General features: G+C 73.9%; 50 protein-coding genes (2 of these 50 cut by a window edge). 32 read left to right on the top strand and 18 right to left on the bottom strand.

Translation table 11 applies throughout. From position 1 onward, the window contains the following. The 4 genes from ACWCHM_RS09980 to ACWCHM_RS09965 form a co-directional block, all read left to right on the top strand. On the top strand, nt 1-373 hold the 3' portion of the coding sequence (locus tag ACWCHM_RS09980) for an STAS domain-containing protein (RefSeq protein ID WP_204960513.1). Its footprint begins 26 nt before the window's first position; only the last 373 of its 399 coding nucleotides appear in the window; its start codon lies off the left edge, out of view; the stop codon is at nt 371-373. Further along, a complete protein-coding gene (locus ACWCHM_RS09975) occupies nt 370-639 on the top strand; it encodes a GlsB/YeaQ/YmgE family stress response membrane protein (protein ID WP_204960512.1) in 270 nt (89 codons plus the stop codon). The genes ACWCHM_RS09980 and ACWCHM_RS09975 overlap by 4 nt, the downstream gene beginning before the upstream one ends. Before the next feature lie 106 nt (nt 640-745). Further along, nucleotides 746-1,354 carry an STAS domain-containing protein gene (locus ACWCHM_RS09970; RefSeq protein WP_204960511.1) on the top strand — a complete coding sequence of 203 codons (609 nt, stop codon included), beginning with the start codon at nt 746-748 and terminating at the stop codon, nt 1,352-1,354. Beyond that, nucleotides 1,354-1,635, top strand: coding sequence for a BON domain-containing protein (locus ACWCHM_RS09965; RefSeq protein WP_239486018.1), 282 nt, complete (start codon nt 1,354-1,356; stop codon nt 1,633-1,635). The genes ACWCHM_RS09970 and ACWCHM_RS09965 overlap by 1 nt, the downstream gene beginning before the upstream one ends. A gap of 34 nt (nt 1,636-1,669) precedes the next feature. Here the strand turns inward: ACWCHM_RS09965 and ACWCHM_RS09960 are convergent, their stop codons facing one another. Both ACWCHM_RS09960 and ACWCHM_RS09955 read right to left on the bottom strand, forming a co-directional pair. After that, on the bottom strand, nt 1,670-3,430 hold the full coding sequence (locus tag ACWCHM_RS09960) for a sulfatase-like hydrolase/transferase (protein WP_372446007.1): 1,761 nt from the start codon (nt 3,428-3,430) through the stop codon (nt 1,670-1,672). 56 nt (nt 3,431-3,486) lie between these two features. Further along, nucleotides 3,487-4,329, bottom strand: a complete 843-nt coding sequence (locus ACWCHM_RS09955) for a CDP-alcohol phosphatidyltransferase family protein (protein WP_454222177.1) — start codon at nt 4,327-4,329, stop codon at nt 3,487-3,489. 95 nt (nt 4,330-4,424) lie between these two features. On the opposite strand from ACWCHM_RS09955, the gene ACWCHM_RS09950 reads away from it, so the two are divergent. The 10 genes from ACWCHM_RS09950 (at nt 4,425) to ACWCHM_RS09905 (ending at nt 12,876) form a co-directional block, all read left to right on the top strand. Beyond that, nucleotides 4,425-5,420: a zinc-dependent alcohol dehydrogenase gene (locus tag ACWCHM_RS09950; protein ID WP_454222175.1), complete on the top strand. Its 996-nt coding sequence runs from the start codon at nt 4,425-4,427 to the stop codon at nt 5,418-5,420. Next, on the top strand, nt 5,408-5,806 hold the full coding sequence (locus tag ACWCHM_RS09945) for a 6-pyruvoyl trahydropterin synthase family protein (protein WP_204960507.1): 399 nt from the start codon (nt 5,408-5,410) through the stop codon (nt 5,804-5,806). The genes ACWCHM_RS09950 and ACWCHM_RS09945 overlap by 13 nt, the downstream gene beginning before the upstream one ends. A 3-nt stretch (nt 5,807-5,809) precedes the next feature. Next, nucleotides 5,810-6,844, top strand: a complete 1,035-nt coding sequence (locus ACWCHM_RS09940; RefSeq protein ID WP_204960506.1) for a glycosyltransferase family 4 protein — start codon at nt 5,810-5,812, stop codon at nt 6,842-6,844. Then, nucleotides 6,841-7,767, top strand: a complete 927-nt coding sequence (locus tag ACWCHM_RS09935) for a class I SAM-dependent methyltransferase (protein WP_454222173.1) — start codon at nt 6,841-6,843, stop codon at nt 7,765-7,767. Before ACWCHM_RS09940 ends, ACWCHM_RS09935 begins: the two co-directional genes overlap by 4 nt. Before the next feature lie 55 nt (nt 7,768-7,822). Then, on the top strand, nt 7,823-8,851 hold the full coding sequence (locus ACWCHM_RS09930) for a lysylphosphatidylglycerol synthase domain-containing protein (protein ID WP_204960505.1): 1,029 nt from the start codon (nt 7,823-7,825) through the stop codon (nt 8,849-8,851). Nucleotides 8,852-8,863: 12 nt separating this feature from the next. Next, nucleotides 8,864-9,520 carry a GTP cyclohydrolase II gene (locus ACWCHM_RS09925; protein WP_204960504.1) on the top strand — a complete coding sequence of 219 codons (657 nt, stop codon included), beginning with the start codon at nt 8,864-8,866 and terminating at the stop codon, nt 9,518-9,520. Nucleotide 9,521: 1 nt separating this feature from the next. Beyond that, the gene (locus ACWCHM_RS09920) at nt 9,522-10,316 is read left to right on the top strand and encodes a RibD family protein (protein ID WP_454222171.1); all 795 of its coding nucleotides are present in this window, start codon (nt 9,522-9,524) and stop codon (nt 10,314-10,316) included. Between the two features lie 14 nt (nt 10,317-10,330). Beyond that, nucleotides 10,331-11,068: a zf-HC2 domain-containing protein gene (locus ACWCHM_RS09915; RefSeq protein ID WP_281903014.1), complete on the top strand. Its 738-nt coding sequence runs from the start codon at nt 10,331-10,333 to the stop codon at nt 11,066-11,068. A gap of 91 nt (nt 11,069-11,159) precedes the next feature. Continuing rightward, nucleotides 11,160-11,855, top strand: coding sequence for a response regulator transcription factor (locus ACWCHM_RS09910; RefSeq protein ID WP_454222170.1), 696 nt, complete (start codon nt 11,160-11,162; stop codon nt 11,853-11,855). Further along, nucleotides 11,848-12,876, top strand: a complete 1,029-nt coding sequence (locus ACWCHM_RS09905; RefSeq protein WP_454222168.1) for a sensor histidine kinase — start codon at nt 11,848-11,850, stop codon at nt 12,874-12,876. Before ACWCHM_RS09910 ends, ACWCHM_RS09905 begins: the two co-directional genes overlap by 8 nt. Nucleotides 12,877-12,919: 43 nt before the next feature. On the opposite strand, the gene rfbA is transcribed toward ACWCHM_RS09905, so the two are convergent. Beyond that, nucleotides 12,920-13,795 (bottom strand): glucose-1-phosphate thymidylyltransferase RfbA, encoded by an 876-nt coding sequence (gene rfbA / locus ACWCHM_RS09900; protein ID WP_204960500.1) that lies wholly within the window; start codon nt 13,793-13,795, stop codon nt 12,920-12,922. Between the two features lie 50 nt (nt 13,796-13,845). Beyond that, nucleotides 13,846-14,028: a hypothetical protein gene (locus tag ACWCHM_RS09895; protein WP_454222167.1), complete on the bottom strand. Its 183-nt coding sequence runs from the start codon at nt 14,026-14,028 to the stop codon at nt 13,846-13,848. 445 nt (nt 14,029-14,473) lie between these two features. Here ACWCHM_RS09895 and ACWCHM_RS09890 point away from each other — a divergent pair, with 445 nt between their 5' ends. After that, complete coding sequence (locus ACWCHM_RS09890) at nt 14,474-15,232, top strand: helix-turn-helix domain-containing protein (protein ID WP_204960498.1); 759 nt, start codon at nt 14,474-14,476, stop codon at nt 15,230-15,232. Between the two features lie 109 nt (nt 15,233-15,341). Here ACWCHM_RS09890 and ACWCHM_RS09885 read toward each other — a convergent pair whose 3' ends face one another. Beyond that, nucleotides 15,342-16,379 (bottom strand): enediyne biosynthesis protein, encoded by a 1,038-nt coding sequence (locus tag ACWCHM_RS09885; protein WP_454222166.1) that lies wholly within the window; start codon nt 16,377-16,379, stop codon nt 15,342-15,344. After that, nucleotides 16,376-18,283, bottom strand: a complete 1,908-nt coding sequence (locus ACWCHM_RS09880; RefSeq protein WP_204960496.1) for a CRTAC1 family protein — start codon at nt 18,281-18,283, stop codon at nt 16,376-16,378. Before ACWCHM_RS09880 ends, ACWCHM_RS09885 begins: the two co-directional genes overlap by 4 nt. A gap of 838 nt (nt 18,284-19,121) precedes the next feature. Between ACWCHM_RS09880 and ACWCHM_RS09875 the strand changes: the two genes are divergently transcribed. Beyond that, nucleotides 19,122-19,907, top strand: coding sequence for a helix-turn-helix domain-containing protein (locus ACWCHM_RS09875; RefSeq protein WP_204960495.1), 786 nt, complete (start codon nt 19,122-19,124; stop codon nt 19,905-19,907). Between the two features lie 330 nt (nt 19,908-20,237). On the opposite strand, the gene ACWCHM_RS09870 is transcribed toward ACWCHM_RS09875, so the two are convergent. The 9 genes from ACWCHM_RS09870 to ACWCHM_RS09830 form a co-directional block, all read right to left on the bottom strand. Further along, entirely contained in the window at nt 20,238-20,828 is a 591-nt protein-coding gene (locus tag ACWCHM_RS09870; protein WP_454222164.1) for a copper resistance CopC family protein, read from the bottom strand. Continuing rightward, entirely contained in the window at nt 20,825-21,406 is a 582-nt protein-coding gene (locus tag ACWCHM_RS09865) for a hypothetical protein (protein WP_204960493.1), read from the bottom strand. The genes ACWCHM_RS09870 and ACWCHM_RS09865 overlap by 4 nt, the downstream gene beginning before the upstream one ends. A gap of 139 nt (nt 21,407-21,545) precedes the next feature. After that, nucleotides 21,546-22,184, bottom strand: coding sequence for a MerR family transcriptional regulator (locus ACWCHM_RS09860; RefSeq protein ID WP_204960492.1), 639 nt, complete (start codon nt 22,182-22,184; stop codon nt 21,546-21,548). Between the two features lie 378 nt (nt 22,185-22,562). Beyond that, nucleotides 22,563-23,921 (bottom strand): cytochrome P450, encoded by a 1,359-nt coding sequence (locus ACWCHM_RS09855; protein WP_204960491.1) that lies wholly within the window; start codon nt 23,919-23,921, stop codon nt 22,563-22,565. Further along, nucleotides 23,918-24,454 (bottom strand): flavin reductase family protein, encoded by a 537-nt coding sequence (locus ACWCHM_RS09850; RefSeq protein WP_204960490.1) that lies wholly within the window; start codon nt 24,452-24,454, stop codon nt 23,918-23,920. The genes ACWCHM_RS09855 and ACWCHM_RS09850 overlap by 4 nt, the downstream gene beginning before the upstream one ends. Before the next feature lie 16 nt (nt 24,455-24,470). Continuing rightward, a complete protein-coding gene (locus ACWCHM_RS09845; protein WP_091242950.1) occupies nt 24,471-24,914 on the bottom strand; it encodes an acyl-CoA thioesterase in 444 nt (147 codons plus the stop codon). 2 nt (nt 24,915-24,916) lie between these two features. Further along, nucleotides 24,917-30,676 carry an SDR family NAD(P)-dependent oxidoreductase gene (locus tag ACWCHM_RS09840; RefSeq protein ID WP_454222163.1) on the bottom strand — a complete coding sequence of 1,920 codons (5,760 nt, stop codon included), beginning with the start codon at nt 30,674-30,676 and terminating at the stop codon, nt 24,917-24,919. A gap of 141 nt (nt 30,677-30,817) precedes the next feature. Continuing rightward, on the bottom strand, nt 30,818-31,789 hold the full coding sequence (locus ACWCHM_RS09835; RefSeq protein WP_372446006.1) for a DUF1702 family protein: 972 nt from the start codon (nt 31,787-31,789) through the stop codon (nt 30,818-30,820). Between the two features lie 136 nt (nt 31,790-31,925). Continuing rightward, nucleotides 31,926-32,981, bottom strand: coding sequence for a carboxymuconolactone decarboxylase family protein (locus tag ACWCHM_RS09830; protein WP_204960488.1), 1,056 nt, complete (start codon nt 32,979-32,981; stop codon nt 31,926-31,928). 396 nt (nt 32,982-33,377) lie between these two features. Here ACWCHM_RS09830 and ACWCHM_RS09825 point away from each other — a divergent pair, with 396 nt between their 5' ends. Next, nucleotides 33,378-34,124, top strand: a complete 747-nt coding sequence (locus ACWCHM_RS09825) for a TIGR03084 family metal-binding protein (RefSeq protein ID WP_454223048.1) — start codon at nt 33,378-33,380, stop codon at nt 34,122-34,124. A gap of 58 nt (nt 34,125-34,182) precedes the next feature. Here ACWCHM_RS09825 and ACWCHM_RS09820 read toward each other — a convergent pair whose 3' ends face one another. Further along, entirely contained in the window at nt 34,183-35,178 is a 996-nt protein-coding gene (locus ACWCHM_RS09820; protein ID WP_454222162.1) for a DUF1702 family protein, read from the bottom strand. A gap of 413 nt (nt 35,179-35,591) precedes the next feature. Here ACWCHM_RS09820 and ACWCHM_RS09815 point away from each other — a divergent pair, with 413 nt between their 5' ends. The 3 genes from ACWCHM_RS09815 to ACWCHM_RS09805 all read left to right on the top strand — a co-directional run bounded on the left by ACWCHM_RS09815 (nt 35,592) and on the right by ACWCHM_RS09805 (nt 38,927). Further along, nucleotides 35,592-36,161 (top strand): DUF5987 family protein, encoded by a 570-nt coding sequence (locus tag ACWCHM_RS09815; RefSeq protein WP_204960485.1) that lies wholly within the window; start codon nt 35,592-35,594, stop codon nt 36,159-36,161. Further along, nucleotides 36,158-37,795 carry an FAD-dependent oxidoreductase gene (locus tag ACWCHM_RS09810; protein WP_454222160.1) on the top strand — a complete coding sequence of 546 codons (1,638 nt, stop codon included), beginning with the start codon at nt 36,158-36,160 and terminating at the stop codon, nt 37,793-37,795. Before ACWCHM_RS09815 ends, ACWCHM_RS09810 begins: the two co-directional genes overlap by 4 nt. A 61-nt stretch (nt 37,796-37,856) precedes the next feature. Then, nucleotides 37,857-38,927, top strand: coding sequence for a carboxymuconolactone decarboxylase family protein (locus ACWCHM_RS09805; RefSeq protein ID WP_454222159.1), 1,071 nt, complete (start codon nt 37,857-37,859; stop codon nt 38,925-38,927). Between the two features lie 652 nt (nt 38,928-39,579). Here ACWCHM_RS09805 and ACWCHM_RS09800 read toward each other — a convergent pair. Further along, nucleotides 39,580-41,142 carry an FAD-dependent oxidoreductase gene (locus tag ACWCHM_RS09800; protein ID WP_204960482.1) on the bottom strand — a complete coding sequence of 521 codons (1,563 nt, stop codon included), beginning with the start codon at nt 41,140-41,142 and terminating at the stop codon, nt 39,580-39,582. Nucleotides 41,143-41,517: 375 nt separating this feature from the next. Between ACWCHM_RS09800 and ACWCHM_RS09795 the strand changes: the two genes are divergently transcribed. The 12 genes from ACWCHM_RS09795 (at nt 41,518) to ACWCHM_RS09740 (ending at nt 56,683) form a co-directional block, all read left to right on the top strand. Next, nucleotides 41,518-41,697 (top strand): hypothetical protein, encoded by a 180-nt coding sequence (locus ACWCHM_RS09795; RefSeq protein ID WP_204960481.1) that lies wholly within the window; start codon nt 41,518-41,520, stop codon nt 41,695-41,697. Between the two features lie 101 nt (nt 41,698-41,798). Then, the gene (locus ACWCHM_RS09790) at nt 41,799-43,799 is read left to right on the top strand and encodes an acyltransferase family protein (RefSeq protein ID WP_204960480.1); all 2,001 of its coding nucleotides are present in this window, start codon (nt 41,799-41,801) and stop codon (nt 43,797-43,799) included. Between the two features lie 111 nt (nt 43,800-43,910). After that, the gene (locus ACWCHM_RS09785) at nt 43,911-44,837 is read left to right on the top strand and encodes an alpha/beta fold hydrolase (protein WP_204960479.1); all 927 of its coding nucleotides are present in this window, start codon (nt 43,911-43,913) and stop codon (nt 44,835-44,837) included. 215 nt (nt 44,838-45,052) lie between these two features. After that, nucleotides 45,053-45,994 (top strand): ABC transporter permease, encoded by a 942-nt coding sequence (locus tag ACWCHM_RS09780; protein ID WP_204960478.1) that lies wholly within the window; start codon nt 45,053-45,055, stop codon nt 45,992-45,994. Beyond that, a complete protein-coding gene (locus ACWCHM_RS09775) occupies nt 45,991-47,919 on the top strand; it encodes a dipeptide/oligopeptide/nickel ABC transporter permease/ATP-binding protein (protein WP_281896913.1) in 1,929 nt (642 codons plus the stop codon). The genes ACWCHM_RS09780 and ACWCHM_RS09775 overlap by 4 nt, the downstream gene beginning before the upstream one ends. Then, entirely contained in the window at nt 47,916-48,947 is a 1,032-nt protein-coding gene (locus tag ACWCHM_RS09770) for an oligopeptide/dipeptide ABC transporter ATP-binding protein (RefSeq protein ID WP_281896911.1), read from the top strand. Before ACWCHM_RS09775 ends, ACWCHM_RS09770 begins: the two co-directional genes overlap by 4 nt. Before the next feature lie 63 nt (nt 48,948-49,010). Continuing rightward, nucleotides 49,011-50,582, top strand: a complete 1,572-nt coding sequence (locus ACWCHM_RS09765; RefSeq protein WP_204960475.1) for an ABC transporter substrate-binding protein — start codon at nt 49,011-49,013, stop codon at nt 50,580-50,582. A 145-nt stretch (nt 50,583-50,727) separates the two neighbouring features. Further along, nucleotides 50,728-51,906, top strand: coding sequence for a nucleotide disphospho-sugar-binding domain-containing protein (locus tag ACWCHM_RS09760; protein ID WP_454222158.1), 1,179 nt, complete (start codon nt 50,728-50,730; stop codon nt 51,904-51,906). A 108-nt stretch (nt 51,907-52,014) separates the two neighbouring features. Next, entirely contained in the window at nt 52,015-53,319 is a 1,305-nt protein-coding gene (gene rfbH / locus ACWCHM_RS09755) for a lipopolysaccharide biosynthesis protein RfbH (protein WP_204960473.1), read from the top strand. A 213-nt stretch (nt 53,320-53,532) separates the two neighbouring features. Beyond that, nucleotides 53,533-53,904 (top strand): YciI family protein, encoded by a 372-nt coding sequence (locus ACWCHM_RS09750; protein ID WP_204960472.1) that lies wholly within the window; start codon nt 53,533-53,535, stop codon nt 53,902-53,904. Further along, the gene (locus ACWCHM_RS09745; protein ID WP_204960471.1) at nt 53,901-55,118 is read left to right on the top strand and encodes an RNA polymerase sigma factor; all 1,218 of its coding nucleotides are present in this window, start codon (nt 53,901-53,903) and stop codon (nt 55,116-55,118) included. Before ACWCHM_RS09750 ends, ACWCHM_RS09745 begins: the two co-directional genes overlap by 4 nt. Before the next feature lie 323 nt (nt 55,119-55,441). Then, a complete protein-coding gene (locus tag ACWCHM_RS09740) occupies nt 55,442-56,683 on the top strand; it encodes an acyltransferase family protein (protein WP_281896905.1) in 1,242 nt (413 codons plus the stop codon). A 288-nt stretch (nt 56,684-56,971) separates the two neighbouring features. Here ACWCHM_RS09740 and ACWCHM_RS09735 read toward each other — a convergent pair whose 3' ends face one another. Beyond that, nucleotides 56,972-57,671, bottom strand: partial view of a DHA2 family efflux MFS transporter permease subunit gene (locus ACWCHM_RS09735; protein WP_281896902.1) — the final stretch only. Its footprint extends 875 nt past the window's final position; the window shows 700 of its 1,575 coding nt (coding positions 876-1,575); its start codon lies beyond the right edge, outside the window — the gene reads right to left on this strand; the stop codon is at nt 56,972-56,974.

Genomic DNA, 57,671 nt, shown 5'->3' with positions numbered 1-57,671 from the left:
CGTACCGCTGGTGGAGGTGTGCGTCACCGACGACCTGGACCTGGCCGCGCTGGCCCGGTCCCGGCAGGTCTTCGACCGGCTCGTCGCGTTGCGCCCGGCCCACGTGGTGGTGGACCTGTCCGAGTGCCGGCATCTCGACGCCGCCGCGATCGGGCTGCTGCTCGACGTGCACCGGGAACTGGCCCGCCACGGCGGCGTGCTGACCCTGCGCGACCCGAGCGCCCGGGCGTTGCGCGTGCTCAGCGCCGCCCGGGTGTCCCGGGTGCTGCCGATGGTCACCACCCCACGGGCCCCGCGGGTGGACGGCGGGCCGGTCCCGTCCGCCGCCCACCGGCAGCCCGCCCCACGCCGGGTCCGGGAGCACAGCAGGTGAGCGTGCCCGGGATCGTCGCCGCCGTCGTCGTCGGGCTTGTCATCGGCGCGCTGGGCCGGCTCGTCGCCGGTGGCCGTACGCAGGTCCCGCTCTGGCTCACCCTCGCCGTCGGCCTGGTCGCCGCGCTGCTCGGCACCATCGTCAGCCGGCTGGTGGGCATCGACAGCGACGGTTTCACGCTCCGACAGCTGATCGTGCAGGTCGGCCTGGCCGGGGTCGCCGTGGCGCTGGTCGTCGGCACCGCCGGCGGCCGGACCGAGCCCTGACCCACCGGAAACCGGTCGTGGTCCGGCGCGCGGGGTCTCCGGTCGACCACCGCGCACCGGGCCACGACCACCGGAGAGCCACGGCCATCCTCGAGGAGGAGATCCGATGACCGTCGTACCTGACGAACCGCTGATGACGCTGATCTGTGACAGCTGCGGGGCGGTGGCGAGCGGCCCGGCCTGCGTCCTGCCCGACGCCGAGGTGGTCTGGACGTTCGTGGCCGAGCAGGGCTGGACGGGTTCGCCGTTCGCCACCGGGCCGCACCGCTGCCCCCGCTGCGACCTGGCCCCCGAACCGGGCCCGGCACCCACGCGTGCCCCGCGCCGCGGCGACCCGCTCGGCGTGCTGGGCGTCGAGCACCTCGACGAGGTCGCGGTCGTCACCGCCGCCGGTGACCTGGACCTCGCCACCGGCGACGCCCTGCACGGTGCGCTGACCGAGGCCGTCGGGGCCGACCGGCACGTGGTGGTGGACCTGGCCCGGGTGCACCTGATCGACTCCACCGCGCTCGGGGAACTGGTCCGGGCCCGGCAGGACGCCCGGCAGCGGGACCGGCAACTCAGCCTCGCCGGGCCGTCCCGGTTCGTCCGCACCGTGCTGCACACCATGCGGCTGGACCGGGTGTTCCCGGTCTTCGACACCCGCCGGGCGGCGGTGGACTGGTCCCGGTCCGACGCGACCGAACGGCCCCGGGAGAGGAGCACGGCGTGGTGATGCCGTGGCCGCTGCCCGACGAGAGCTGGTTCCGTCCGCAGCCCGACCCGCCCGGCCCGCCCGGGGAGGACGTCCGGCTGGCCGCCGAGGTGGCGTACCGGATCGTCAGCGGGGTCGGCCTGCGGGCCCGGCGGATCACCGTCACCGTGCAGAACCGGGTGGCGATCCTCGGCGGGGTCGTCCCCGACGTCGACGCCCGGCAGCTCGCCGGCCGGGTCGCCTGGGAGGTGCCCGGCGTGGTCGACGTGTGCAACGCGGTCAGGTTGACCGCGCAGCGCTGACCGTCCGGCGGCACCGGACGGTCAGCGCGGGACCTCAGCGCGGCGCGGCGACGTGGGCGGGCGGCTGCGGGCCGAAGGCGGCGAGGAACCGGTCGCGGAAGGTGTCCATCGGCCACACCGGGGCGTCCGGGCCGGGACGCAGTCCCTCCTGCCAACCCCAGCCGGACACCCGGGCCAGCACCGCCGGGTCGCGGGCGAGCACGGTGATCGGCACGTCCCGGCTCGCGTTCGGGCCGGTGACCAGCGGGGACGGCTGGTGGTCACCGAGGAAGACCAGCACCGTGTCGTCGTCGCCGTACGTCTCGACGTAGGAGATCAGGCTGTTCAGCGAGTACTCGACGGCCCGCCGGTAGCCGGTGCGCACCTCGGTGGTGCTGCGCCCCACCACGTCCTTCGGGTTGAACGCCACCGACGTCGGCCGGCGGTAGATCGAGCCGTCACCGACGTGCTCCCAGTCGAGCATCCGGGGGATCGCCCCCCACGGGGAGTGGCTGGAGACCAGCGGGATCTGCGCCATGATCGGGGCGTGACCCGGGGTCCGCTCCCGGCGCTGGAACGTCGCCAGGGTGTACTGGTCGGGCATCGGGGCGTAGCTGAACTGCGGGCCCCGGTAGTCCAGCCCCGCCGCGTCGTGGTAGCGGTCGTAGCCGAAGAACGCCCCCTCCGGCCAGGGTGAGGTGGCCGCCGGCATCACCCCGACGGTCTGCCAGCCGGCCCGCCGGAACGCCTTGTTGAGGGTCAGCCGGTCGCTGGCCAGCAGGCTGTCGTGGCGCTGCTGGTTGTCGATCCACAGCCCGGACAGCAGCGTGTCGTGGGCCAGCCAGCTCCCCCCGCCGAAGGTGGGCGAGGTGAGGAAGCCGCTGCGGGCGGTGAACCCGGCTTTGGCCAGCCGCTTCGTGCCCCCGTCGAGCACCGCGCCGACCCCACCGGCGAACTCCGGGTCCTCGACGGCGTCCCGGCCGTAGCTCTCCACGAAGGCCAGCAGCACGTCCTTGCCGCGCAGCGCGGTGAGCAGCTGGTCGCCCGGGGTGTCCCGGTAGGCGTCCCGGGCCACCTGGTCGGCGAACTCCCGCCGGTCCCGCAGGCCCGCACCGGCCTGGCCGACGTGCTGCCCGACCAGGGTCGCCGTGCCCGAGTCGGCGACCGGCACCCCGAGCGTCGCGGCGGCCACCCAGACGGCGGTCAGCCCGGCCACCACCCGTACGGCGGTCCGGCGGTGCCCGGTCGTCAGCCGGGTCAGCCGCAGCACCGACCGGGTGGTGAGCACCAGCAGGGCCACCACCAGGGCGACCAGACCGACGGCGGCGGCGACCGCGCCGCCGGAGCCCACCGAGTCGGTGACGAAGGCGTAGCCGTCGTCGAGCAGCACCCAGTCGAGGACCAGGTCGAACGGGCGGGCGAAGCTGGCCGACATGCCCAGGTCGAGCACCTTGACGACGGCCACCAGCCCCAGCGCCACCCCGACCGCCACCGCGACCGGTCGCCGGGCCCGGCCGGGCAGCGCCAGCAGCAGGGCGGCGGCGACCAGCGCCTCGACCGGCACCCGCAGGAACGCCATCGGGGTGAGCTGGTCGAACCGGCCCGGCGCGGTCAGCACCGCCAGGACCAGCAGCCCGGCCAGCACGGTGGTCACCCGCCCGGCGACCGTACGCCACCGTCCCCGGCCCGCCCCGGCCGGCGGCGGCGGACCGGCGGCGTCGGCCCCGTCGGCGGGCCCGGCAGGCGCGTCGGACCCGGAAGGGCCGGTGGGCTCGGCTGCCGTGCTCGGGCGACGCAGGCGTGACAACAACGACACTCCGGATGGTCCTTCCTGGGGAGGGTCCCGGCGCGCGGCCGGGTCGGCGGGCCGGCTCAGACCGGCTGGTGGGCGACGAACGACCGGTCGGTGATCGAATCGACCCGGGGCCGCACCGATGGTACGGACGGCAGCGCCGCGACAGCCGGCAGCGGCGCCACGCCCGGAAGTGCCGCGACCGGCGTCGGCGCGGCGACCCGGGCGGGCCGGGTCGACCGGTGCCACCACAGCCAGCCGACGTCGTGGCCGAACGACTCGACCAGCAGCGCCAACGCCACCGCCGCCAGCACGGCGGTCACCGGCCGGGCCAGCACGTCGGCGGCGACGACGAGCAGCAGCACCCCCTGGGTGGCGGCGACCACCTTGCGCCAGAAACGGGGCGGCAGCGTCCCCCGCATCCAGGGCAGCAGCCAGCCGGCGACGACGAAGGCGTAGCGCAACCCGCCGATGGCGAGCACCCACGGCCCCACCACCGGCGTCACCTGGACGCTGAGCACCAGGATCAGGAACGCGTCGACCTCCATGTCGAAGCGCGCGCCGAGCGCGCTGGCCGTGCCGGTGCGCCGGGCCACCCAGCCGTCCACCGCGTCCAGGGCCAGCGCCACCGCCGTCATCGGCACCAGCACCGACAGCGAGGTCGGACCGGAGAACCCGGTGACGACCAGGGCGGTCACCCCGCCGACCAGCACCCCCCGGGTGAGCGTCACCCGGTCGGCCGGCCCGAGCCGGTCGACGCCCCGGTGGCGCAGGCCGCGCTGCAACGCGACGCAGGTGACCACGCCGTACCCGAGGCCGGCCAGCCAGCCGGCGACGTCGAGCCCGACGGTCGCGGCCAGCCCGGCCAGCAGGACGGTCTGTGCGGTCAGGCCGAGCACCGGACCGGTTCGAACCCTGGACACCCTGCCTCCGTGTTTATGATCGACGACCTCGGCAGTGGGTACGCAGGACGCGGCCGTTTCGTTCGGTTCCGCCGGCAGAAGAGGAGAAAACCCGCGTGATCCACGATGCCCGGGCCTTCTGGCTCCGCTCCCCAGGCGTCGGTGAGCTGCGGCCGGTGACCCTGCCCACGCCCGGCCCCGACGAGGTGCTGGTCCGCAGCCGCTACTCCGGGGTGAGCCGCGGCACCGAGACGCTGGTGTTCACCGGCAGTGTGCCACCGGGCCAGTACACGGCGATGCGCGCCCCGTTCCAGGAGGGCGACTTCCCCGCCCCAGTCAAGTACGGCTACCTCAGCGTCGGGGTGGTCGAGGCCGGCCCGGCGGCACTGCGCGGGCGGACGGTGTTCTGCCTGCATCCGCACCAGAGCGCGTACGTGGTGCCGGCCTCGGCGGTGATCCCGGTGCCGGACGACGTGCCGGCGGCCCGCGCGGTGCTCGCCGGCACGGTGGAGACGGCGGTCAACGCGCTGTGGGACGCCGCCCCGCTGGTCGGCGACCGGGTCAGCGTGGTCGGCGGCGGGATGGTGGGGTGCAGCGTGGCGGCCCTGCTGGCCCGGTTCCCCGGGGTACGGGTGGAACTGGTCGACGCCGATCCGGCGCGGGCGGCGGTCGCCGCGGCGCTGGGCGTCGACTTCGCCCTGCCTGCGGCGGCGACCGGGGGCCGGGACCTGGTGGTGCACGCCAGCGCCACCGCCGCCGGGTTGCAACGCAGCCTGGACCTGCTCGCCCCGGAGGGCACCGTGGTCGAGCTGAGCTGGTACGGCGACCGGCCGGTGGAGCTGTCGCTGGGCGGGGCGTTCCACGCCGGCCGGTTGACGGTGCGCAGCAGCCAGGTCGGCACGGTCTCCCCCGCGCGGGCGTCCCGGCGGAGCTTCGCCGACCGGCTGACCCTGGCCCTGGAGCTGCTCGCCGACCCGGTGTTCGACGCGCTGCTGACCGGGCGGTCCCGCTTCGCGGAGCTGCCGGCGGTGCTTCCCCGGCTGGCCTCGGGGGACCTCCCCGCGCTGTGCCATCTGATCACCTACGACGAGGAGACGCCGTGTTCAGCGTGACCGTACGGGACCACATCATGATCGCCCACAGCTTCCGGGGGGAGGTGTTCGGGCCGGCGCAGAAGCTGCACGGGGCGACCTTCGTCGTCGACGCCACCTTCCGCCGCACCGAACTCGACGACGACGGCATCGTGGTGGACATCGGCCGGGCGACCGACGAGCTGAAGGCGGTGCTGGCCGACCTGACGTACCGCAACCTCGACGACGAGCCGGCGTTCGCCGGGCAGAACACCACCACCGAGGTGCTGTGCCGGGCCATCGCCGACCGGCTCGCCGACCGGGTACACGCCGGTGGGCTCGGCGCGGGTGCCCGGGAGCTGGCCGGGCTCACGGTCACCCTGCACGAGTCGCACATCGCCTGGGCCAGCTACGAGCGGTCGTTGTAGCCCGTGCGGGCGGTGCACGTCGTCCTGCCCGGCGACATCGACGACCCAGCCACCCCCAGCGGCGGCAACGCGTACGACAGGCGGGTCTGCGCCGGGCTGGCGGCGGCCGGCTGGACGGTGCGCGAGCACGGCGTACCCGGGAACTGGCCGCACCCCGACGAGGCGGCGCGGGCGCGGCTGGCCGGGCTGCTCGCGGCCCTGCCCGACGGGGCTGCGGTGCTCTACGACGGGCTGGTCGCCTCGACCGTGCCGGAGCTGCTGGCGGCGCAGGCGGGCCGGCTGCGTCAGGTGGTGCTGGTGCACATGCCGCTCGGCGACGACGCCGAGGCCCGCGCCCTGCCGCTGGCCGATGCGCTCGTCACCACCAGCGGCTGGACCCGGGAGTTGCTGCTGGCCAGGCATCCGGTTTCGCCGGACCGGGTGACGGTGGCGGTCCCCGGGGTCGACCCGGCCGACGTCGCCCCCGGCACGGCCGCCGGCACGGCGCTGCTCTGCGTCGCGGCGGTCACCCCGGTCAAGGGGCACGACGTGCTGCTCGACGCGCTGACCGGGCTGGTCGACCGGCCGTGGACGCTGGACTGCGTCGGCGCGCTGGACCGTGACCCGGCCTTCGTGGCCGGGTTGCGGCAGCGGGTGGACCGGGAGGGGCTCACCGGGCGGGTGCGCTGGCACGGCCCGCTGACCGGGCCGGCGTTGAACGCGGCGTACGCCGGGGCGGATCTGCTGGTCCTGCCGTCGCGGGCCGAGACCTACGGGATGGTGGTGGTCGAGGCCGTGGCCCGGGGGATCCCGGTGCTGGGCAGCACGGTCGGCGGGGTGCCGGAGGCGCTGGGCCGGGCCGGTGACGGCGCCGCGCCCGGCGTGCTGGTGCCGCCGGGCGACCCGGTGGCCCTGGCCGGCGCCCTGCGCCGCTGGCTGCACTCGGCCGACCTGCGGGACCGGCTGCGCCACGCGGCCCGGGGCCGGCGGGCCGACCTGCCCGGGTGGCCGGGCACCGTGACGACGATCTGCCAGGTGCTGGACGGAGTGAGGACATGACCGCGTACGCCACCGAACCGTTCGCCGACTGGCTGCGGCTGCGGGAACCCGCCGACGCCGACGCCCGCAGCGGGGAGCTGGTCGACCTGCTCCGCGCCCGGCTCACCGGCACCGGACCGGCCGCCGGTGCCGGGGCGTCGGACCTGTCGCCGGCCGGTGAGGGCGGGCCCGGGATGCTGGTGGCCGGCGTCGGGTCCGTCACGTCGCTGCGTGGGGACCGGCCGTGGGTGGTGCACGACCTGGGCAGCGGCACCGGGTCGATGCTGCGCTGGCTGGCCCCGCTGCTGCCCGGCCCGCAGCGTTGGGTGCTGCACGACCGGGACCCGGGGCTGCTGGAGCGGGCCGGCGCGGTGGTGCCGGTGGCCGCCGACGGCAGCCCGGTGGAGGTGACCACCCGGCGGGGCGACATCACCCGGCTGACCGCCGCCGACCTGGCCGACGCGGACCTGGTCACCGCGTCGGCGCTGCTGGACATGCTCACCGCCGACGAGATCGCCCGGATCGTGGCCGCCTGCGTCGGGGTCGGCTGCCCGAGCCTGTTCGTGCTCTCGGTGGTCGGTCGGGTCCGGTTCGACCCCGCCGACCCGCTGGACGCCGAGATCGCCGCCGCCTTCGACGCCCACCAGCGGCGTACGGTCGACGGCCGGGTGCTGCTCGGCCCGGACGCCGCCGGGGCGACCGTCGCCGAGTTCGCCGGGCACGGGATGCCGGTGACCGTGCGGGAGACCCCGTGGCGGCTCGGGCCGCAGCAGGCGGAGCTGATCGTGGAGTGGTTCGACGGCTGGCTGGAGGCGGCCGTCGAGCAGCGCCCCGACCTGGCCGACCGGACCGCCGGGTACGCCAGGTGGCGGCGGGCCGAGGCGGCGGCCGGTCGGCTCACCGTCACCGTCGGCCACGAGGACCTGCTCGCCGGGGTGGAATGAACCGGTTCGCCGGCCGGTACGTGAGAAGGGACAGGATCTCCGGAGGAGGAACCGCGTGTCATCCGATGCCACCGGCACGTCACCCGCCCGTGCCCGTACGGCCTGGGCCTGGGTGAGCAATCTGGGCGGGGTGGCCCTGGTCGGCGCGCTGCTGTGGTGGCTGGGCACCGGCCCGGCCCTGGCCGGGTTGCGCCGGATCGACGCCCCGGCGGTGCTGGCCGCGCTGGCCCTGGGCGCGCTGGCCGCGGTCGGTTGCGCGTGGCGGTGGCGGCTGGTCGCCGAGGCGCTCGGCGTCCGGCTGCCGCTGGGCACGGCGGTGGCCGACTGCTACCGGGCGGTCTTCCTCAACGCGACGCTGCCCGGCGGGGTGCTCGGCGACGTGCACCGGGCGGTACGGCACGGCCGGGAGGCCGGTGACCTGGGCCGGGCGGTGCGGGCGGTGGTCTGGGAACGGACCGCCGGGCAGCTGGTCCAGGTGGTGCTGGCGGTGGCGCTGCTGCTGGCGTTGCCGTCGCCGGTGCGGCCGTACCTGCCGACGGTGACGGCGGTGGCGGTGGCGGTGGGCCTGGTGCTGGTGGTGCTGGTGCGGGCGCTGCCCCGGTCGGGGCCGTCGCGGCGGGCCCGCGCGGTGCGCGCCGCCGTCGCTGACGTGCGGGCCGGGCTGCTGGGCCGGCGGACCGGGCCGGGGGTGCTGCTGACCTCGACCGTGGTGGTGGGCTGCCACCTGGGCACGTTCGTGCTCGCGGCCCGGGTGGCGGGGGTCACCGCGCCGTTGTCGGTGCTGGTGCCGCTGACCCTGCTGGCATTGTTGGCGATGGGCCTGCCCGCCAACATGGCGGGTTTCGGCCCGCGCGAGGGCGTCGCCGCCTGGGCGTTCGGGGCCGCCGGCCTCGGTGCCGCCGAGGGGGTGGCGACCGCCCTGGTGTACGGAGCACTGGTGCTGGTGGCGGCCCTGCCGGGCGCCGCCGTGCTGGTGCTGCGGGGTCGCCCGTCCGCGCTGCGTGGACGACCGGGTGACCGTACGGTGGGAAGCCAGGGTGGTTCCTCACCGGTACCCGCTGCCGGGCTCGCCGGCAGCGCCTGACAGAGGAGACACATGTACGACGCACTGCCGGCCGCGACGGTCCGGACACAGGTCACCGTCCCGCTGCGGTTCCCCGACGGGTACGCCACCACGGCCCGGGTCTTCTCCTTCGACGGGCTGGTGGACGGGCGGGAGCACCTGGCGTTCGGGCTGGGCGACTGGGCGGGCGCGCTGCGCCGGCACGCGGCGGGCGGGGCGGCGCCGCTGGTCCGCCCGCACAGCGAGTGCCTGACCGGGGACGTCTTCGGCAGCCAGCGCTGCGACTGCGGCCCGCAACTGCGCGAGGCGGTCCAGCGGATCTCCGACGCCGGGGGTTTCCTGCTCTACCTGCGGCAGGAGGGGCGCGGCATCGGCCTCTACCCGAAGCTGGACGCCTACGCCCTGCAGGACGCCGGGTTGGACACCTACGAGGCGAACGTGGCGCTCGGGCACGACGAGGACGAACGGGACTACCGGGCCGCCGCGCAGATGCTGGCGGTGCTGGAGGTGCCGGAGCTGGTGCTGCTGAGCAGCAACCCGGACAAGGCCGAGCAGTTGACCCGGCTGGGGGTGACGGTCGCCGAGGTGGTGCCGACCGGGGTGTTCCTCTCCCCCGCCAACGCCGACTACCTGGCGGCGAAGGCCAGCCGGGCCGCCGCCCGGGCCGTCGACCTGCCGTCGTTGAACTGAGATGGGTGTCGTACCGGCCGGGACGGCGGCCACCGCCGTGCCGGCGACAACAGCCACCGCCGTGCCGGCGACAACAGCCACCGCCGTGCCGGCGTCGACCGGGCGGCCGTACGTGCTGTTGAGCTGCGCCACGTCGATCGACGGCTACATCGACGACGCCACGCAGGAGCGGCTGCTGCTGTCCAATGCCGAGGACATGGAGCGCATCGACGCCGTCCGGGCCGGTTGTGACGCGATCCTGGTCGGGGCGGGCACGATCCGGGCCGACGATCCCCGGCTGGTGGTCCGCTCGGCGCGGCTGCGGGCCGCCCGGCAGGCCGCCGGGTTGCCGCCGTCGCCGGTGAAGGTGACGATGACCGCCCGGGGGCTGCTGGACCCGCAGGCCCGCTTCTTCACCGTCGGGGACGCCGAGAAGGTCGTCTACTGCGCCTCACCGGCGGTGGACACGACCACCGAGCTGCTGGCCGGGCTGGCCACGGTGGTCGACGCCGGTGACCCGTTGGACCCGGCCCGGGTGCTGGCCGACCTGGCCGGCCGGGGGGTGGGGCGGTTGATGGTGGAGGGCGGCGCGGCGGTGCACGCCCAGTTCCTGACCGCCGGCCTCGCCGACGAGCTGCACCTCGTGGTCGCCCCGTTCTTCGTCGGCGACCGACGGGCCCCCCGGTTCGTCGGTGACGGCGCGTTCCCGTGGCATCCGGGCCGGCGGGCCCGGGTCGCCGAGGTACGCCAGATCGGCGACGTGGTGCTGACGCGGTACGCCCTGTCGGAGCGCTGCGCCGGCGGGGTGCCGGGATGAGCGACAATCGCCCGATGGGGTGCGCATCGTGGCGGGAGATCCTGTCGGCCCAGCTCGACGGGGAGGAGACCGCCGAGGAGCGGGTGGCGGTGCAGGCGCACCTCGACGGCTGCGCGGACTGCCGTGCCTGGCACGGGGTCGCCGCGATGGTGACCCGGCGGGCCCGGACCCGGGTGGTGACGACGGCACCGGACCTGACCGGGGCGATCCTCGCCGCCGTGCCGCCACCGACGCCCCGGCGCGTCGTGCGGTGGCGCGGTGGGCTGGTCACCGGGTTGCGGACGGCGCTGGGCCTGCTCGGCGCGGTCCAGCTCGCCCTCGGGTTGGCCCAGGTGGGTCAGGGTGTCAACGCCGAGCACCTGCACCCGGCGGGGCAGCACCTGTGGCACGAGTCGGCGGCGTGGAACGTGGCGGTGGGCGCCGGTTTCCTGTTCGTCGCGCTGCGGCGTACCCCGCCGGCCGGGTTGTTGCCGATGCTCAGCGCCTTTGTCGCCACCCTGGTCCTGCTGTCGGTCAACGATCTGGTCACCGCGCAGGTGGCGGTGCCCCGGCTGGTCAGTCACGGGTTCCTGGTCGGTGGCTACCTGATCACGGTGCTGTTGTACCGGCTGGGTCCGCGTCCGGCCGGCCCGCCGCAGGGGCGGCGCACCGGGCGGTCCCGGTGGCGGTTGCGGCTCGACGACCTCGACGAGGCCCGCCCGGTCGCGGCGCAGCCGTACGGTGCGCAGGCCCGGGACCGCCGGGCGGCCTGAGCCGCGCCGACCGTAAGCCTCTGGCAAGGTTTGCGGCGGGCCGGGCCGGGGTGCGCGGGGCTACGCTGACCGGCACGACAGGGAGGTGCCGGTGGCGCAGCGGGTGCTGGTGGTCGACGACGACCGGACGGTCAGCGACGTGGTGTGCCGCTATCTGGAGCACGCCGGCTACCAGGTGGACCACGTCGGGGACGGGGCCGCCGCGCTGGCCGCCGTGGCCGCCGCGCCGCCGCAGCTGGTGGTCCTGGACGTGATGCTGCCGGTGCTCGACGGGTTGGAGGTGTGCCGGCGGCTGCGGCAGCGGCCGGACGGCGTACCCATCGTGATGTTGACCGCCCGGGGCGACGAGGCGGACCGGATCCTCGGCCTGCAACTGGGCGCGGACGACTACCTGAGCAAGCCGTTCTCCCCCCGGGAGCTGGTGCTGCGGGTCCGATCGGTGCTGCGCCGGGCCGGCGGTGAACCGGTCACGGCGGCGGCGCGGGTGCTCGACGACGGCGGATTGACCGTGGCGACCGGCCCCCGGGTGGCCCGGCTGCACGGGCGGGAGCTGGCCCTGACCCTGCGCGAGTTCGACCTGCTCGCCCACCTCATGCAGCATCCCACCCGGGCGTTGTCCCGGGCCGAGCTGCTGGAACGGGTCTGGGGGTGGCGGTTCGGCGACCAGTCCACGGTGACCGTGCACGTGCGCCGGCTGCGGGAGAAGATCGAGGACGACCCGGCCAACCCGCGCCGCATCGTCACGGTCTGGGGTGTCGGCTACCGGTACGAGCCGATCGATGACTGACCTGGCGCTGATCTTCGGGGCGGCGCTGGCCGCGGCGGGCGGGGTGGGGCTGCTCGGTGCCGGGGTGCTGCGGCTGCTGCGCGGCCGGTCCATCACCGTGCACGTCACGGTGCTGCTGGCGATGACGGTGGGCGCGGTGGTGGCCGGGGTGGCGGTGATCGCCGAGGCGATGTTCCTCTCCCCGCACGACCTGGAGGTGGTGTTGATCACCGTCTCGGCGGCGGCCCTGGTCAGCCTCGCGGTCGGCTGGCTGTTCGCCAGGCGACTCGCCTCGGCGGCGGTCTGGGCCGACCAGGCGCGGGCCCGGGAACGGCGGATCGAGAAGGGGCGGCGGGACCTGGTCGCCTGGGTCTCGCACGACCTGCGGACCCCGCTGGCCGGGCTGCGGGCGATGGCGGAGGCGCTGGAGGACCGGGTGGTCGCCGACCCGGACACGGTCGACGAGTACCACCGCCGCATCCGGGTGGAGACCGACCGGATGACCCGGCTGGTCGACGACCTGTTCGAACTGTCCCGGATCAACGCCGGGGCGCTGCGGCTGTCGCTGTCGGCGGTGCCGCTGGGTGACGTGGTCTCCGACGCGCTGGCCGGCACCGCGCCGCTGGCCGCCGCCCGCCGCATCCGGCTGGTGTCCGCCGCCTCGGGCTGGCCGACGGTGGCCGCCAGTGAGCGCGAGTTGAGCCGGGTGGTGGGCAACCTGCTGCTCAACGCGGTGCGGTACACGCCGGCCGACGGCACGGTACGGGTCAACGCCGGGCGCGACGGTGACGTCGCCTGGCTGGCCGTCGCCGACACCTGCGGCGGCATCCCGGAGGCCGACCTGCCCCGGCTGTTCGACGTGGCGTTCCGGGGCGAGCCGGCGCGCACCCCGCACGCGGGCAGCGGGCCGCTGGCCGGGTCCGGCGGGTTGGGGCTGGCCATCGTGCGCGGGCTGGTCGAGGCGCACGGCGGCCGGGTGGACGTGCACAACGTCGCCGAGGGCTGCCGGTTCGTCGTCCGGCTGCCGTTGGCCACCGGCTGACGGCGGCGCGGCGGGCCTGCGGCGCGACGGCGGACCGCACGGGTCAGGCGCCGAACTCCTCGGCGATGTCCATCACGTAGCGGCCGTAGTCGGAGCCGGCCATGGCAGCGCCGAGCCGGTGGCAGGCCGCCGCGTCGATGTAGCCCATCCGCAGCGCCGTCTCCTCCAGGCAGGCGATCCGGACGCCCTGGCGTTCCTGCATGGTCTGCACGTAGACGCTGGCCTGTAGCAGTGACTCCGGGGTGCCGGTGTCCAGCCAGGCGAAGCCGCGCCCGAGGTCGACCAGGCGGGCCCGGCCCCGGTCGACGTAGACCCGGTTGACGTCGGTGATCTCCAGTTCTCCCCGGCGGGACGGCCTGATGTTCTTGGCGATGTCGACGACCTCGTGGTCGTAGAGGTACAGGCCGGTGATGGCGCGGTTGGAGTGCGGTTGGGACGGTTTCTCCTGGATGTCGCGCAGGGTGCCGTCGGGGCCGGTGACGCCGACGCCGTAGCGCTGCGGGTCGTGGACCGGGTAGCCGAACAGGGTGCAGCCGCTGACCGCGGCGGTCTCCTCGCGCAGCAGCCGGGAGAACGCGGTGCCGTGGAAGATGTTGTCGCCCAGGATCAGCGCGCTGGGGTGGCCGGCGACGTGGTCCGCGCCGATCAGGAACGCCTCGGCGATGCCGCGTGGCTCGGGTTGCGCGGCGTAGGAGATGGCCAGGCCGAGCCGGGAGCCGTCGCCGAGCAGCAGCCGGAACTGCGGCAGGTCGGCCGGCTTGGCGATGACCAGGATGTCCCGGATGCCGGCCAGCATCAGTACCGACAACGGGTAGTAGATCATGGGCTTGTCGCCGACGGGCAGGAGCTGTTTGGACACCGGCACGGTCATCGGGTACAGCCGGGTGCCCGACCCTCCCGCCAGGACGATCCCCTTCACGGGTCCTTCCCTCCTCCGGCCGTCGACGCCGCCGCGGCGGTCGGGCCGGTTCAGTCGAGTCCGCGGATGAGGTGCGGCTCGGTGTCCGGCTCCGACCAGTCGCACTGCCCACGCCGGTTCGCCCGTCCCCAGGCATCCAGGGCGGAGGGCGTCGCGGCCACGCCGGCCGGCCGGGTGGTACGGGGGCGTCCGGGCCCGGGGCGGGCCTCGTCGTCGTCGGCGTTGTCGGTCATCGTGTTCCCCATTCCGGGACGCCTCCCATCGTGACCCCGGCGACGGGCCGGGCGCATCTTCGTCGTTGCCCAGGTCAACGGTCGAATCGACGTCCGGCGACGGGTGAACCGTGGGTATCGCTTTTCCGACATCATTCCCCGACCCGGGCGCATCGGGCCATGGCCGCAATCATCACCGGCTAGACGAGGGGTACGCATCCGGAAAAGGCAGCTGTTAGCGCCATTCGGATTGCGCGCCGTTGACCATGCATTGAGGGTGCCCTAGCATTGAGGTCAGCTGATTCGACAAAACCGACAAAGCACTTTTCCTGCCATCAATCCACCAGTTGCCGGTGCCGCCCCGGGGGACGTCGCGGAGCCGAAACGACGCTGCATCGTCGCAGCCCAGACAGGCGATTCACGTCGTAGGAGACCAGCACCCACCATTACGCTCGCCGGGGGCACGATGGAAGACCACAGCAGCAGGGCGGTCCGGCGGGTCATCGCCGAAATGCACCAGAATCTAGGTAAGCAATTCAGCGTGGACGAGATGGCGCGGACCGCCCTGCTGAGCAAGTACCACTTCTGCCGGGTGTTCCACAGGGTGACCGGAGTGTCACCGGGACGCTTTCTCTCGGCGATCCGATTCCAGCGCGCCAAGCACCTGTTGCTGGCCACCTCGTGGAGCGTCACCGACATCAGTCACCACGTCGGCTATACCAGTGTCGGCACGTTCAGCGCCCGGTTCAGCTCCAGCGTCGGCCTCTCCCCCTCCACCTACCGCCGCCTCGGCCGCAGCCCGGGACGGGAGGACCCGTACCGGGCGCTGTGCCCGATCCGCCCCGACCCGGCCGACACCACCGGGCCGACGGTACGTGGGCAGGTCCGGGCGCTGCCCGGGGAGGCGCCCGACTGGATCTTCGTGGGGCTGTTCCCGGAACGCATCCAGCAGGGCAGGCCGGTCAGCTCCACGGTGCTGCCCGGCCCCGGACCGTACCTGCTGGGGCCGGTGCCGCCGGGCACCTGGTTCGTCCTGGCCCACGCGGTGTACCGCCGCCGGTTGGCCACCGGCACCCGCCCGCTGCTGGTCGGGCACCACGGCCCGGTGACGGTCGGCGGGCACTCCCGGTCGGTCCGGGCCGACCTCACCCTGCGCCCCATGCGCACCTTCGATCCGCCCGTGGTGCACGCCGCCGGGCTGCCGGCACTGCTGCGCACCGGCTGACCGGCGCACCGACCGACGGCGTCCCGGAGACCGGCGCGGCGCACCCGCGACACCGGACACGGGCGTGGGGCCGCCCCGACGGGACGGCCCCACGTGGTCGTGGACCAGGTCAGCGGGCAAGCGCCGGTGCCGCCGGGCTGACCGGCACCGACTCCCGACGACGCTCGCGACCGCGGTCGCGCCACCAGATGCCCCACCACATCAGGCCCCGGACGGCACAGACGATGGTCACGGCGAAGAACAGCGTGTAGACCACGTTGAACGCGACCAGCACCCCGTAGACCCCGGCCACCGCCGAACCGAACATGAACTGGTTGCGGCCCCGCGACGGCGTCGTGCCCGGGTCGGTGATCATGTAGTTGGTGAACAGGACGAAGGCCACCCCGGTCATCGGCACCAGCGCCGCCCAGATCGCCACGTCCAGCACCAGCGCGCGGACCACCGCCTGGATGACGAACCCGCCGAGCCAGCCGACGATCAGCAGCACCTTGCGGGTCAGCATGGCGTTGAGCACCGTGCCGGCGGTGATGATGACCAGCGGGACCATGATGCTGATCGCGTCCGGCACGTTCTCGGTGAACTGGTAGGGCGGCGCGATGTTGACCCAGGAGAAGGCCAGCAGCGTCACCGTGATCCCGAAGTTCGACGGGTTCATGAAGTGCCGCATCCGGCCGTTGACCGGTGCCCGCAGGGCGGTCTTGGCCCCGATCGCGACGACCACGGCGAACGCCACCGGCCAGAACCGGTCGTTGGCGTAGAGCAGCATGTTCGCCGCCAGCGCGGTGATGTGGGTGGGCAGCAGGAAGGTGTACATCCCCCAGACCCCGTTGCCACTGAACGCGGGCCGCCGCTTGCCGGCCCACGCCGACACCATCTCGATCGCGATCTCGGCGGTGTAGCCGACCAGCAGGGCGAAGAACGGCCAGGTCCACGGCTGTTCGAAACCGAGCAGGGTGTAGCCGATGATGTTGAAGATCGACATCGACATAGCGAAGTTGCGCAGCGCCAGGTAACGCGGGTCCTTCGCGTCCACCCGGGGCACCGCCGGTCGGGCCGTGGGCGGGGCCGCCGGGTCGACGGACCGGACCCCGCCCGGGACCGTACGCACCGCGGCGTCGGTCACGTCTTCCTGTCTGACGTCAGTCATCGGGTGATCTCCTGGGCGTCGGCGGTCAGCATCAGGTCGTGCCAACCGGAGGTGAGCGAGAGGGTCTGCTTGTGGGTCGCACCGGTCAGGTCACGCCAGCACACCTCGGCCGACACCGGACGGTCCCCGGCGGAGCCCAGCCCGAAGAAGACGTCGAAGCTGCGCTTGCCCGAGTGACCACCGCCGCCGTCGAGCTGGGCGATCTGGGTGAGCCCGTCGGCGGTACGGATCTTGACCTGGGCGCCGTAGGCGGGCGTCCGGGCGTCGGCCGCGCCGCCGACCGTCGGCCGGTGCAGGCGCAGCCCGAGGAAGCCGCCGGGGGACGAGGCGGTGTTGCGGTAGAAGGCCGGCGGTCCCCACTGGCGGGCGACCGCGAAGTCCTGCACACCGTCGGCGTTGGTGTCGGCCACCGCGACGCCCCGGGTCGGGATGGGCACGTCGAGGCCGAGTTCGGCGTTGAGGTTGACGAACGTCTTGCCCTGCCGCACCCAGAACGCCAGCTTGTCGTTGCCGGCGATGTCGTCGCCCGGCTCCGCCTTCGGCCACATCGCCGGGTTGCGCAGCATCAGGTCGTTGGACATCGCCAACTCCTGGAGCCAGGCCCACCGGCTGGTGGTGCCCTTGACGAACCCGTCGGCCTGCACCACCTCCAGGGAGCCGTTGTTGTCGAAGTCGGCCATCTTGGCGTCCCAGCCCCAGCCGGTCCAGGCCATGTTCAGCTTGGACGCCTTGTTGTCGTACGGGGCCACCCCGCGGGTGAGCTTGTCCCGTGCGTCCTGCGGGCTGCCGGCGTTGTTCATCCAGACGAAGTTGCTCTCCTCCAGGCCCCAGGAGCTGGTGATGTTGCTGACGAACATGTCGAACCTGCCCCGGTTGTCGAGGTCACCGAAGTCGATCGACATGCCCTTGAAGGAGTCCTGACCGAGCACCATCGACTTCGGGGTGAACGCGCCCCGGCGGCCGTGGACCTCGGCGAACCTGATCCGGCCCGGGGTCGAGACGTTGTGCAGCAGGTGGTCGTGGCCGAAATCGTTGGCCAGGTACAGCTCGGGCAGCAGGTCGCCGTCGATGTCGGCGGAGCCCGCCCCGAGGGTCCAGCCGGTGGAGGCCGGCCCGGGGACCGCCTTCTGCTCGACGTACCGGATCGACGGCTGGTCACCGCCGGTGGCCGCGTCCCACCGCAGCATGTGCGCCCCGCCGGCGTTGCGCGCGTGCGACATGGAGGCGTTCATCTGGACGTTCGGCTGCCCGTCCGGGTCGAGCACCTGGGTGTCGGGGAAGTAGTTGAACACGCCGATGTCCGGGCGGCCGTCGCCGTCGAAGTCGGCGACCGCCACCGCGTTGGTGTTCCACAGCGCGCCCTGGTAACGGTTGCCCGGACCGGGCTGGGTGGGGATGAGCTCGGTCGGCGCGTAGCTGCCCAGCCGCAGGTCGGTGGCACTGGCCCGGTGCAGGAACAGCACCGGGGTCCGGCCCCAGTAGTAGACCAGCAGGTCGGTGCGGCCGTCGAGGTTGTAGTCGCCGGGCACGCACCCCATCGGCGCCATCGTGGTGTCGGTGGGCAGCGGGCGGGGGTCGAGGACGAAGGGCTGGTAACGGTCCCCGCTGTCAGGCGCCGGGGTCACCACGGCGGTGTCGCTGCGGGTGTCGACCAGGCACAGGTCGTCGGCCACGCCGTTGCCGTCCAGGTCGTTGAGGGCGATCGCCGCCCCGACCGAGGAGACCCAGGACTTGATGTGCTCGTACTCCGGGTTCACCTCGCGGACCGCGCGGGCGGTGGGTGCGGGTGGCAGCGCGATGGGCAGTTCGGCGAACTGGAACCGTGCGGCCAGCTCCGACCGCTCGGCTGCGGACGCCTCCGGGCGCTGTGCCACGACGAAGAGAATGCTCAGCAGAACGAGCACAAAGGCTGCGGGAGTTGCGCGGCGAAGGAAGCCGGCAGATTGAGACGGCAACAGTCCCCCTACGATTTCGTGGGCGCGTCGTTCGCCCGTTGACTGGTCACTCGGAAGCGCCACCGAACGGCTGGAGATACTGATGATTACCACCCTCCGCGGCGGGGTGAATAACCAACTCTTAAGCCACCGATCAGATGACTCTCGCCCTTTCAGGGGCCACGAACATCGTCAGCCAGAAGCCGAATGGAGTCTTCTCATGGCTTGCTCTCCACCCACTGCGGGGCAGCCGTCGGCACATCGATCACACCGTCACAGCGCGTCGGGCAGCGGTCGCGATGCGTCAAAGTTCTCTGACTTTGCTCTCCTGAACCCTCACCTGACCTGGCCTCAGCCGTGGTGATAGCTACCGCTTAATGGTCTTTGCCGTCTTTCTTCCCCGCAGAGCCGGGCACGCCCGGCCCACCTGCCAGATCGGACGAATCACCGCGCAACACCCCGGTTACCAACCGTCACCTCCCCCGAAAAAAGGCCGCACGCTGCGCCGATGAGGCCGAGGACCACCCGACGGATAGCGAGGATCTCCACTGGCAAATAGGGGAGGGATCGATAGCACGACTATCCATGTTGCCGGCCCCGCCGCTCATTGCCGCCTATCTTTGGTCGCGCTAGCATCAACTCGGCCACAACGGCCAGAGGCAATTTCGACGGCCGCATCCGCGTTTATGCATTGATCGAGACTAAAGGCTCCATCAATCAGCCGGCATAGACACCGTACGCACGCAGTCGCCACAGCCGTGCCCGGAGGATGCCAGCGGCCGACGAATCGAGCACCCTGGGGGAGACCGTGGAAGACGTCATTGAACGGGCGGTGGAGCGAGCCATCGTCACGATGCGGGACAACATCGCCGAGCCGATCACCATCGACGACATGGCCCGTGCCGCGATGTTCAGCAAGTTCCACTTCTCAAGGATCTTCCGCCGGGTCACCGGCGTCTCGCCCGGTCGCTTCCTCTCCGCCATCCGCCTCCAGGAGGCCAAGCACCTGCTGGTCTCCACCACCCTGAACGTCGCCGACATCAGCCTGCGCGTCGGCTACAACAGCGTCGGCACGTTCAGCTCACGGTTCACCCGCAGCGTCGGCATGTCCCCCACCGCCTACCGGCGCTACCGGGGCTTCAGCACGCGCATTCCGCAGGACGAGACCAGGGGTGCCTCGGGGGGACGCACCTCGACCATCCGGGGCACCGTGGCCGGCCCCGACCAGGAGGATCTCGGTTTCGTCTTCGTCGGGCTCTTCCCCGACCCGCTGCCCGAGGGGCGGCCCGTCCGGTGCGCGGTGCTCAACGGCGCCGGCGCGTTCGAGTTGGAGACGGTCCCGGAGGGCCACTGGTACCTGCTCGTGCAGTCGGTACGCCCCGACGGCTCCCTGACCGACGCCCACGACCTGGACCCCGACCACATCTTCGTCGGCTCGCACGGGCCGATCGTCGTCCGCCGCGACCAGGTGGTCCCCCCGATCGACATGCACCTCAAGCCGGCCCGCTCCATCGACCCGCCGGTGCTGCTCGCCCTGCTCGACATCCGCCGGATGGCGCTCGACCAGGTCGGCTACCGGGTCGAGGCGGCCTGACCCGGCCCACAGCCTGACCCGGCCCACACCACACGGACGGCGGCGTACCCCACCAGCGGGTGGGGTGCGCCGCCCCGTCGTGTCCGCCGTCCGGCCGGGTCGGCCGGTGTCCCCCGGGCGACCGCCAGGTCCCGCCGGCCCGAACCACCGGGCGACAGGCGGCGGCGACGGGCAGCCGGCAGGCCACGGGCCACGGGCCACGGGCCACGGGCCACGGGCCACGGGCCACAGGCCACGGAAAGGATGCCCTTCGGACGGGCCGGCCCCGCCCGGGGATCGGGCGGGGCCGGCGGCGGGACGGGTCCGTGCCCCGCAACGCGTCCGGACGGGTCAGTGCTCCGGCGGGTCCTCCGGATCGGAGGCGACCTTCGGCCGACGAAGTAGGATCACCGACAGGGCGACCAGCAGCCCCAGGTCCAGCACCAGCAGCAGACCGTCCAGGGGGTCGGTGCCGACATGCTGGTGTCCGGTGGCGGGCGCGACGTCCGCCGGCGGCAGCAACGGCGCGGCGCCGACGGCGAACACGCTACGCCCGGTGCTCTGCCGCCCGTCGGCGAGCCACACGTGGTAGGCGACCGTGTAGCTGCCCTGCGGCAGGGCGGGCACCGACACCACCAGCTCGGTCCCGTCGCGCCGGGACGCGCCGGTGGCCACCTGCGGGCCCTGCGCCGGGGTCAACGACACGTGTGCCTCGTCCGGGTTCGGAGGACCGGGCAGCCGCAGCCGTACCTCGGTCGGCCCGGTGGCCAGTCGGCTGCCGTCCGCCGGCACCACCACGGCGTCGACCGTCTCGGCCGGCCCGGGGGTGGACGGCGAACGCAGCCACAGCGCGGTGGCCACGGTCACCAGCACCACGGCGACGGCCGCCGTACGCGGCCCGAAGAAGCCACGACGGCGGCCGTCCTGTCCGGCGGTGGTCATGCCGGCGTGAGCGCCCTGACCGAACGGGGAGCGCAGGTGCAGGCCATCGTGGCCCGCTCGGCGGCGTTCGGTCGCAGGTGCAGGTACATCGCGACCACCATCGGCAGGAAGACGACCGTGTTGTAGAACAGGTGCAGCTCGACCCGGGGCACGACCAGCTGGAGAATGCTGGTCGGTGCCGGACGGTCGAACAGGAAGTTGCCCGTCTGCGCCTGGAGCAGCAGCAGCAGGTGCTCGATGTGGTGCCAGAACTGGATCACCAGGGCGACCGTCCACCAGGTGCGGGCCCGGCCGACGAAGCCGGGACGCAGCAGGGCCAGCCCGATCAGCATCACGATGGCGTACCCGTAGTGCAGCCACTCGGAGGTGACCAGCCACGGCACGGCCATCCCCAGCACCCCGCGCGACTGCGGGACCGGCCAGCCCAGCACCCAGATCTGGAACGCCTGGGCGAGGTGCTCGGCCCAGTGTGCCAGCACCACGAGCATGTACAGGTTCAGCGCCATCCGGTGATAGGGGCCGTTGAGCAGGCCGAGCGGGCCCGATCGGGGCTGGTGGGATACGGCTTGGTTCGACATGTCGGGTGGTCTCCCCCATCGGTCGACGGACACCGGCACCGCAGCGGGCCGGGGGACGGCAGCACGCCGTCCCTCCAGGCTGGAACCCGCAGCGGTGGTTGTCGTCTTCGAACGTGCCGGATCTGCCCCGGGCGGGTGCTCAGGCGCCGGCCGGCCGCTCCGCCGACGTGGCGCAGCAGCGCGCCAGGTGACTCTCCTGGGCCATCCGGCGCATCGCCTCGAAGGCCACCTCGGACAGCACGTTCCAGACCGCCATCGCGGTGGCGGAGTGCGCCGACTCGTGCTGGAACTCGTGCGTCACGATCCGCTGCGCGCTCTCGGCGTGCTCGCTGAACACGTCGATGTCGCAGTCGGCGTCCAACCGCTGCAACGCGGTCAGCACGTGGGCCAGGGTGTCGCGGCCCGGCGAGGCGACGTCGACCTCCCAGCCGAGCCGGTCGATGAACGCATCGACCTGGACCCGGGCCGGGCCGACGTCGGGCGCGTCGTCCTCCTCGGGCTGGTCGGGAAAGAGCGCCCAGATGGTGGCCCGGCACTGCGCGCCCAACGCCAGTCCCTTGTCGTCGAGGGCGGCCAGCACCCGGCGTACCGAGGACAGGCTCAGTCGCCCGATGCCGGCCAGCACCCGGATCAGCTGGAGCCGGGCGAGGTGCTCCTCGCCGTACTCCGCCTGGTTACGTGCGGTGGGCCGACCCGGTGGCAGCAGGCGCTCCCGGATGTAGAACTTGATCGTCGGAAGTGGAACACCACTGATCCTGGCCAGATCTGAGATGCGCATCCGTCCCCCCAGGGTCCCGGTGGCCACCGCCGGACGCCGTCTGCGGCGGGGCTCCGCCGCCCGGCTGCGGTCGGCCCGAACGTAACGGCGGTGGCACCGCCGTGGACAGCGGACGCCGGGCAGCACGGCGGGTGAAGGCCGTCGGCGCATCCGCGATGACGGCTGCGGAACCACCCGTCGGCACGACGGCGGCTCCATGGGCAGGGCGGGCACCTCGGGCCGTACCGGCCGGGGTGGTCGCCGCGCATCCGGGACTCATCGCACCTCCCCCAGCACGATGAGCAACCTGAGAGTTGCTCAGCGCAATAGTAACCAGTGCGGCCTGCTCGCAGGTTATTCGATGTTGCTGAACCCCGCTTCGTGCCTGGGGTCCGGGGGTCACGTCAGGGCCCGTACCGTCATCGGCAGGCCGCCGCGGATCCGCAGCGACAGCATGGGCTCGGGCACCACCCGGTGCCCGGCCGGGGTGTGCAGCCGCAGCCGGCGGCTCACCATCGCCACCACGAAGACCGCCTCCATCAACCCGAGGTGGTTGCCGACGCAGAACCGCGGCCCCGCGCCGAACGGCACGTACGCGTAGCGCGGCCGGTCGGCCGACGCCGAGGGCGAGAACCGCTCCGGGTCGAACCGGTCCGGGTCGTCCCAGTAGGCCCGGTGCCGGTGCAGGGTGTACGGGCAGATCAGCACGTCGGTGCCGGCGGGCACCGCGTAGCCGCCGACCTCGTCGGCCTCCTGCGCCCGGCGGGACAGCATCCACACCGGAGGGTAGAGGCGCATCGCCTCACTGAGCACCATCGAGGTGTACGTCAACCGGGGCAGGTCCTCGTAGGTCGGCGACCGGTCACCCAGCACCTCCAGCGCCTCGGCCCGCACCCGGTCCCAGACCTGCGGGTGCCGGTCGAGCAGGTGGAAGGTCCAGCCGAGGGTGCTGGCGGTGGTCTCGTGCCCGGCCAGCAGCAGGGTGGTCAGCTCGTCGCGCAGCCGCCGCCGGCCCACCGCCGGGTCGGTCTCCCGCCGGGTCGAGGCCAGCAACCGCGACAACGCGTCGTCCTGGTCCTCGTGGCCCGGCCGGGACCGCCGCCGCACGGCCAACTCGTCGACGATCCCCGCCAGTTCCCGACGGGCCCGCCGGAACCGCATCTGCTGCGGCAGCGGCACCCACATCGGCACCAGGTTCATCGACGCCATCTCGAACATCGCCTGGTCCTGCATGGACTCGAAGGCCGCCCCGAGGGACCGGAAGCCGCTCAGGTCGGCGTCGAGCAGGGTCCGCCCGAGCACCCCCAGGGTGAGCCCGGTCATCTCCCGCAGGATGTCGACCGGCTCGCCGCCGTCGTACGTCTCCAGCCGGTCGACCAGCCGCGCGGCCTCCTCGGCGACGATCCCGGCCTGCTGGGCGATGCGGCGGGCCTGGAACACCGGCTGGATCACCCGGCGCTGCTCCCGCCACAGCTCACCCTCGCTGGTCAGCAGCCCGTCGCCGAGTGCCCGGCGGGCGTGCATCAGCCCGATGCCCTTGTGGTAGTTCTGGCTGTTGTCGGCCAGCACGTGCTTGGCGTGGTCGGGGTGGTTGAAGAAGTGCAGCCCCCGCCCCGGGCCGAGGCGCACCGCGTCGCCGTAGGTCTCGGCGGCGGAGCGCATCAGCCCGAGCCGGTCCCGGCCGAGCTTCCACAGGGTGCCCAGCATCGCCACCCCGGTCGGCCCCCGGGGGACGACCCGGGGCGCGACGGTGGTCATCGGACCACTCCGCTGGGCATCGGGGTGATCTGCCGGAACCGACCGTGCAGGAACAGCACCGCGTCCTCCTCGTGACGTTTCTCGGCCGACAGCAGCCGGCCGACGAAGATGGTGTGGTCGCCGCCCTCGTAGTCGCGCCACAGGGCGCACTCGAAGGAGGCCAGCGCCCCGGTGATCAGCGGCGCTCCGGTCAACCGGCCGGGCTGCCAGTCGACGACGTCGAACTGGGCGGCACCGAGCGGCCGGCGGCGGTCGGCGAAGTGCCGCGCCACGTGCTCCTGGTCGGCGGCGAGCACCGACACGGCGAAGCTGCCGGCGGCCACCAGGTGCCGGTGCATGACCGCCTCCCGGTCCACGCAGACCAGCAGCAACGGCGGGTCCAGCGACACCGAGGTGAAGGCGTTCGCGGTCATCCCGTGCGGGGATCGACCCCCGACGGTGACCACGGTGACGCCGGTGGCGAAGGCGGCGAAGGCCCGCCGCAGCGCCGCCGGGTCGACCGCCGGCTCGTCGTCGCCAAGGGGCTTGTCCATGGTGGTCTCCTCGCCGTCACTGGGCCCGGACGGTGGCCGTGTAGGGCGCCAACGCCCGGGTCAGCGCCTCCGGCACCCGGGTCGGCGCGGTCCGGTTGTTCGGCCCGCGCATACAGGCCACCCGCTGCCGCCCCCGGGCGACCAGCGTCTCGCCGCCGCCCGGGTCGAGGCGTACGTAGTCGAAGCTGAACTCCAGCTGGGTCTGCACCAGGTCGACCAGGCGCATCCGGATCGACAACTCGTCGAAGGCGGTGATCTCGGCGAAGAACTCGCAGTCGACCTTCAGGGTGAACAGCTTCAGGTCGTCCTGGAGGTCGGCCAGCACGTCCGGGGCGTGCTGCTTGAGGAACATCTCCCGGCACCGTCCCTGCCAGCGCAGGTAGTTGACGTAGTAGACGTTGCCGACGATGTTGGTCTCCTCGAAACCCACCGTGTGCGGGTACTCGAAGTACTTGTCCATGCTCAACTCCACCCGTCGGTGAGCACGGTGAACACCACCGGTTGCGGGATGTCCACCAGGCTCGTGGCGAACGTGGCGACGCGCAGCGGACCCGAGGCCAGGACCACCCAGCCGTCGGGACCGCCGGGCGTCAGGGTCAGCGGCGAGTCCGCCGGCAGGCCCACCTTGCGCAGGCACTCCACCGCGCCCCACACCCGGGTCGCCGCGGTGTGCGCGCTCTCGTCCCGGTCCCCGGCGATCAGCGCGGCCAGTCCGGCGTGGACGCCCAGCAGGCCCGCCCAGTCCGCCGTCGACCGCTCGGCCACCGGCTCGACGTCGCAGCCGACCGTCCCGGTGGCCGCGACGGCCAGGGTCACCCCCGCGCCGTGCGCCGCCGAGACGGCCCGGTCGCCGTCGACCTCCGGCCGGCCGTCCGGGCGGTACCGCACCTCGTGGGGGGCGCCGAGGGCCCGGCCGACGGCGACGGCGGTCCGCTCCCGGCGGGGGGTCTCCCCCGGCCCGTCGGGTTCCACGGTGACCGCGACCCGGGCGCCGAGCACGTCGCCGAGCCCCCGCTCCAGGTGCGAGCCGAGTAGCACCGGCAGCCACGGCCCGCGGCCCCCCCGGTGCCGGACCGCCTGCAACCGCAGGCCCTCCCAGCGTTCGACGACCGCCCCGGACTCGTCGCGGACCGCGATGTCGTAGACGTAGGTGTCGCCGTCGCGGCTGCGTTCGGTGGCGCAGCAGCGCACCGTGCCGGTGCCGGACATCCGCGCCCCGGCCGGCCAGATCCGCTCCACGCCCACCGGCAGCAGGGTGGCGTCGGGTACGCAGACCTGGTTGCCGTGCATGAACGCGTCCCGGGTGCCCGGGTCGCCGAGCAGCAGGTCGGCGGGGAGGAAGCCGGCGAACCAGGCGTCGCCGCCACCGACGGCCACCTCGGCGTCGACGTCGCGGGCGGCGGCCCGGTGGAACCGGCGCAGCCGCTGGAACCGGCCGCCCTGGAACAGCCACTCGCCGTACAGGTCCCGCTCGGGTGCCAGCGGCACCTGCGGCAGACCCGGGTCGGTGCGTCCGGGCGGGCCGTCGGGGACGACGGTGTCGGTGAACCGCAGCCGGGCCCGGAAGTGGTCGGTGGCGTACCCGGTCTCGGCGCTGCGGATCGCCACCTGGACGACGGCGTCGTCGGTGACCGTGGCCGCCACCCGGATGACGGTGCTGCCGTCGGGCGGCACCACGATCGGCCGGGGGAACTCCACCTGCTCGACCACCGGCACCGTGGAGCGGCCGGTGACCGCCACCGCGACCTGCGTCATCGCCTCCATCCCGAACACCGCCGGGAAGAGCAGGTTCCCGTCGAGCAGGTGGTCGGCGAGGTACCGGTCGGCGCCGGCGGTCAGCTCGACCTCGCAGACCAGTTCCACCCCCGGGTAGTACGCCAGCGGCTTGTCCACGAAGCGCAGCAGCGGCAGCGGCGGCCGGTCGTAGCGCAGGGTGTCCATCCCCTCGGCCCGGCCGCTGACCACCACCACGGGCGGCACGTCCGGGTCGTCGAGCAGCCGCAGCAGCACCTCGACGCCCTGGTCGGGGCTGATCGGGACGACCCCCTCGCGGCTCAGTGACTCCACCACCGACAGTCGTTCGCCCATCCCCACCCCGGACCAGACCGACCACTCCAGGCACAGCGCCCGGCAGTTCGGGAACCGGCGGCCGGTCTCCTCGGTGAGCCCGGCCAGCCAGTCGTTGGCGGTGGCGTAGTGCGCCTCGCCGCGCAGGCCGGCCCGGCCGATGATGCTGCCGAAGGTGACCAGCAGACGCAGCTGCCCCGGGTCGACCGCGGCGAGCACCGCGTGCAGGCCGTCCAGCTTCGGGGCGAAGGTCCGCCGCAGCGCCGCCGCGTCCAGGGCGGTCAGCGCGGCCGGCTCGTTGCGGCCCGCGCCGTGCAGCACCGCGGTCACCGGGCCCAGCGCCGCCCGCACCCCGGCGACCGCGTCGGCGACCTGGGCGGCGTCGGTGACGTCGGCGCGGGCGTAGTGCACGCGTACCCCGTGGGCGGTCATCCGGCGCAGGTTGTCCGCCAGTTCGGTGTCCTGCGCCGGGTCGGAACGCCCGAGCAGCCCCAACGCGGCACCGGTCCGCTGCGCCACGGCCAGGGCGCACTCGGCGGTGATGCCCTTGCCACCCCCGGTGACCAGCAGCACGTCGGTGTCGTCCAGGGGCGGGTGGGGCTGTGCCGCGCGTACCGGCAGCGCCCGCAGCACCGGCAGTCGCCGGGCCCCGGCGTCGTCGTAGTGGCTCTCCTGGTATCCGGTGGTCGCGCCGACCTCGGCGACGACCCGGTCGACGGCCTCCGGCCCGGCCGGGGTGTCCACCACGGTCACCCGCAGCTGCGGGGCCTCCAGGCGCAGGGTCTTGGCCACCCCGGTCGCGCCCCGCCCCCGCTGGACCAGCACGAAGCGGGTGCCGGCCGGCCCGGCCAGGGCCTCCTTCGCGCCGGCCAGGGCCAGTTCGAGGTGCTCCTCGGCGCACTCGGCCGGCAGGCACACCAGCACGCCGGAGTCGACGGCGGCCCGTTCCAGGGCGTGCCGCAGCGGCGCGGCCAACGGGTGCCCGTCGGGGGCGAAGACCTGCCACCGGCCGGGGACGCCACCGCCGGTCGGAACCGGCGGCCCGGCCGGCTCACCGTCGACGGCGAAGGCGCGGGTCCAGGCCGCCGCGCCGGTGACGGCGGGCGTCCGGTCGTGGTCACCGGCCTGGCCGGTCGCGGACAGCTCGTCGAGCGCCACCGCGAGTTCCGCGACGGTGGCGGTGGCGAAGTTCGTCGGGGCCTGCGCCGGTGGCACGTTCACCAGCCGGGACGCCTCGTTGATGATCTGCCCGACGGTGATCGAGCTGAGGTGCAGGTCGTCGAGGAGCCGGCTCTCGCCGTGCACCATGGTCAGCGGCAGTTCGGCCCGCTCGGCGGCCAGCCGGCGCAGCATCTGCACCGTGGACTCGCCGTCGACCGGCCCGTCGGCGTCGGTCGGGGCGGGGCGTTCCGCCCGGGTCGCCTCCGGCAGGTCCACCAGCGGGGCCTGCTCGCAGGGGCTGGCGAAGAAGTGCTGCTCGGCCCCGAGGTGCAGCGGTCGGCGCAGCCGGTCGTCGAACAGCGCCGGATAGTCGTGCGCGGCACCCACCACGAACGCAGCGGCGGCCACCCGCAGCAGCCCGCGCAGCGACTCGTCGTCGGTGTCCAGGGCCACCGCCGGCACGTCGGTGATCGCCCCGGCCAGGCCACTGAGGATGCGACCCGGACCGACCTCCACGAAGAGGTCGATGTCCTTGGCGGCCAGTGCCACCGCCTGGGCGAACAGCACCGGGTCGGTGATCTGGCGGTGCAGCAGCGCCCGCAGGTCCGTCTCGGCGGGCAGGGTCTCGCCGGTCACCGTGGAGACCACCCGCCGGCGGACCGGGCCGAAGGACTCCCGGGCCAGGTGCCCGGCGAACGCGTCCGCCGCCGGCGCCACCAGCGGCGAGTGGAAGGCGTGCGAGACCCGCAGCAGGGACGCGCCGAGGCCCGCCCCGGCAGCCAGGTCGAGCGCCGCCCGGACCGCCTCCTCGGTGCCGGCCACCACCGTCTGTTCCGGGCCGTTGTAGCCGGCGATCACCACGGGTACGCCGGCCACCAGCGCGGAGACCCGTTCCGGTCCGGCGTTGACGCTGGCCATCACCCCGGAGGAGCTGTGCTCGGTCATCGTCGCGCCTCGCGCCCGGGTCACCCGCAGCAGCGTCTCGTCGTCGATCGCGCCGGCCCAGTGCAGGGCGGACAGCTCACCGAGGCTGTGCCCGACCGCGACGGTCGCGTCCAACCCCAGCAGATCCAGGGCGGCCAGGCCGGCCCGGGAGCCGGTGACGATGCGCGGCTGGGCCAGCGCGGTGGCCACCATGTCCCCGGCCACGGGCAGGTCGGCCCGGCGGAACACCTGGTCCACCTCGGCGAGCCGGCGACGCAGCGCCCCGCCGCTGGTGCCCCGGCCGGCACCCTGGCCGGGGAAGAGGTAGCCGATCCGGCCGACGCCGCCGACGTGACCGAGGAAGCTGCGCCCGTCGCCGTCGACCAGCCGGGTCTCACCGGAGTCGATCAGCTCGCACAGCCGCCGCAGCCGCTGCTGCGCGTCGGTCGGCGAGGACACCACCACCGCCGCCCGGTACGGCCGGTCGGCGAGCTGGTCGTGCAGGGTGGCCGCCACGTCGGCGAGCTGCCCCTGGGCCAGGGTCGGCACGTAGTCGAGCAGTTCCTGGAGCCGCTGGCGCACCTCGTCGCGGGACGCACCGTCGACCAGGAACAGCTCAGCGTCCTGCACGGAGGTGGCGAGCCGGGCGGTCCGGGTGTCGAAGGCGACCCGGCGGGCGGTGCCGGCCTGGTCCAGCACCACGTGGGTGTTGATGCCGCCGAACCCCATCGCGGTGATGCCGGCGCGTACCGGCTGGCCGTCCGGCCACGGTTCGGCCGTCCGCAGCACCCGCAGCGTCGCGTCGTCGCGGGTGAGCAGTTCGTGCGGGTCGACACAGCCGAGCGCGGGCGGCAGCACCTGGTGGTGCACGGCCAGCGCCGCCTTGATCAGGCCGGCCACCCCGGCCGCTGCCTTGGTGTGCCCGATCATGCCCTTGATGGAGCTGATCACGGCGGGCGGTGCGGTCGGGTCGGCCTCCCGGCGGGCCTGCGACAGGGCGGTCAGCTCGGTGGCGTCCCCGACCGCCGTGCCGGTGCCGTGCCCCTCGAACAGCGGCACCGACTCGATGCCGAACCCGGCCCGCTCGTACGCCCGGCGCAGGGCGAGCTGGTAGCCGTTGACCTCGGGACGGGTGATGCCGCCCTTGCCGTCGGAGGAGATGCCCCAGCCGGCGATGGTGGCGTAGCTGCGGTGGCCGGCGGCGAGCGCGTCGGCCTCCCGCATCAGCACCACCATCCCGCACCCCTCCCCCGGCCAGAAGCCGTTGGAGTGCCTGTCGTAGACCCGCATCTCGTCGCGGGCCAACGCGCCGGTCTTGGCGAAGCCGACGATCTCGAACGGGTCGATCGACAGGTCCACCCCGCCGGCCACCGCGACGTCGAGGTCGTTGTCGAGCAGGGCCCGGCAGGCGGTGGCGACCGACAGCAACGACGACGAGCAGGCGCCGTCGACGGTGTACCCGCCGCCGTTGAGGTCGAAGTAGTTGCAGATCCGCCCGGCGATGGTGTTGGACAGGCCGCCGGCGAGGGTGTCCTCGTCGATCTCCGGGAAGGGCGCCTTGTAGCGGTCCTCCAGCTCGTCGAGGAAGGTCGCCAACCGGTCGTCCTCCCAGCCCTGCTGGTGCAGCGCGGTGGCGACCGTACGACGGACGAACGGCCAGCGCAGCCGCAGCACGTTGGCGCGGGCGAACTCCCCGGTGAGGGTGTTGCCCACGACCACACCGGTGCGGTCACGCGGCAGCCCCTCCCCCGCCGGGAAGCCGGCGTCGCCCAACGCCTTGGCGGCCATGTCCAGGGCGAGCCAGTGGGTCAGGTCGGTGGAGCGGTACGTGCTGCCGGCGATCTTGTAGGCGAGCCGGTCGAACTCGTACCCCTCGATGACGGCGGCGGTGCGGGCGTAGAACCGGTCCGGGGCGCTCGGGTCCGCGTCCCAGTAGTCCGCCAACCGCATGCGGACGTCGGGCAGCGCGCGGAAGGCCCGGCGACCGGCGAGGGCGTTCTCCCACAGTTCTCGGGGCGAGGTGGCGTCCGGGTATCGGCACGCCATGCCAACGATGGCGATCCTGGTCATGCGGGCACGATCTCCTTACCGTTCGGGTCGCCACGGGCGTGGCGAGGCGCCTGCCGAGGCGTGGGCAGGTGTGGGGAGGGAGGCTGCGCCGGGACCACCCGGCGATCGGCGGGACGGGAGGGATGGGGACAGGACGTCCCGTCAGCGCCTTCCGCGTATCCGCAGTTCGTCGGCGATGGCCCGACGCCAGATCTCGTAGCCGGGCTCCAACGGGCTGTCGCCGGTCGGCCGCTGCTCGTCGCAGATCCGGTTCGCTTCCACCGGGGTGGCACCGGCCAGCACCGAGGTGGCCAGGCCGGTGTGCGGGGTCTCCAGGCCGGCGGTGAGCCGGGCGGTCGCGGCGAACGCGCTGCCCTGGGCGACCTCGGCGCGGTGCTTGCCGGCCCGGTCGAGGAAGAGGCGCAGTTCGTCGGCGTCGGCGCCCCCGGCGTACGTGGCCGCGAGGCCAGCGCCGCCGTACAGGTCGCTGCGACGCTCGGCCGGGAACCGGTCGATCAGGTCGGCGACCACCCCGGCGTCGGTGCCGCCGACGAACCACATCGCCCGGCCGATGCCCTGGTCGATGGCGCGGCGGGCGTACCAGCGGGGGCCGTCGGCCGGCCACGGGAAGTCCTGCTCCTGGTACTGCTCGTGCACGTACCGGCGGGTGTGGAAGTACGCCTGGTGGAAACCGTAGCCGTCGAGCACCAGCCAGCGCAGCAACGGGTCCGGGGCGTACAGCTTCGACCAGCGGAACCGGGGCAACCGGGCCATCGCCCAGCCGACCCCCACGTAGGCCATGTAGACGTGGTCGGCGCCCCGGCCGGCCAGGAACGTCTGCACCCGGTCCGACCGGCCGCCGGGCAGGGCGTCCAGCACGGCGAGGGCCATCGCGGCCCCCTCGTAGGCGAAGCCCCGGAACTGCGGACGCACCGTCTCCAGCGCCGGCTCCGCGTCGGCGGGGGTCCGCGCCTCGGCGGCCGCAGCGTACCCGGTCAGAAATGACTCGCCGACGGTTTCCAACAGTTCGACGGCCGCCGGATTCTTTCGGTGGAAACCGCGAACGTCGACTTTGGTCTCCGACGACGATGGCGTGATAATGCGTCGCCGCAGTCTCAGGAATGGATTCGACACCGGGCGTCCCCCTATCTTCTCGCACGTCAGGAGGGATGCCTCCCGAAGTTATGTTTTCAGCGGCGAAACAGATCGTCTACTTCTAAGGTGCGCCACCGGCGCATTACCCACCGGGCCCGGTAATTGACCGGCTGGTTCACCGGGCAGCCGGGCGCAGGCAGCGCCGGCCGACCTCCCGGGCCGCCACGTACGCCGCCCAGGCGACCGCCTGCACCAGCGCACGGTCGGTCGGCGCGGTGCCCCGGAACGCGCCGACCACCTCGTCGTCGACCCGGTAGGAGGCGAACGCGGTCAGCAACGCCAGCCGGCCCGCCGCCCGGTCCGGCCCGGGCAGCCCGGCGCAGGCGTCGTCGTACCAGTCCCGGCCGGGGCCCGGTGACGACCCGTCCCACCGGTCGAGCCGCTCGCGCAGCAGGGCCCGGACCGCCGCCGGCACCGCCTCCTCGCCGGCCCGGTCGAACGCCCGGTAGGCGCGGGCCACCGCACCGGCGATCACCGGGTCGGCGGCGGCCCATCCGGCGTCGTCCGGCAGCGTCGCCGCCGGCAGCAGCGCCAGTGACCGTCCCGGCCGGGGCGCGCCCCGCAGGGTGGGCCGCAGCAGCCGGCCGACGGCCCGCTTGAACCGGCGTCGGGCCGCACCGGTCAGCCCGGCCGGCAGCAGGTGGTCGGGCAGGAACACGTTGACCACCCGGGCCAGGTAGTGGAAGGCGACCACCACGCCGACCAGCTCCGGGGCATGCGCCGCCGGGAACGGGGGCGCGGTGGCGGTGGCGTGGGCGTGCCGGGCCCAGCCGGCCACCGCCCGGACCGCCGGGTCCCGCAGGTCCACGATCCGGTCGTCGGCGACGGCCTCCGCGTCGTCCTCGGTGGCCAGGTCGTACAGGCTGATGCTGTGCATGTCCACGCAGTACGGGCAGGTGTTCGCCACCGAGACCCCGGCGGCCACCGCCTCCTTGGTGCGGCGGTCCACCGTCCGTCCCGCCACGAGCGGCTCCCGCATCAACATCCAGTACGCGGCGAGCACCGGTGGCGCCGGGGAGTGCAGCAGCACGGGCGGCACCACCAGTTTCTGTTCCCGCTCCGCCTGGGCGTAGACGTCGGCCACCAGTCCCCGGGCGGTCCCGGCCGGCACCGGCGTGACGTACCTGACCTGCCGGCGTACCACCGAGGACGCGACCCGTGCGGCGACCATGAGTTCTCCCCCTGGCGGGCCCGCGTACCTGCCGGGGTTCGCCGGACGTCGACGGCCGGGCCCATCGTGGTCAGCATGCGCCGGCCGGCCCGGTCGACGGTTCTTCCACGGTGCGCAACCCGCGACGGTGGTGGGCCGCCAGCGCATGACGAGAGAAGACAGCGCCCGCGCCGGGCCCGCATGCTGCTGGTGCTGACGTGACGCCGTCGACGTGGGCCCGGCCACCTGCCGCCCCGCGCGTCAGGCGGCGACGGGATCGGCGTCGTGCGTGGCAACCGGTGCCCTCGGACGCGCCGGGCCACGCTCGCCCCTGCTGACGAGCGAGAGGACAGACGCGTGAGCGCACGAAACGACGTCTTCGTCGACCTGACCCTGGAGGGTGACGCCGTCGACCGGATGGTGGCCGGCCTCGACGACGCACAGTGGGCGCTGGACACCCCCGCGCCGGAGTGGACCATCGCCCACCAGATCGCCCATCTGGCGGCCACCTTCCGGCTCGCCGGCCTGGCCGCGGCGGACCCGGCGGGGTTCCTCGCACTCGCCCAGCAGTTCGGGCCCGACTTCAACCGCAACGTCCGTACCGCGCTCTCGCCGTACCTGTCCGCTGCGCCACCGGCGCTGCTGGCCAAGTGGCGCGAGGAACGGGCCACCGCCGAGCAGGCCCTGGCCGCGGTGCCGGCCGGGCAGACGGTGCCCTGGCTGGTCCGGCCGCTGCCCGCGCCGGTGCTGGCCGCCGCCGGCATGATGGAGCTGTTCGGCCACGGCCAGGACATCGCCGACGCGCTCGGGATCCGCCCCGAACGTACCGACCGGCTGCGGCACCTGGTCGACTTCGCCGTCCGCACCTGGGACTTCGGCTACCAGGCCCGGGGGTTGGACACCCCGGACGTCGCGCTGCGGTTCGAGATCACCGCGCCCTCCGGCGGGGAGGTCTGGGAGTTCGGCCCGGCGGACGCGACCGAGCGGATCACCGGCCCGGCGGCCGACCTGTGCCTGCTGGTCACCCGCCGCCGGCACCGCGCCGACCTGGCGCTGACCGCCGTCGGCACGGAGGCCGACCGCTGGCTGGACCTGGCGCAGGCCTACCGGGGTCCGGCCGGCCCCGGCCGTGCACCCGGCCAGTTCGACACCATCGCGGCGTGACGGCCGGCGGCCCCCGTCCCGGAGCGGGACGGGGGCCGCCGGCTGTCCGCCGACCGGTTCAGGCCGGGGTCGCCGGGTCGGCGACCGGCACCCGGTCGCGCACCCGGGCCCGCCACAGCTCGTACGCCGGCAGGTCCGGCCCGGCGGCGGTGTCCACCGCGACGTCGTCGGCCAGTACGGAGGCGTGCTCCACCGACATTCCGGCGAGGGCGTGCAGGGCCACCCCGGTGTGCCCGGGGATGTGACCCGAGTAGTCGCGGGCCTTCGCGGCGAACACCGCCCCCTGGCCGAGGTGCGGACGGTCGACGCCGCTGAGCCGAGCCAACGTGGCCAGGCCGGCCGCGTCGCAGCCCCCGGCGAACGTGGCCGCCAGTCCGACGCCGCTCCACAGGTCGGGACGCCGGGACCTGTCGAACCGCTCCACGGCGGTCGCCACCTGGTCCGGCTGGGCGCCGTGGATGAACCACAGCGCCCGGCCGACGCCCTGGTCGCATGCGCGCGCGAAGTAGTCGGGATGCCCCTGCCAGGGGTACGCCGCGGGGCGGTACTGCTGCCGTACCCACTGGTCGGTGTCGAAGTAGGCCCGGTCGAAGCCGTACCCGTCGACGGCCAGCCAGCTCATCGTCGGGTAGTACCGCATGCCGGTCAGGTCGGGCAGGACCCGCCGCCACAGGGGACGGGGCAGCCTGGCCATCGCGAAGCCGATCCCGATGTAGGTGAGGAAGGTGTGCCGTTCGGCCCGCCCGCGCAGCAGGTCCCGGGTCCGGTGGCCGCGCCCACCGGCCATCGCGTCACGGACCGTGAAGGCCATCGTGGCCCCCTCGTAGGCGAACCCGCGCAGCTCGACGTCGACCAGTTCCAGGCGTCGTTCCACCTCCCACTGGTCGCGGGCGTCGATCGCCCACTCGAAACCGCAGATCACCGTCTGCGGGATGGCCTCCAGACGCCGGGTGGCCGCCGAATCGACGACGGGGAAGCCGCGCCGGGCGAAGGTCACCTCGGCCAGGGACGGGGTGAGCAGCAGCCTGCGGAGCGAACCGAGGGTGGTCGGCATGGCCATCTCCCTGGGGGGACGCCTGACGGTCGGTGCCGTCGGGCAACGGGCGGGGACCCGCCGGGGCACCTGCGGGCGCACGCCGGTCACGGGTCCACCCATCGTCCGGGCCACGGTGGCGCTCCCGCTTCTCCGGGCGTGCGCAGGTGTGTCCACCGGGTTGACCGCCACCGGCCGCCGCCGGGCCGCCTCCACCGGCCGCCCGGCGGCGGCCGGGGTCACGACGGGGTGGCCAGCGCACTTCGGAAGGTGTTTCGGTGGGCCCGGTGCGTGCACGATGTGCGGCAACGGAATCGTGCAGCAACGGTGCCCGGATGCCACCGCCACCGGGTGGCACCGACATTCGCGCGACCCACGGTGAACGCATCACCGCAGTTTCTCCCGGAACAATTTCGCACCGGACAGGAGGCGTCGTGCAGTCCGATACCACCGACGCAGACGTAGCGCGGACAATGACCATCGAGGCCTTCGCCGACACCATTGTCCCGGGCGAGAAGAGAAGCCCGGACGACCGGGTCGTGGCGGGTGCCGCCCCCGGTGGCGGCGCGGTCGCCGCCGGGGCGCTGGAGCTGCTGGAACTGCCGGCCGGCGGCCTGGCCGACTCGCTCGACGGGCTGGCCGTCACCCTCGACATGCACGCCGGTGAGTACGCCGCCGAGCAGGGCGTCGCGCTGGACCCGACGCTGCCGGCGTTCGTGGCCCTGCCGTTCGAGCACCGCACCGAACTGGTCCGCCGGCTGACCGACCCGGAGCACCCGGAGAAGCAGATGTGGGTCGGCCTGGCGCTGTTCAGCAACATGGCCTTCGACAGCGCGGCGCACCTGCCCACCGTGGCGGCGCTCGCCGACGGGCACCCCGGCCTGCTGCACCTCGGCTACCACCGGCCCGACGTCGACGGGTTGTGGCGCTACCCGAACTACTCCTACGGCCGTCCCCTGGCCCCCCTGCACCCCGACACGACCCCCACCGGGAGCCCGGCATGAGCAGCACCGAGAGCACCGACGTCCTGATCATCGGCAGTGGTTTCGGTGGCGCGATCACCGCCTACCACCTGGCCGCCGGAGGCGCGAAGGTGGTGATCCTGGAACGCGGGCCGTGGCTGTCCAGCCAGGAGTTCGACCACGACTTCGAGCTGGGCTCGTCGTACACCCGGGCGTTCGACTTCGTCGTCGGGGACGGGATGAGCGTGCTCAGCGGCAACTGCGTGGGCGGCGGCAGCGTCGTCTACTTCGCCACCATGCCCCGGGCGCCCCGGTTCGTCTTCGAACGGCACGGCTCGATCGGCCGGCGCATGTGGCCGGCCGCGATCAACCGGGACACCCTCGACCCGTGGTACGACCGGGTGGTCGAGGCGTTGCCGGTGACCAGCCAGAGCTGGGACCAGGTGCCGTACCCCGGTGGGTTGTGGGCGGCGGCGTGCGCCCACGCCGGCCGCACGGCCAACCCGGTGCCGTCGGCCATCGACCTGGACAAGTGCACCAACTGCAACTGGATGATGGCCGGCTGCCGCTTCGACGCCAAACGGTCGCTGCTGTTGAACTACCTGCCGGCGGCGCTGGCCCACGGGGCGACGATCCGGCCGCTGCACGAGGTGCAGCACCTGTCCCGCACCGACGACGGCGGCTACCGGGTGCACTACCGGATCGTCGACGACGAGGACTACCGGGTCCTGCACGACATCGGAACCATCGATGCCAAGATCGTCATCGTCGCGGCCGGCGCCGGGGCCACCCCGGTCATCCTGCAACGGTCCGAGCCGACGCTGGGCCCGATGCCGAGGGCCGTCGGCCGCTACTTCTCCGGCAACGGGGAACGGCTCAACACCGCCGTGTTCGACGAGGACCGGGTCCGTGAGGTGCTGGGCCTGGACCGGGGTGACGGCGTCGCCTACGAGGCGTACCAGATCGGCCGGGGCCCGACGGTCGCCAGCTGGGACAAGCTCGACGCCAGCCTGCCCGAGTACGAGCGGTACTCGCTGGAGCAGCTCTACTTCCCGCCCGGCCTGGGCACCATCCTCGCCCAGGTGCCCGACGCGACCGGGCCGAGCTGGTTCGGGGTGGAGAAGAAGGAGCTGATGCGGCACTTCAAGTCCTGGCTGACCGTCTTCACCATGTCCGAGGACGACAACGAGGGCGTGTTCGGGCCGCCGCCGGAGACCGGCAACGCGCACCGGTTCTCCCAGCAGATGCTGGGGCACGGCCCGCTGCGCTACCAGCCCACCGCCAACACCTGGCGGGGCTGGAACCTCTCCGACGCCGACGTCAAGGACATCGTCGAACGTGACGGCCTGGCGAAGGTGATGCCGTGGACCAACGACCTGGTGGGCGCGTACACCGTGCACCCGCTGGCGTCGTGCCGCATCGGTGACGACCCGGCGACCTCCGCCCTGGACGACCGGCACGAGCTGCGCGGGCACCCGGGCATCTTCGTCACCGACGGGTCGGCGGTGCCCGGCGCGCTCACCGTCAACCCGGCCCTGACGATCAGCGCGCTGGCCGAACGGGCCGTGCCGGGCATCGTCCGGGCCGCCCGGGAACGCGGGATCGCCGTCACCTACGGCGCACCCGCGCCGGACGGCGCGACCGCCGGCCGACGCGCCGTGCTCCAGGCTCGCTGACCCCGACCACGGTCCCCCGGCATCCGGCCGGGGGACCGCCCTGACCTGGAAGGGGATGACCGTGGGGACCCTGTTGGCCCGCGCCACCCGGCGCACCGTCCTCGCCCACGTACGGCACGTTCGCCCGGTCGACCCGTACCGCGCGGAGGGCCTCGTCGCCCGGGTGTACGCCCAGGTGGAGCAGGATTTCGGCATGCTCGCGCCACCGGTGGCGCTGCACTCCCCCGCCCCGCAGGTGCTGGCGGCGAGCTGGGCGATGCTGCGGGAGACCCTGGTGGCCACCGGTGCGGCGGGGCGGCCGGCGAAGGAGGCGGTGGCGGCGGCGGTGTCCATGGCGAACCGCTGCCCGTACTGCGTCGACGTGCACGGGGCGACCCTGATCGGCCTGCTGCCGACACCCGACGGGGCCGGCCCGGCGGTGGACCGGCTCGACGACGGCGAGTGGGGTCCGCTGTCGCGGTGGGCGCGGCGGCCCTCCCCGCACGGGCCGGCCGGGCCGCCACCGGCGCCGCCTGAGCAACTGCCGGAGCTGGTCGGGGTGGCGGTGGTCTTCCACTACCTCAACCGGATGGTCAACGTCTTCCTGCGGGACTCACCGCTGCCCGACACCCCGTCGGTGGCCCGGGGCATGGTGCACCGCACGGCGGCCCGGGTGATGGGCGCGCTGGCCCGCCGTCCCCGCCCGCCGGGGGCGGCGTTGGCGCTGCTGCCCGAGGTCGCGCCGCCGGCCGACCTGGCCTGGGCGGGCCCGACGGTGCTCGCCGAGGCGATGGCGCGCAGCTACGCCGCGATCGGGGACGCCGGCCGGCAGGTGGTGCCCGCCGGGGTACGGGAGCTGGTCGTCGCCCGTTGTGCCGACCCGCAGGAGGGCCCGACCGGCGTCAGCGCCCACCCCTGGGTGGACGACGCGGTCACCGCGCTGTCCCCGGCGCACCGCCCGGCGGGACGGCTCGCCCTGCTCACGGCGTTCGCCTCCTACCAGGTGACCGACGCCGTGGTGGCGGACTTCCGGGCGCACCATCCCGGTGACGACGCCCTGGTCGCGGTCACCGCCTGGGCGGCCCTGACGGCGGCCCGCCGCTACGGCCCCGCGCTGGCCGGCGTCCCGGACGCGATGGAGCCGACCGGCTGACCGGGGCCCGGTCCCGTCGCCTCGTCGCCCGCCGGCCTTCCCCCCGGCCCCGACCCCGCGCAGGATGCGGGCCCGACCCCGCGCAGGATGCGGGTGGTCCCACGCGGACCGGTGCGGAAGCCGGCCGGGTGACGGTTTCTCCGGCAGCCGCATGCCCAGCAGTCACCGCTGTGCCCGCGGGGCACGACACCCTCCGTGCAGGACGCTCCCGCTGCGGGCTTCCCGCCGCCCCGCCGGGGTGCGGTTCCGGGTGCCGACGCCCGGCACGCCGCTGCTCGCGGCCACCGCGCCGGCATTCTCCCTCGCATCAGCGCCAGCACCACGGCACGCGACCACGCGGTCCACCCGGCGCAGCGGCAGACCCCGCCGGGCGACGAGGCCCGGAGCATCGGCGGGGCGCAGCCGGAGCCGGTTCCCGCGCCGGCTCCGGCTGCCGTCCCGGGCTCCGGTCCGCGCGGTGTCCCCGGGCTCCGCCCTCATCGGCCGGGCCGGCAGCCGGCCCGGCGGCTGCCGCCCGGGCAGAACGGGCCGGGTCAAACCGCGCCCCCGTGCCGGTCGGCGCGGTGACCGTCCCGGCGTGCCACGGCGACGCCGACGCCCGGGTGGACCCCGGCAGGTCGTTACGCCCCGCCGCCGGTCAGTCCGAGTCCGGTCAGGACCCGGAGCGCTGCCCGGCGTCCACCGGGCCCGCCGGCTCGTCCCCCACCCCGGAGGCCGGCGCGGCGGCCGGCGCGGGCGTCGGGACCGGCCCGGCGGCGGGGGTGGGGGCGGGCTCGGGGACCGGCGAGGTGGCCGGCATGTCCCGGGCCAGCCGGAGCACCCTGAGCACCAGCGGTAGCCGCCACAGCATGCGCGGCGGGTCGACCAGGCCGGCGACCCGCATGTAGGCCCGGGTCACCTCGGGGTCCTTGGTCATCGCGTACTGGAGGCGGACCAGGTAGGCGTTGTGCAGCCGGATCGGCAGCGACCGCGGCCCCACCCCGGGGAAGTCCAGGTCGGTACGGGTGGACAGCTGCCACGGGTGGCGCATCAGCCGGGCCACGTCCCGCAGGTAGGAGCGGCCGTCGACGCCGGGCTGCCGGTCGAGGAACCGGCGCAGCGCGGTCACCTGCATCGCCGCGGCGGTCATCCCCTGGCCGTAGACCGGGTTGAAGCTGCACACCGCGTCGCCGAGCACGGCCAGCCCGGCGGGGAACCGGGACAGCCGCTCGTAGTGCCGCCAGACGCTGGCCGGGAAGGTGAACGACACCGCGTCGCCGGTCGGGTCGGCGTCGCGGACCGCCTGGTGGATGTCGGCCACCGGCAGGGTCCGGACGTACTCCTCGAAGCCCGCCGGGTCGGTCGGCGGGTGGTCGCCGAGGATGCCGGTGAGGCTGAGCCGGAAGTCACCGGTGGCGGTCTGCCCGAAGAACGCCCCCCGGGGGTGCTCGGGCGAGGCCACCGGGTTGATCGCGACCGGCCCGTCGAAGGTGCCGGGCCGCCGCCGGTAGGTGCGGGTGGTGTACGCCAGCCCGATCGTCATCCGCTCCTCGACCGGCCGTTCGTAGCCCAGCTCGGCCAGCCAGACAGGCAGCCGGGAGCCCCGGCCGGTGGCGTCGACCACCAGGTCGGCGTCGATTCGCTCCTCGGGGCTGCCCGGGGTGCGCTGCTGGATGCGGACCCCGGTGACCCGGCCCCGGTCCGCGGTGGCCACCAGCCCCAGCACGTCGGTGTGCTGCCGGTAGGTCACGTTGGGCAGCCCGGCCACCCGGGAACGCAGGTAATTCTCCAGCACCGGCCGGTTGCCGGCCACGGAGAGCAGCCCGGTCTCGGTACGGGCGATCGGGCGGGCGTTGAAGTACCACCGCATCAGCCCGAAGTCGCGGACCGGCAGGCCCAGCTCCTTGGCGTCGTCGAGCAGGCCGGGGAAGAGATCGGACAGGATCAGGTAACCCCGGGCGTGCAGCCCGTGCGCGTGCACGGCGTGCGACGCGCCCTTGCGCATCCCGGTGACCCCGAGCACCTCGTCGCGGTCCACCACGACGACCTCCCGGTACCAGTCGGACAGCACCCGGGCGGCCAGCGTGCCGGCGATGCTGCCGCCGGCCACCACCGCCCGGTCGCCCAGGATGCGGGGCGTCACCGGAGCCTGTGGCCCGCCGCCGAAGGCGGCGCGTAGCCGGTCGATCACCCCACCGCTTCGCGCGGTACTGCTCGCTGCGACGTGGTCGCCCATCTGCGGTGCCTCCCTGAACTCGGTCGGCGGCCCACGCGGGGCGGGGATGGGTAGCGCCCCGCCACGCACACCGCCGGGCGTGCGGCTCGCCAGGTGTGCTGCCCATGGAAGCAGAGGACGAGGGGGCGGCACGTCCTCGAACGTGCCCAATGCGGACGGTCACCGGCCCACGGGCGGCGCGGCCGGTCGACGCGGCGCGGGTCGGCCGGCCGGCGGGGTCGGCCCGAGCGGGCTGAGCACGCTCGGAGATGACCCCCCACCTCGGCGGTTCCATCCTCGAACCGGGTACGACGGGTGCCGCCGACAGCCGCGGCCCCGACGGCGCGGTGCCGGCACCCGGCGCCGCGCGGACGGCCGAGACGAGGAGGCGGACACGTGCCGCAGGTGACCGAGAACGAGGACGGGACCACGACCTTCAGCATCAACTCCGCCGAGCTGCGCCGGCTGCGGGACCTGGTCCTCGACCGGGTGCCTGAGCTGAAGCGGGCGGTGGAGTTGGCGGAGAGCCCCGAGGTGCGTACGACGCTGCGGTTCGTGCGGTCCGTCATCCGCTGACCTCCCGGCCCGCAGGACGCCGGCGACGACCATCCCGCGTGCCGTGGGTCCCGGCCGGATCCCGGTCGGCGCACCGCCGGCCGGACCGAAAGGACGAGTACGTGAGCGTGACGACCAGGGACAGCGGCGGGGCCACGGCCGCCACGGGCCGTACGGGCGGTGACCGGGACCCGGCGATCTTCGGCATCCGCGGGTTGGCGGCGTTGGCGCTGCTGACCGTGCACGTGGCGATGTTCTCCGGGCTGCTGGGCACCAAGGCGCTGGGTGCGCCCCGACCGCCGAGCAACTTCCTCGGCGGGTTCTTCGTCAGCGGGCTGCCCTCGTTCATCGGGGTGTTCTTCGTCCTGCCCGCGCTCTACCTGTACCTGCCGCTGGCCCGGGCGATCATCGCGGGCCGGCCGCGCCCGCCGCAGGGCGCGACGATGGTCCGTCGGCTGATGCGGCTGCTGCCGGCGTACTACCTGATGTACCTGGTGGTGCTGGTGGCGTTGAACCGGGACGCCATCGACGGCCCCTGGTACGTGCTGCGTCCGCTGCTGCTGTTGCAGATCTACTCGCCGAGCCCGTTCGCGCCGCACTTCATCAACGGGATGGAGGTCAGCTGGACGGTGCCGAGCATGGTGCAGTGGTACCTGGCGCTGCCGCTGATCGCCTGGGCGAGCCACCGCTTCGCCGCCCGGGGCGCGACCCCGGTGGCGCGGGCCCGGCGGCTGCTGCTCCCGGTGCCGGTGCTGATCGCCATCGGGATCGGCTGGCTGTTCTTCGTCAAGGGCAACGGCTGGGACAACCGGATGGTGTTCTGGTGGCCGCAGGGGTTCGCGCCGACCATCGGCATCGGCCTCGGGCTGGCCGTGCTGCTGGCGTTGTCGCAGGTGTCGCCCGGGGACACGCCCCGGCTGCTGCGGCTCGCCGCGCTGCGCCCGGGGCTGTTCTGGGTCGCCGCGGTCGCGGTCTACCTGGTCAACTGCGCCCGTCCGTTCAGTGTGATCGGAATGGACGCGATCTACTCGACCAGTGGCCTGTTCATGACGTACCTGATGGTGGCCCTGTTCGGGTTGTTCGCGTCGCTGCCGCTGGTGTCGCCGGGCGCGGCCCGGACCCGGATGGTGGACGCGGTGCTGACCGCCCGCCCGGTGGTCCACCTCGGCAAGGTCTCCTACGGCGTCTACCTGTGGCACTTCGCGGTGATGCACTTCTACCTCCAGCCGGGGGCCGTGTTCAGCGGTGCCGTCCGCCCGATCCGCGAGTTGTACGGCACGGCCGGGTTCTGGGAGCTCGAGACGGTGACCCTGCTCGGCGCGGTGCTGCTGGCCACGCTCAGCCACCGGCTGGTCGAGCAGCCGCTCGCCGCCCGGGTGGACGCCGCGCTGGCCCGGCGACGGCGGCCGACGCCGCGACCACCGGCGCTGCTGCGGGCTCCGCTGCTGGCCACCGCCACCGTCGACGTGCTGTCCCCGCCGCAGGCCGGGGCGGCGGTGGCGGCGGCGGTCACCGACCGGGACGCCATCCAGGCCAACCTGGTGGACCTGGAACGGCACCTGGACCGGCATCTGTTGGCCGCCGCCGAGCTGACCGGGGAGTCGGCCCGTCGGTGGGCCGCCGCGCGGGCGGATCTGGCGCAGTTGTGGACGGTCTACCACGCCTACTCGGCGGTGGTCGACGAGGTGGTCCGGCCGTTCGCCGGCCCCGGGCAGCCGTCCGGGGCGGAGCTGGCCCGGGTCAGTGCCCTGCTCGACCAGGCGTCGGTGGTGGTCACCGGCCCGCCGCCGCCGCTGGCGCGGCGGCGGATCACTGACGACGGCCGGGTGGAGTTGACCGTGGCGGCGGCGGTGGCCCGGATGGACGAGCTGTTCCGGGGGGTCGCCGAGGTGGTCACGGCGGCGGAGGCGGTGTGGGAGACCGCTGGGGCGCGGTTGGACCGGATCGACGCGGCGCTGGCCCACCGGGCCGGGGACGGGGCGGACCCGGAGCCGACGGTGCAGCGGGCCGAGCGGCTGCGGGCGGCGGTACGGACGGACCCGTTGGCCCGCTGGCGGGACGGGAGGGTGGTCACCGACGACCTCGACGAGCTTCTCCACTCGGTGGAACATCTCGTGGCATAGCCGGCGTTTTACGCGGTTTGCTCAGGCGGTGGGGCGGATAATCATCCCGCATGGTGACCGGCGGTGGTCGCGGAATTCCCGCGCGTGGTCCGAGGGCATGAGGAGACCGTCTTGAGTACACATCGGACCGTTGGCGACGAGGACCTGTTGGCGGGGACGGAACGACACGTCCCCGCCAACGGCGTGCGGATCTGCGTCGACACCTTCGGCTCGCCGGGACATCCGGCGTTGCTGCTGGTCAGCGGGGCGTCGAACTCGATGGACTGGTGGGCCGACGGGCTGTGCCGGCGACTCGCCGACGGCGGCCGGTACGTGGTGCGCTACGACCACCGCGACACCGGCCGGTCCACCGGCTGGCCGGCCGGCGCCCCCGACTACCACTTCGACGACCTGGTCGCCGACGCCGCCGCCCTGATCGACCGGCTCGACCTCGGGGCGGCCCACGTCTGGGGCATCTCGATGGGCGGCGCGATCGCCCAGCGGCTCGCCGTGGAGCACCAGGATCGGGTCGCCTCGCTGACGTTGAGTTCGACCAGCCCCGCCCTACGGATCGGCAAGCGCCCCTACCCCGACCTGCCGCCGATGACGCAGGCGCTGATGGCGAGCTTCGGGAAGTCCCGGCCCGACCCGGACTGGGCCGACCCGGACTCCGTCGTGGAGCACATCGCCGCCGGCCAGCGACCGTTGACGGGCAGCGTCCCACTGGCCGGAGCGGAGCTGCGGGAACTCGTGGCACGGGCGGTGGCGCGTACCGTCGACATCCGGGCCAGCCTGGCCAACCACTGGTCGATCGACGGCGGGGCGGAGTACCGTGACGCGCTGCCCGGCATCACCGTGCCGGCCCTGGTGGTGCACGGCACCGAGGACCCGCTCTTCCCGTACGGGCACGGGGAGGCGTTGGCCGCCGAACTGCCCGTCGCCCGGCTGTTGCCGTTGCAGGGGGTGGGCCACCAGATGCCGCCCCGCGCCACGTGGGACATGCTCGTGATGGAAGTTCTATCGCACACCGGTGGCGGTGCCGGGAAGCCCACCGGGTGAGCACGTCTGCGGAAGACAACGGTACCTCCGCTCTGCCAGCGTGGACACGGCCCCTGACGCGCCGCTGATCACGGACGTCGGCGGGTCGTCCCTGACCACCGACGGCTGGAGCGTGACGCCATCAGACTCGACGACGCCGGCGACCCGGCCGGCCGTACGACCACAGGGGGGATCGGCGTCCGTCGAGGCGTCGGTGCGGACGGCCACCGGCGGCCATGGTCCGGCTAGTCCTGCGCCGCCTGGCCTGGACCGGGCCACTGCTGTTCGTCGTGTCGGTCCTGTGCTTCCTGCTGATCTCGTTGGTGCCCGGTGACCCGGCCCGTACGGTGCTCGGCCCGCTGGCCCCGCCCGAGCAGGTCGAGGCCCTGCACCGGCAGATGGGGCTGGACCGCCCGCTGACCGTGCAGTACCTCAGCTGGCTGACCGACGCCGTGCACGGCGACCTGGGCCGGTCGGTGGGCACCGGCACGGCGGTCGGCCCGCTGATCGCCAGCCGGTTGGCCCCGACGCTGTCACTGATCCTGCTGGCCACGCTGACCGTCGGCGTGCTCGGCACCGCCCTCGGCGTGCTCAGCGCCGTCCGGGGTGGACCGCTCGGGCGGCTGGTCGACGTGGCCTCGGTGGTGGGGCTCGCCGTACCCGGATTCTGGCTGGCCCTGGTGCTGATCACCTGGCTGGCGGTGCGGTGGCGGCTCTTCCCGGCCACCGGCTACGTGCCGTTCGGGGAGTCCCCGGTGCAGTGGCTGCGGTCGCTGGCGTTGCCGGTGGCCGCGACGTCGCTGGCGGCGGTCACCGCGGTGGCCAAACAGACCCGCGACTCCATGCTGGACGTGCTGAGCCGCGACTTCGTCCGGGTGATGCAGGCCAACGGGTTGTCCACCCGGTCGATCGTCTACCGGCACGCGTTGCGCACCGCGGCGGTGCCGGTGGTCGCGCTGCTCGGGGTGATCTCCGCCAGTCTGCTCGGCGCGACCGTGCTGATCGAGAACATCTTCGGCCTGCCCGGCCTGGGCTCCGGAGCCGCGCTCGCCGCCGCCCAGCACGACATTCCGGTGCTCCAGGGGGCGGTGGTCTGCTACACCCTGATCGTCGTGGTCATCGGGCTGCTCGCCGATCTGGCGCAGGCGTGGCTGGACCCCCGGGTGGGGGCCCGGTGAGCCGGCCGGCGGCGCTGGCGACGCGGTTGCTGCGGCGGCCGCTGGTGCTGCTCGCCGTGCTGTGGCTGCTGCTGGTGCTGGCCTGCGCGCTGCACCCCGAGCTGGTCACCGGCCGCGACCCGGTCGAGCAGGACCTGCCGGCCGCCCTGGGTGGGCCGTCGGCCGCGCACCCGCTGGGCACCGACCGGCTCGGCCAGGACCTGCTCAGCCGGCTCGCGTACGGCGCGGCGGGCACCCTGTGGGGGGTGCTGGTGGCGGTGCTGACGGCCACCGTGGTCGGGGTGGGCCTGGGCCTGCTCGCCGGCTACCTCGGCGGGCTGGTCGACGCCCTGGTCGGCCGGCTGGCCGACCTGCTGTTCTCGTTGCCGGCCATCGTGATCCTGCTGGTGGTGGTGGCCGTCTTCCCGGGTGACGTCACGATCGCCATGCTGACCTTCGGGCTGTTGCTCTCCTCCGGCCTGATCCGGGTGGTCCGGGCCGCCACCCGGTCCACCCGGGAGGAACTGTTCATCGCGGCGGCCCGGCTGGCCGGGCTCTCCGCCCCGCAGATCCTGCGCCGGCACGTGCTGCCCCGGCTGCGCGGCCTGGTCATCGTCCAGGCGTCCCTGGTCGCGGCGGTCGCCCTGGTGATGCAGGCGAGCCTGGCGTTCCTCGGCTTCGGCCCACCGCCGCCGGAGCCGAGCTGGGGCGGCATGATCGACGAGGCGCGGATGGTGATCGTCCGGCATCCGTGGGCCCTGGTCCCGCCGGGGCTGGCGGTCGCGTTGACCGTACTCTCCTTCGTGCTACTCGGCGATGCCGCCCGCGACGGCACGACCGCCGCCTGGTCGACGACGAAGCTGGCCCGCCGACGGCGGCGCCCCGGTCGGACCGGCCGGCACCGGGTGGGCGTCACCCCGGCCGCGCCTACGGCCGTCCCGGCGTCACCCGCCCCCGACGCCCTGCTGTCGGTACGCGGGTTGTCGGTCCGGCTCCCCGGCCGTCCCGACGCGGCCACCCCGGACGGCACCACCGTGGTCAGCGACGTCGACCTCGACATCGCCCCCGGGGAGATCGTCGGTCTGGTCGGCGAGTCGGGCTGCGGCAAGACGGTCACCGCGCTGAGCGTCCTCGGGCTGCCGCCGGGCGACGGCCGGGTCACCGGCAGCTGCCACTTCGCCGGCCTCGACCTGGTGCGGGCCACCGACCGGCAGTGGCGCACCGTGCGGGGCCGGCGGATCGGTTACGTCGCCCAGGACCCGATGGTCAGCCTGGACCCGACCCTGCGCGTCGGGGTCCAACTCGCCGAGGCGGTCCGGCGGCACACCGGCGCGGGCCGACGGGCCGCCCGCGAACGGGTGGTGGCGCTGCTGCGCGACGTCGGCCTGCCCGAGCCGGATAGCACCGCGCGTCGGTATCCGCACCAGTTGTCCGGGGGGATGGCCCAGCGGGTGGCGATCGCCTTCGCCCTGGCCGGCGACCCGGAACTGCTGATCGCCGACGAGCCGACCACCGCGCTGGACGTCACCCGGCAGGCCGAGATCCTGGCCCTGCTGGCCCGGACCAGCCGGGAACGGCGGCTCGCCGTGCTGCTGGTGACCCACGACCTGGGGGTGGTGGCGGCGCTGTGCGACCGGGCGGTGGTGATGTACGCCGGTCAGGTCGTCGAGTCCTGCCCGGTGACCGAGCTGTTCGCCCGTCCCCGGCACCCGTACACCAGGGGGCTGCTGGCGGCCGATCCGCACCGGGCGTCCGGGGCGGGTCGGCTGCCCACCATCGCCGGCACGGTCCCGGCCCCCGGGAACTGGCCGACGGGGTGCCGGTTCGCGCCGCGCTGCCCGCTGGCCGTCGAGCCCTGCCGACGGGCCCCGGTGCCGCTGGACCGGACCGCACCGGCGCACGCCGTGCGCTGCGTACGGCCCGACGAGAGCCGGGTGGCGGCGTGACCGGGCGGCCGTTGCTGACGGTGGACGACCTGGTGGTCGACCTCGGACGCCGCCGGTCGGCGACGCGGGTGGTGGACGGGGTGAGCCTGACGGTGGCCGCCGGTGAGACGGTCGGCCTGGTCGGCGAGTCCGGCTCGGGCAAGTCGACGATCGCCCGCGCGATCCTGGGCCTGACCCCGGTGACCGACGGCCGCATCGGCGTCGACGGGGTGGACGTCACGCACGCCGGGCGGCGGCAGCGGCGGGCGCTCAGCCACGACGTGCAGCTGGTGTTCCAGGACCCGTTCAGCTCGCTCAACCCGGCCCGCCGGATCGGCGACTGCCTGGTCGAGCCGCTGCTCAACCGGCGGGGTCTCGACCCGGCCCGGCGTCGGGCGCTGGTCGTCGAGGCGCTGCTGCGGGTGGGCCTGCCGGCGGAGGCGGCGCACCGCTACCCCGGCCAGTTCTCCGGCGGGCAGCGGCAGCGCATCGCCCTGGCGCGGGCGCTGGTCGGCACCCCCCGCCTGCTGGTCACCGACGAGCCGGTGTCCGCGTTGGACCTGTCCGTCCGGGCGCAGATCATCAACCTGCTCGCCGACCTGCAGGCCGACCTCGGGTTCGGGCACCTGTTCATCGCCCACGACCTGGCGGTGGTGCGGCACCTGTCGCACCGGATCGTGGTGCTCTACCGGGGTCAGGTCGTCGAGTCCGGCCCCGCCGACGCGGTGTACCGGCGGCCCGCGCACCCGTACACCCGGGCCCTGCTGGCCGCCGCGCCGGTGCCGGACCCGGGTCCGGCCCGCGCCGCGCTCGCCGCCGCCGGCCGGCAACAGCCGGCCGGCCCGACGTCCGACGCCGGGGTGGGCGGGGACGGCGGGTGCCGGTTCGCGGCCCGCTGCCCGTACCGGATCGACGCCTGCACCCGGCAGCGCCCGCCGCTGGCACCGACGGCCACCGGCGCGCTGAGCGCCTGCCTGCGGCACGCCGACCTGGCGTCGGCGGCACACCCCGCGCCGGCGGCCCCGGCGGGCGTCTCACCGCCACCCTGACCGCATCTCGCACCGTCCACACCCGCACCCCTCGACACCGGCACCCGCCGGGAAAGGATGGCCATGTTCGCGCATCGTCCGCGCCGGAGCGTCCACCAGGTACGTCTCCTGGTCGCCGCCGCGCTGCTCACGGTCGGCTCGCTGACCGCCTGTTCCGGCACCGCCGAGGAGGGGGGCGACGGTGACGACGCCGTCCTGACCATGGCGGTGGCGGCCCCGCCGACGCTCGACCCGTACAAGGCCAACATCGACCTGAACAACATTCCGACGGTGGCGCTGGCGTACGCCCCGCTGATCCGGATGAACGCCGACCGGACGTTCACCGGCGAGCTGGCCGAGTCGTTCGGCTACGTCGACCGGCAGAACAAGGTCTTCCAGCTCAAGCTGCGCCCGGGGCTGACCTTCGCCGACGGCACCCCGCTGGACGCCCCGGCGGTGGTCAGGTCGTTGGAGTACATGCGGACGGTCAGCCCGAAGGCGAAGACCTGGGCGGCCACCATCGCCAGCATCACCGCGCCCGACGCGGCCACCGTGGTGGTCACCAACAGCAGTCCGAACCCGGTGATGCGGCAGCTGTTCAGCCAGGCGATCCTCTCCGGTTCGGTGGTCTCCCCCGCCGGGCTGACCGACCCGGGGCAGCTCGCCCAGCGCACCTTCGGCGCCGGCCCCTACCAGCTCGACCCGGCCGGCACCGTGGCCGGCGACCACTACACCTACCTGCCCAACCCCCGGTACTGGAACAAGGAGGGGCAGCACTGGAAGAAGGTCGTGGTCCGGGTGCTGCCGGACGCGAACGCCACCGTGCAGGCCATCCAGGCGGGCCAGATCGACTACGCCGCGCTGAACGCCGACGCCGGACCGGCGGTCGCCGCCGCCGGGCTCAAGCACATCACGGCCAGCGTGGCGGTGCTCGGCATGGTGCTCGCCGACCGCGACGGCACGGTCGCCGCGCCGCTGCGCGACGTGCGGGTGCGTCAGGCGTTGAACCACGCCATCGACCGGGCCACGATCGCCACGACGATCTTCGGCGAGTTCGCCCACCCGACCAGCCAGATCGCCGCCCCCGGCTTCGACGGCTACCAGGCGGCCCTGGACGACCGCTACCCGTACGACCCGGACCGGGCCAAGGCGCTGCTCGCCGAGGCGGGTTACCCGAACGGCTTCACCGTCAAGGCGGAGGCGCACACCCCGGGCATCGCCGCCGTGGCGCAGGTGGTGGCCGGGCAGTGGAAGAAGATCGGGGTGACCGTGGAGCTGACCACCGACACCCAGGTGCCGCAGTGGCTGGAGCACGTGATGTCGCGCAAGTTCCCGGTCACCGCGTTCGGCTACGGCAACCTGCCGACCTATCTGTCCTCGCTGGACTTCATGCGCCCGGTCGCCAACCCGTTCAACCCGTACGCCACCGACGACGCCCAGCTGCGGCAGGCGTTGGACCGGGCGATCGCCGAGCCGGACCCGGCCACCCAGGCGGGGCTGTTCCAGCAGGCGGTGGCCCGGCTGACCGAACTGGCCTGGTTCGCCCCGGTGGTCCGGATGGACGGCATCGCGGTGACCGGCTCCCGGGTCGCCCCGTTGGAGGCGGCGGCGGACAACGGCCTGCCGAGCGTGGTGACGGTCCGGCCGGCCGGCTGAGCGGCCAGACGGCACGCTCGGAGGTGTCCGCCTCCCCCGCCTCTGCAACGATCAATTGGTCATAGGCAGTACCGCTATTGGTAACAGTCAGTGCCGGTATCCGTCGCCGCGCATTCCGGCGGCGCCATAGCCGTCGGAGCCGCAGATGCGCGTGCTGATCACCAGCGCACCGATGCACGGTCATCTCTTCCCGCTCGTGCCGCTCGCCTGGGCGTTGCGGGCGGCGGGGCACGAGGTGCTGGTCGCGTGCACCGAGCACTTCGTGCCGACAGTGACCCAGGCGGGCCTGCCGGCGGTCTCCAGCGGGCCGGGGATGGACGTCCGTGACCTGATGCGGCCGGATTCGCCGCACGGCATCGAGGACGACCCCTACGGACACGGCGAGGTCTTCGCGACAATGGCGTCGCGGAACCTCGCCGGCACCCTGGCCACCGTCCGGTCCTGGCGACCGGACCTGGTGCTCGCCGAGCGCTCCGAGTACGCCGGTCCGGTGGCCGCCCGTGCCGAGGGCGTCCCGTACGTCGAGCTGCACTGGGGGGTCGCGGAACTCGTCGAGTACCGGGCCGCCGCCGAGACGGTGCTCCGGGGTGACCTGCACCGGCTCGGGTTGACCCGGCTGCCCCGGGCCGACCTGGTGCTCGATCCGTGGCCGCCCAGCCTGCGACTGCCGCACGCGCGGGCGCACCTCGGGCTGCGGCCGGTGCCCTACAACGGCGCCGCCCGGGTGCCGACGTGGCTGCTCGACCCGTCGTCGCGGCCCCGGATCGGGCTGACCATGGGCACCGTCCTGCCGCAGCTGACCGGCGGCGGGATGGGTGGCCTGCTCACCGGCCTGGTCGAGGAGCTGGCCACCCTCGACGCCGAGCTGGTCCTCGCCATCGACGACGAGGCCGCCCGGGAGCTGCCGCCGCTGCCGGCGGCGGTCCGCCACGCCGGCCGGATTCCGTTGTCGGAGCTGGTGGCGACGTGCCGACTGCTGATCCACCACGGCGGGCAGGGTTCGGCCCTGACCGCGCTGGCCGCGGGCTGCCCACAGATCGTGCTGCCCAAGTTCGACGACGCGCTGGAGAACGCGGAGGCGATCGCCGCCGCGGGCGTGGGGGTGGCCGTCCGGCTGGACGTGGCGACCCCGCGAGCGGTGGCCGACGCGGCGGACCTGGTACTGGGCCAGGCCCGGTTCGCGGCCGCGGCCGCGGCGGTGGCCCGGGAGGTCGCGGCACAGCCGTCGCCGGCCGAGACCGTCGAAGCGTTGGAGCGGCTGGCCGGCGGAACACCGCCGACGCCGGCGGCGGTCGGCGGGTCGTCCGTCCGGTGGCGGCCGTGAGCACCGCCCGCCAGCACGCGTCCCCGGTGGTCACCGGCGCGGGCCACGGACGGTCCGGCCCCGCCACCGGTACGCACACCTGTCGCGATCATGAGGAGGAATCGGGGCATGAGTGACCGTAGAGCGCTGCTGCTCGACGAGGTCCGCAAGTTCCACCAGGACGGGCAGCCCAATCAGCCGTTCATCCCGGGGGTGACCGAGATCTGGCCCTCCGGGGCGCTGCTCGACGCCGAGGACCGGGTGGCGCTGGTGGAGGCCGCGCTGGACATGCGGATCGCGGCCGGCCCGCTGGCCCGCAGGTTCGAGTCGGAGTTCGCCCGCAAGCTGCACCGCCGCAAGGCCCACCTGACCAACTCCGGCTCGTCGGCGAACCTGCTGGCGGTCAGCGCGCTCACCTCGGACCTGTTGGAGGACCGGCAGCTGCGCCCCGGCGACGAGGTGGTCACGGTGGCCGCCGGGTTCCCCACCACGGTCAACCCGATCCTGCAGAACGGGCTGGTGCCGGTCTTCGTCGACATCGACCTGGGCACCTACAACACCACGGTGGAGCGGGTCGCCGCGGCGATCGGCCCGAAGACCCGCGCGATCATCCTGGCCCACACGCTGGGCAACCCGTATCCGGCGCGGGAGATGGCCGAGCTGGCCGACGCGCACGACCTGTTCTTCGTGGAGGACAACTGTGACGCGGTGGGCTCCACCTACGACGGTGCGCTGACCGGCACGTTCGGCGACCTGTCCACGGTCAGCTTCTATCCCGCCCACCACCTGACCATGGGCGAGGGCGGCTGCGTGCTCACCTCGAACCTGGCGCTGGCCCGGATCGTCGAGTCGCTGCGCGACTGGGGTCGGGACTGCTGGTGCCCGCCCGGCGAGTCGAACACCTGCCTGAAGCGGTTCAAGTACCAGCTCGGCACGCTCCCCCAGGGCTACGACCACAAGTACATCTACTCGCACGTCGGATACAACCTGAAGGCCACCGACCTGCAGGCCGCGCTGGGGCTGACCCAGCTGGCCAAGCTGGACGAGTTCACCGCGCTGCGCCGGCGCAACTGGCGTCGGCTGCGCGAGCGGCTCGACGGGGTGCCGCACCTGCTGCTGCCCGAGGCCACCGAGAACAGCGAGCCGAGCTGGTTCGGGTTCGTCATCACCGTCGAGCCGGGCGCGCCGTTCAGCCGGTCCGAGCTGGTGGCGTTCCTGGAGGACCGGCGGATCGGCACCCGGCAGCTGTTCGCCGGCAACCTGACCCGGCACCCGGCCTACCTGAACCAGCACTACCGGGTGGTGGGCGACCTGACCAACAGCGACATCGTCACCGAGCAGACGCTGTGGGTCGGCGTCTACCCGGCGCTCACCGATGAGATGATCGACTATGTCGGAACGTCGATCGTGGAGTTCGTCGCCGACCGGGGGTGAGCGTCGGGAAACACCCGATGTCGCAAAGACGAATTCCATTTCGTCGGCCACCGACCCGCCCGACCCGATGCCACGAGCCCACCGACAAAAGCGACGCGGCACCCGGCCGCCGCGCCGAACTACCCACCCTGAGCTGCGGTTCTGTATTGTGTCGAAGCGGCGGTGCCGTTTCGACCCACTGGTGGGACAATCATCTCCGACCTTGGAGGTGCGGTGAAGTATCTGATCCTGATCAGCCACAACGAACAGGCTCGTGACGCGTGGCAGGGCATGTCCGACGCCGAACGGGAGTTGGGTGTCAAGGCGCACACCGCCCTCGTCGACGAACTGGCCGCGACCGGTGAGCTCATCGTCTCCGAGGCGTTGGCCGACCCGTCCACCGCCCGGCGGGTCCGGGTCGAGCGCGGCCGCACGACGGCCACCGACGGCCCCTTCCCCGAGGTGAAGGAGTACCTGGCCGGCTTCTACCTGGTGGAGTGCGCAAGCATCGAGCAGGCGGTGGCGCACGCGGCCCGGATTCCCGAGGCGCAGCTCGGCCTGGTCGAGGTGCGCCCGGTCCTCGACGCCCCCCGGGCGGACGCGTGACAGTTACCACGGAGGTCGAGGACCTGCTGCGCGAACACGCGCCGCAGGTGCTCTCCACCCTGGTACGTCTGCACGGCGGCTTCGACACCTGCGAGGACGCCGTGCAGGAGGCGCTGCTCGCGGCGGCCGTGCAGTGGCCCGAGGAAGGGCTGCCGGCCAACCCCCGGGGCTGGCTGACCACTGTGGCGTCCCGCCGCTGGACGGAACTGTGGCGCAACGACGCCGCCCGCCGTCGCCGGGAGCGGGCGGTGGCGGCGCTGACCGGCCCGGAGCCCGGCCCGGTCTCCGCTGTCGACGACACGCTGACCCTGCTGATGCTCTGCTGCCATCCGGCGCTGACCCGGGCCTCCCAGGTGGCGCTCACCCTGCGGGCGGTCGGCGGGCTGAGCACCGCCGAGATCGCCCGCGCCTTCCTGGTGCCGGAGTCCACCGTCGCGCAGCGGATCAGTCGGGCCAAGCAGCGCATCCGGGCCAGCGGCATCGAGTTCCGGATGCCCGCCCCGCAGGAACGCCCGGCGCGGGTGGCCGCCGTGATGGAGGTCCTCTACCTGATCTTCAACGAGGGCTACACGGCCAGCTCGGGGCCGGCACTCAACCGGATCGAGCTGACCGCCGAGGCGATCCGGCTGACCCGCCAGTTGCACGAACACCTGCCCGACGACCCGGAGGTCACCGGGCTACTGGCGTTGATGCTGCTCACCGACGCCCGCCGGCCGGCCCGGACGGCGTCGGACGGAGCGCTGATCCCGCTGGCCGAGCAGGACAGGTCCCGATGGGACGGGCGGGCGATCGCCGAGGGGGTCGCGCTGATCACCCGGACCCTGGCCAGCGCACCGGTCGGCCCGTACCAGGTGCAGGCGGCGATCGCCGCGGTGCACGACGAGGCGGCCCGGGCCGAGGAGACCGACTGGCCGCAGATCCTCGGCCTCTACAACCTCCTGCGCCGCATCGCGCCCGGTCCGATGGTCGCGCTCAACCGGATCGTGGCGGTCGCCATGGTGGACGGACCGCGGGCCGCGCTCGCCGAGCTGGCCGCCGCCGAGGCCGACCCGGTGCTGGCCGGCAACCACCGGGTGCACGTGGTCCGGGCGCACCTGCTCGACCTGCTCGGCGACCGGGACGAGGCCCGGCGGTACTACCTGCTGGCCGCCCGGTCCACCCTCAGCGTCCCCGAGCAACGGTTCCTGCGGCTGCGCGCCACCCAGCGCTCCTGATCCGCCGACAAATGGTGGGGCGCAATGCCCGCACAGCCCGTCGGAATCGACTTGCGACAACGACAAATCAGCCGGGAAGGCCGAAAGGCCGATGCCGGCAACCAAAGGATGAAACAATTTCGCCGCAAGTGCGGATGACCATGCTCGTCTATTTTTTATAGCCTCCAGGTAGCGGTCGACGGCAACTCCCTCAGTGCCGTCCGGCCGGTCGGGCCGGTACGCGCACCACCATGTCCGGACCGGCCGGCGCCGCCCATTCCCGACGCCCGACGAACGCGCGGAATCGGGACGGACCCGAGACCGCGGGTAGTGGAGAGCAGAAGATGGCCATCCCCTCGACCCCTGTCCCCGGCGCCGCCACGAGCGCCTCCGAACGACTGCACGCCCTCGACGCGGTACGCGCCGGAGCCCTGCTCCTCGGCGTCGTCCTGCACACGACACTGTCCTTCCTGGAGCCCCGCACCTGGGTGGTGGGGGACGTGTCGACGAGCCCGGTGATGAACGGCACCTACTTCGTCATCCACGTGTTCCGGATGACGCTGTTCTTCCTGATCGCCGGCTTCTTCGCCCGGTTGCTGCTGCACCGGCGTGGCACCGGCGGGTTCGTCCGCAACCGGGCCGTGCGCATCCTCGCCCCGCTGGCGATCTTCTGGCCGGTGGTGATGTTCTCCACCGTGGTGGCGATCATCATCGCGGCGAACCTGGCCGGTGAGGAGGTCCCGGGGGCCACCCCGATGACCCCGAGCACGTTCCCGCTGACCCATCTGTGGTTCCTCTACTGGCTGCTGGTCCTCTACGTACTGGCGCTGGCCGTCCGCGCGGTGGTCAACCTGGTCGACCCGGACGGCAGCCGGCGCAGCGGGCTGGTCGACCCGATCGTCCGGGGCGTCGTCGCCCGTGACCTCACCCCGCTGGTCGTCGGTGCCCCGCTCTGCGTCGCCTTCCTGCTCAAGCAGGACTGGCTGCTCTGGTACGGCGTGCCGCCGGCCGAGAACGGGCTGATCCCCAACCCGGTGGGTCTGGTCGCCTACGGATGCGCGTTCGGTTTCGGCTGGCTGCTCAACCGCCAGGTGGACGTGATCCGGGTGTGGGAACGGCGGTACCCCCGCAACCTGGTGGCGGCGGTCGTGCTGACCGGCGTGGCGCTGGCGATGGTCGGGCTCACCCCGGACACCGAGCCCGAGGCGCTGGGCTGGCACAAGGTCGGCTACGCGGTGGTCTACACGCTCGCCGTCTGGGCCTGGACGATGGGCCTGATCGGGGCGGCGATGCGGCACCTGTCCCGGCCGAACCCGTCGATCCGGTACGTGGCCGACGCGTCGTACTGGGTCTATGTCGTCCACCTCCCGCTGGTGATGGCGCTGCAGGCGGCGGTGTCGCAGGTGGCGGTGCCGTGGTTCGTCAAGTTCCCGGCCATCCTGTTGGTCACCTACCCGGTCACCCTGCTCAGTTACCGCTACCTGGTCCGGTACACGTTCATCGGTGCCCTGCTCAACGGCCGACGACGCCGCCGGGACGAGAAGCCGGCCACCGAGGCGGCCGTGCCGCAGGCTGCCGCCCGCTGACCTGCGCCCCACGCTCGCCGGGCCGCGCGACGTGCTGGTCGCGCGGGCCGAGTCAGCCCCGCCGGAAGGGGGATCCGGCGGGGCTGACGCCTGCCGGGGGGACGGCAGGCTTCTCCGGCCCGGACCGGGGGGACGGTCCGGGTGGCGCGCCGGGGCGGGCCGACCGCCCCGGGTGCCGGCCGGCCCGAGGGAGGGCCGGCCGGCACGTCCCGCACAGACCCTGGGGGGTGGGTCAGGTCGGGACGGATACGACGTCCGGGCTGCGGCAACGGCCCGGACGCCGACCGGTCAGCGTTTGTGCGGGGCGCTGGACCGGTCGTCGACGGAGGTGCCGACGGCACCGGGGTCATCCGACGGGGTGTCAGCGGTGGCCGACCCGGCGTCGGTCTGGGCGGCCGGCTCCGCCCAGTCGCCCTGCAGACCGATCTTGTCCAGCAGCAGGAGCACGGTGACGGCGACGACCACGAGCAGCACCGCCGACACCCGGTACGACAGCACGTAGCCCTCGGTGGCGGCGGCCCTCGCCTCCACCCCCTCGGCGAGCCGGTCCCCACCGAGCCGCAGGGCCAACGCCACCAGGACCGACAGGCCGAGCGCGCCACCGACCTGCTGCATCACGTTCTGCATGGCGGAGGCGAGCCCGGTGTCCTGGGTGCCCACCTTGTAGAGGGCGGTGTTGGCGGTGCCGGGCATCGCCAGGCCGAAGAACAGGCCCAGCACCACCATGCCGGGCAGGATGCCGCTGGCGTAGTGGGTGTCCACGGAGATCCCGCTGAGCAGCAGCAGACCGGCGGTCACGCCGAGCAGACCCACGATGATCACCGGCTTGACACCGAACTTCGGGATCATGCCGGTGGACAGCCCGACGCCGAAGGCGATGCCCAGGCCCACCGGGATGAAGGAGAGGCCGCCCTTGAGCGGCGAGTAGCCGAGCACCTGCTGCTCGAAGAGGGTGGTCAGGAAGGTGAAGCCGAAGAAGGCGCAGGAG

It is taken from the genome of Micromonospora sp. SCSIO 07396 (assembly GCF_053667945.1).
Note: the sequence above shows the minus strand (reverse complement) of the source record. Positions and strands in the feature narration are given on the sequence as shown.

Bases quoted from the DNA above. Each gene is read 5' to 3' on its own strand.
- ACWCHM_RS09905 (WP_454222168.1), top strand. From the start codon at position 11,848: ATGACTGACCTGGCGCTGATCTTCGGGGCGGCGCTGGCCGCGGCGGGC.
- ACWCHM_RS09855 (WP_204960491.1), bottom strand. From the start codon at position 23,921: ATGACCACCGTCGCGCCCCGGGTCGTCCCCCGGGGGCCGACCGGGGTG.
- ACWCHM_RS09810 (WP_454222160.1), top strand. From the start codon at position 36,158: ATGAGCAGCACCGAGAGCACCGACGTCCTGATCATCGGCAGTGGTTTC.
- ACWCHM_RS09800 (WP_204960482.1), bottom strand. From the start codon at position 41,142: ATGGGCGACCACGTCGCAGCGAGCAGTACCGCGCGAAGCGGTGGGGTG.
- ACWCHM_RS09740 (WP_281896905.1), top strand. From the start codon at position 55,442: ATGGCCATCCCCTCGACCCCTGTCCCCGGCGCCGCCACGAGCGCCTCC.
- ACWCHM_RS09970 (WP_204960511.1), top strand. From the start codon at position 746: ATGACCGTCGTACCTGACGAACCGCTGATGACGCTGATCTGTGACAGC.
- ACWCHM_RS09780 (WP_204960478.1), top strand. From the start codon at position 45,053: ATGGTCCGGCTAGTCCTGCGCCGCCTGGCCTGGACCGGGCCACTGCTG.
- ACWCHM_RS09920 (WP_454222171.1), top strand. From the start codon at position 9,522: ATGGGTGTCGTACCGGCCGGGACGGCGGCCACCGCCGTGCCGGCGACA.
- ACWCHM_RS09895 (WP_454222167.1), bottom strand. From the start codon at position 14,028: ATGACCGACAACGCCGACGACGACGAGGCCCGCCCCGGGCCCGGACGC.
- ACWCHM_RS09765 (WP_204960475.1), top strand. From the start codon at position 49,011: ATGTTCGCGCATCGTCCGCGCCGGAGCGTCCACCAGGTACGTCTCCTG.
- ACWCHM_RS09965 (WP_239486018.1), top strand. From the start codon at position 1,354: ATGCCGTGGCCGCTGCCCGACGAGAGCTGGTTCCGTCCGCAGCCCGAC.
- ACWCHM_RS09915 (WP_281903014.1), top strand. From the start codon at position 10,331: ATGGGGTGCGCATCGTGGCGGGAGATCCTGTCGGCCCAGCTCGACGGG.
- ACWCHM_RS09885 (WP_454222166.1), bottom strand. From the start codon at position 16,379: ATGACTGACGTCAGACAGGAAGACGTGACCGACGCCGCGGTGCGTACG.
- ACWCHM_RS09850 (WP_204960490.1), bottom strand. From the start codon at position 24,454: ATGGACAAGCCCCTTGGCGACGACGAGCCGGCGGTCGACCCGGCGGCG.
- ACWCHM_RS09845 (WP_091242950.1), bottom strand. From the start codon at position 24,914: ATGGACAAGTACTTCGAGTACCCGCACACGGTGGGTTTCGAGGAGACC.
- ACWCHM_RS09860 (WP_204960492.1), bottom strand. From the start codon at position 22,184: ATGCGCATCTCAGATCTGGCCAGGATCAGTGGTGTTCCACTTCCGACG.
- rfbH (WP_204960473.1), top strand. From the start codon at position 52,015: ATGAGTGACCGTAGAGCGCTGCTGCTCGACGAGGTCCGCAAGTTCCAC.
- ACWCHM_RS09870 (WP_454222164.1), bottom strand. From the start codon at position 20,828: ATGACCACCGCCGGACAGGACGGCCGCCGTCGTGGCTTCTTCGGGCCG.
- ACWCHM_RS09760 (WP_454222158.1), top strand. From the start codon at position 50,728: ATGCGCGTGCTGATCACCAGCGCACCGATGCACGGTCATCTCTTCCCG.
- ACWCHM_RS09840 (WP_454222163.1), bottom strand. From the start codon at position 30,676: ATGACCAGGATCGCCATCGTTGGCATGGCGTGCCGATACCCGGACGCC.
- ACWCHM_RS09890 (WP_204960498.1), top strand. From the start codon at position 14,474: ATGGAAGACCACAGCAGCAGGGCGGTCCGGCGGGTCATCGCCGAAATG.
- ACWCHM_RS09825 (WP_454223048.1), top strand. From the start codon at position 33,378: ATGGTGGCCGGCCTCGACGACGCACAGTGGGCGCTGGACACCCCCGCG.
- ACWCHM_RS09865 (WP_204960493.1), bottom strand. From the start codon at position 21,406: ATGTCGAACCAAGCCGTATCCCACCAGCCCCGATCGGGCCCGCTCGGC.
- ACWCHM_RS09925 (WP_204960504.1), top strand. From the start codon at position 8,864: ATGTACGACGCACTGCCGGCCGCGACGGTCCGGACACAGGTCACCGTC.
- ACWCHM_RS09830 (WP_204960488.1), bottom strand. From the start codon at position 32,981: ATGGTCGCCGCACGGGTCGCGTCCTCGGTGGTACGCCGGCAGGTCAGG.
- ACWCHM_RS09935 (WP_454222173.1), top strand. From the start codon at position 6,841: ATGACCGCGTACGCCACCGAACCGTTCGCCGACTGGCTGCGGCTGCGG.
- ACWCHM_RS09820 (WP_454222162.1), bottom strand. From the start codon at position 35,178: ATGCCGACCACCCTCGGTTCGCTCCGCAGGCTGCTGCTCACCCCGTCC.